This is a genomic window from Williamsia soli (assembly GCF_017377795.1).
GTDB lineage: Bacteria > Actinomycetota > Actinomycetes > Mycobacteriales > Mycobacteriaceae > Williamsia > Williamsia soli.
Genome location: NZ_JAFRDR010000004.1, coordinates 225,891 through 283,561 on the forward strand (window position 1 = coordinate 225,891; position 57,671 = coordinate 283,561).

Here is a 57,671-nt window from a genome sequence, read left to right on the forward strand (position 1 = left end):
TGACCTCAGGTAAAGGGCACGAGTTCGCAACCGATGCCTACCCGGCTTTCGGCGGCAAGGACGAGGCCCCGAGTCCGCTGTTCTACGCCCTCGGTGCGCTCACCTCGTGCAACCAGGTGACTGCGTCGCTGGTGGCGAAAGACCTCGGAATCTCGCTGGGCCAGTTCTCGTTCGAGGTCCAGGGTGATCTCGATACCGCGGTCCTGGTGCAGGGCGCCGACGGCAACGCCAACTTCGACAAGGTGACCGTGCGGGCCACCGTCGAATCGGACGCGACCGAGCAGCAGTTCGCCCAGTTCGTCGCTGAAACCGAGCGACGCTGCCCGGTCAGTCAGTTGTTCGTCCGCAGTGGTCTCGAGTTCGTCAACGAGTGGACGCAGACTCCGCTGGCCTGATCGCCTCGGCTCACTGCCAGTTGTAGCTGCGTCGAAGGACGTCCGCGACGCGATCGAACTGACCGCGGGGCAAGATCGCGCCTTCGCGGCGGATCCCGTTCTCCGGGATGTCGAGGATGCGGTCGAGCCTGACGAAGCTCTCGCGATGCTCGCGATCCCAGTCGCCGGTGCCGATGCTGACCCAGTTGCTGTCGTCGCGGCGATGGCCTTGGCTCGAGAGCATCAATCCGAGCACGGTGGCGCCCTCGCGGCCGACCACCAACACGGGGCGATCCTTGCCCTGGCCGGCGTCTTCTTCGAATTCGACCCAGGTCCAGACGATCTCGCCCGGATCTGCTGCGCCGTCCAGGGCGGGGGAGTAGTCGATGCGGCGAGCCCGGTTGCCGGTGGGTGCGCTGCGCGACGGCGCGCGCGGGGCCGGTCGCTGGGATGGCGCGCTGCTCGACTTCGTCATTTCCCGGAACAGGCGGGGACCGTGTTGGCGGACCAATGACATCGCGAGCGAGGTGAATTTTCCAGCCATCCGACCAGCTTAGTGTTGCCCTATCCAGCGATCCCGAAGAACTCGATGGCGGCGTCGGCGGTCAGCACCGGTGACCCGGATCGGTCGGGCTTGAGGTCGTGGCCGACCTTCGGCAGGTCGATCAGACGGGTTGGCGCCTCGATGAGGGCGAGTGCGGCGGTCAACTCCTCGGTGGAGCCGAACGGATCGCTGACCCCGTGCACCACCAGCGTCGGACGAGTGATCGACGGCAGATGTTCGGTGCGCAAGCGGTCGGGTTTGCCGGGTGGGTGCAGCGGATACGACGTGAGCAGCAGCCCGTCGGCGATGTCGCCGTTCTCGGCCACCGCCATCGAGGCCTGCCTGCCGCCGTAGGAGTGTCCGCCGACGATGAGCGGACCGGTTGATTCGTCACGAAAGGCCTCACACGCCGCGACGATCCCGGCGCGATCGGCGGCGGCGCCGGACGGGCTCGGCGGCCCTTTCGGACGTTTCTGGCGGTAGGGCAGGTCAATGCGCGCCACCGCGACACCGCGTTCGCTCAAGGCCTCCGCGATGGCCCGCAGGATTGCTGCATTGTGGTTGCTGCCGGCCCCGTGGGCCAGGACAACCATCGCCGCGGCGGTACCGGACGGTCGATGCAGTGCCCCGACCACGCCCTCGGAGTCCCATTCGGTGACGGTCATGTTCTCACGCTAACCGGTGTCCGGACGCACCGAATGGCAGTCGGGGGCCCGGGTCATGAGAAACTGGGGGTCACGCGTTCCACACGAGGAGTGAGTTCAATTCCCAGGCTTTCCGATACCACGTTCACTGATCCGGCCAAGATCAGGAACTTTTGCATCATCGCCCACATCGATCACGGCAAATCGACGTTGGCCGATCGGATGCTCCAGGTCACCGGGGTGGTCGAAGGTCGAGACATGCGCGCTCAATACCTCGACCGCATGGACATCGAGCGCGAACGCGGCATCACGATCAAGGCGCAGAACGTCCGGCTGCCGTGGAACGTCGACGGCACCGACTATGTGATGCACCTGATCGACACCCCCGGACACGTCGACTTCACCTACGAGGTGTCGCGTGCTCTCGAGGCGTGTGAGGGCGCGGTGTTGCTGGTGGACGCTGCCCAGGGCATCGAGGCCCAGACCTTGGCCAACCTGTACCTGGCCCTGGACAAGGACCTGACGATCATCCCGGTCCTCAACAAGATCGACCTGCCCGCCGCAGACCCCGACCGCTACGCCGCGGAGATCGCGCACATCATCGGCTGTGAACCCGGCGACGTCCTGCGGGTGTCGGGTAAGACCGGTGTCGGCGTCACCGAACTGCTCGACGAAGTGGTCCGGCTCATCCCTCCGCCGGTCGGCGACTCAGACGCCCCGGCGCGCGCGATGATCTTCGACTCCGTCTACGACACGTACCGGGGCGTGGTCACCTACGTCCGCGTCGTCGACGGAAAGATCGTGCCGCGCGAGAAGATCAAGATGATGTCGACCGGAACAACCCACGAGTTGCTCGAGGTGGGCATCGTCTCACCCGACCCGAAGCCCTCGAAAGGCCTCGGTGTCGGCGAGGTCGGCTATCTCATCACCGGTGTCAAAGACGTTCGTCAGTCGAAGGTCGGTGACACGATCACGCTGGCGAAGAACGGTGCCGTCGAACCGTTGACCGGCTATCGCGAACCGCGTCCGATGGTCTACTCCGGTTTGTACCCGGTGGACGGTTCCGACTACCCGGTGCTGCGCGAAGCGCTGGACAAGCTCCAGCTCAACGACGCCGCACTGGCGTACGAGCCGGAGACGTCGGTGGCTCTCGGGTTCGGCTTCCGCTGCGGATTCCTGGGTCTGTTGCACATGGAGATCAGCCGGGAACGGCTCGAGCGCGAGTTCGGGCTCAACCTGATCTCCACCGCCCCGAACGTGGTGTACCGGGTGGAGATGGAAGACGGCGCCGAGCACGTGGTGACCAACCCGTCGGACTGGCCAGAGGGCAAGGCTCGCAACATCTACGAGCCCATCGTGAAGACGACCGTCATCGCGCCCAGCGAGTTCGTCGGTTCGATCATGGAGCTGTGCCAGTCCCGCCGCGGTGAACTCGGCGGAATGGACTACCTCTCCGAGACGCGCGTCGAATTGCGGTACACGCTGCCGATGGCCGAGATCATCTTCGACTTCTTCGACTCGTTGAAGTCCCGCACCCGCGGTTACGCCAGCCTCGACTACGAGGAGGCGGGTGAACAGATCTCGAACCTGGTGAAGGTCGACATCCTGCTGCAGGGCGAGGCGGTGGACGCGTTCAGTGCCATCGTCCACAAAGACGGCGCCGCCGGCTACGCCAACAAGATGACGACCAAGCTCAAAGAGCTGATCCCGCGCCAGCAGTTCGAGGTGCCGATCCAGGCCGCCATCGGGTCGAAGATCATCGCCCGCGAGAACATCCGCGCGATCCGCAAGGACGTACTCGCCAAGTGCTACGGCGGCGACATCAGCCGTAAGCGCAAACTGCTCGAGAAGCAGAAGGAAGGCAAGAAGCGGATGAAGACGATCGGCCGCGTGGAGGTCCCTCAGGAGGCCTTCGTCGCAGCGTTGTCGTCCGATGCTGCCAGCGACAAGCCGAAAGGCAAGTAGCGCAACTAGGATCGAGGCCATGTCTTCGAACCCGGTTCTCGCCCCGAGCCCGCATCTGCACGGTCTGCCTGATTTCCCGTCGATCAGGGATGACGATTTCCTGCCGGCCTTCGACGAGGCGATGGCCGCGCACCTGCGGGAGATCGAGAAGATCGCGGGGGACAAGGCCCAGCCCACTTTCGCGAACACCATCGAGGCGCTCGAGACCAGCGGTCAGTTGCTCGCGCGGGCGGCCGGCACCTTCTTCAACCTCAGTGGCGCTGACACCAACCCGGAGCGCAACGCGATCTCCACGGTGCTCGCGCCGAAGTTGACTGCGCACGGCAACACCATCGCGCTGCATCCGGGGTTGTTCGCCCGGATCAACACGCTGTTCGAGAACAGGGAATCGCTCGACCTCGACGAGCCGTCCCTGCGGTTGCTCGAGAAGCGGCACCGGGGATCGATTCGCGCGGGCGCCGGCCTCGACGCCGCGGGCCAGGTCCGGATGAGGGAGATCTCCGAACGACTGGCGACGCTGACCACCGCATTCGGGCAACGGATCCTCGACGACAGCAACGACTCGGCGGTCTTCGTCGACGACGTGGACAAGCTCGCCGGGCTCTCGTCCGGGCAGATCGCCGCCGCGCGCCGCTCGGCGACCGAAGCGGGGCACGACACCGGGTATCTGCTCGCCATCGAATTGCCGACGAGTCAATCCACCGTGGCGTCGCTCGAAGACCCGGAAACGCGTCGACGAGTGTTCGACGCTTCGGTGAACCGTTGTGCGCGAGGCGGTCCGAACGACACCCGGGAAATGGTCCTCGAGATCGTCCGGCTCCGCGCCGAACGTGCCCGGCTGCTCGGTTATCGCGATCACGCCGAGTTCGTCATCGCCGAGGAGACCGCGCCGAGCCCGGAAGCGGTCGAAGATCTGTTGACCGACTTGATGTCGTCGGCGATGCGTGCCGGTGGCCGTGAACTGACCCGTCTCGCGAAGGACGTCGGTACGGACATCGGGCCGTCCGACCTCACGTACTGGCTGGCCAAGGACGAGCAGCAACGCTCAGCGGTCCCGCTGGGTGGATTCTCCGACTACCTCGAACTCGACGCGGTGCTCACCCAGGGTGTGTTCTTCGCCGCCGGTCAGCTCTACGGCCTACGGTTCGTCGAGCGTTCAGGTCTACCGACCTATCACCCGGATGTCCGCGCGTGGGAGGTTTTCGATCGGTCAGACGCGTCCATCGGCCTGTTCCTCGGTGACTTCTTCGCCAGACCCAGCAAACGGGGCGGGGCATGGATGAACAACTTCATCGACCAGAGTCTGCTGCTCAAGACCAGACCCGTCATCGTCAACGTTCTCAATCTCACGAAACCCGAAGCAGGACAACCGTGTCTGCTCACCATGGACCAGCTGACAACCCTGTTCCACGAATTTGGTCATGCCCTGCACGGACTCCTGTCCACCGTGCGCTATCCCTCGCAGTCCGGGACTTCGGTGCCCCGCGACTTCGTCGAATTCCCGTCGCAGGTGAACGAGATGTGGGCGCTGCACCCGAAGGTGTTGCAGCAGTACGCCAAACACCATGAGACCGGCGCCCCGATTCCGCAGGAACTGGCGGATGCCGCCCGTGCCAACGCCGATGTGGAGTCCGCTCACGGCACCATCGAGTATCTGGCGGCGGCGATCCTCGACATGGCCTGGCACCGTGTCACGGTCGAGGACGACATCACCGACGTCGAAGCCTTCGAAAAAGCCGCTCTGACCAAGGCGGGCGCCGCAGCAGACCTGATCCCACCGCGGTACCGCAGCTCGTACTTCAATCACATCTTCGGGGGTGGGTATTCGGCCGGGTACTACTCGTACATCTGGTCCGAGGTCCTCGACGCGGAAACCGAACAGTGGTTCCTCACCGGTGGCGGCTTGTCGGCAGAACTCGGTCAGCGATTCGCCGAGACCACCCTGTCCCGCGGCGACAGCGTCGACCCGATCGTCGCGCATCAAGAACTGCTGGGTCGACCCGCCGAGATCGAACCCCTCCTGCGTCGCCGGGGGCTGCTGCCCACCTGATCCCGAAAGTGGGGCCTTTTGGCGAGCAAAAGCCCTGGTGGGCGTCGCCAAAAGGCCCCATTTTTGGGGGCGGGCAGTCAGTTGGCCGGGATGAAGGTGCTGTGCCCCTGAGCTTCTTCGGCGCGGATCACGTGCATGACCGCGTTGATCAAGGCCAGGTGGGTGAACGCCTGAGGAAAGTTCCCCAGGTGGCGACCGGTGTGCGGTTCGATTTCCTCGGCGTAGAGTTTGAGCGGGCTGGCGAACGACAGCAACCGTTCGCACAGCACCTTGGCGCGGGGCAGTTCCCCGATCTCGACCAGCGCGGAGACCAACCAGAACGAACAGATCGTGAACGTACCCTCCTCGCCGGAGAGCCCGTCGTCGGTCTCTTCCACTCGGTAACGCAGGACGAGGCCGTCCTCGCTGAGTTCGTCGGCGATCGCGAGGACGGTGTTGCGGACGCGCGGATCCTCGGCCGGGAGGAACCGTAGGAGAGGTACGAGCAGTAGCGAGGCGTCGAGAGCGTCGCTGCCGTAGCGCTGGGTGAAGATGCCGCGATCGTTGACCCCGAACTCGAGGATGTCGGCCTTGATCTCCTCGGCGATCTCGGTCCACTGGAATACGTAGGATTTCTCGCCGTGGATGGCGGCCAGCTTGGCACCGCGGTCGAGCGCGATCCAGCACATGACCTTCGACGAGGTGAAGTGCTGGGGCTCGCCGCGTACTTCCCAGATGCCGCGGTCGGGCTGGCGCCAATGCTTGATCGCTTCTTCGACCTGAGCCTTGAGGACAGGCCAGAGGGTCTCCGACACCGTCTCCGTGGCTTTGGTGTTGAGGTACACCGAGTCGAGCATGGTGCCCCAGATGTCGTGTTGCTGTTGGTCGTAGGCGCCGTTGCCGATACGCACCGGACGCGCGCCGTCGTAGCCGGAGAGGTGGTTGAGCTCGGATTCCTCGAGTGTGCGCTCGCCGCCCACGCCGTACATGACCTGCAGCGGATGGTGTTCGCCGTTGTTCGCGCCGGAGACGTCGGCGATGAACGAGAAGAAGTCGCTCGCCTCACGGTCGAGTCCGAGGGTGTACAGGCCCCACAATGCGAAGGTGGAGTCGCGCACCCAGGCGTAGCGGTAGTCCCAGTTGCGTTCACCGTGGGGAGTTTCCGGCAATGATGTCGTCGCGGCCGCGAGCAGGGCACCGGTCGGGGAGTAGGTGAGGCCTTTCAGGGTGAGGGCGCTGCGCTGCAGATAGTTGCGCCACGGGTGGTCGGGGAACCGGCCGACGTTGATCCACTGACGCCATGACTCGGACGTCTCCCACATCATCTGGGCTGCTTCGGCCCAGTCCTGCGGGGCGGCAGGGCTTCCCCAGCTCATCGCGACGAATTCGTTGTCGCCCTCGACCATTCGAGTACGCGCCCGCGCTTCGCGGCCCTCCAGTCCGAGTTTGAGGCTGGTGGTCAACCGGAGTGACTGGGCGTCGCCCTTCACTCCGGTGGCGGTCGCGACCGCCTCGCCGTACGCCGGACCCGAGTATTCCCATTTGGTGCCGCCCTTGTGGTAGTCGAAGGCCGGCTCGCAACTGAGTGCCAGTTCGACGGTGCCGTTCACACAGCGCACCGTCCGGAGCAGGATGTGTTTGGCGTCCCAATCCGTCGGGGTGCGGCGGTGCGTGCGTGATCGCGCCTCGTTGTCATGCCAGGGACCCATCACGAGTGCATCGCGAACGATCAGCCACCCGGTGTCGGTCTGCCAGGTGGTCTCGACCATCAGGCTGCCGGGCAGGTAACGACGGTCGACCGGGACGTTGACCCCGTACGGCGCCAGCTTGAAGTGACCGGCACTGCGATCGAGGACGGCTCCGAAGACGCTCGGCGAATCGGGGCGGGGGACACACATCCACTCGACCGAACCGTTGCGGGCGATCAGGCAATTGCACTCGCAGTCGGAGAGGAACGCATAGTCACCGATGGGTGGAAAGGCGTTTTGTGCCACCGGTGGCGCCGACGCCGGCGACGGGCTGTTCAACGGTGAGTTGCCGCCGTGAGACGCTGTTCTCGGTCTGGTGGCGGTGAGGTCAGAGTTGCTGCTGCCCTCGGATGTGGTTGTCATGGATCTATCATGCTGTCGGGCGATGCCGTCTGCCACCGATGCGACGATTCTCGTCACAGTCATTTTCCGGCGATGGGGCGGCCAGGTCAGCGCGGTGGAGGATTTTGAATCACTGTGAACAAAAGTCTAGGCGGTAGGGTGACGGAGTGGATGAAGTGACCCGCTGGTGGGACGGCGTCGAGGAATGGTTGACGTCGTTGTCCTTCGTTCCACAGATCCTGGTGTCCGCCGCGATCGTCGTACCACTTGCCGTCGGACTTTCGTATCTGATGAACCTCCTGGTAGACGGCTCGTTCCGGCTCCTGGACCGCCGTGAATCCGCCGACGTCGACCCCGGAGAACAGTGATGCCCCGCTCTAAGGTGACCGTGGCGTTGATCGCACTGATCGTGCTTGTCGTCGTGGCCTGGTTGTTGCTGCGCTGAATGCGACGTGAGCAAGACCTCACTAGCTACGTTCTGACCCGAATTTCAGCTGCTAATGTTCCGCCTATGTCAGCACCCGGCGGTTACCGCGTGCGCCACACCCTGGCGCTGTTCGCGGTCGAGTATCGCTGCGTTTTTGACGTTCTGTGTCGCTGATCGACATTCTCGCGGGCTTCTTTACTGCCGCCGATCAGCATCCAAAGATTCTGGCCTGACTCTGACGTGAACAAAACTAGGGGACACAACCGTGCTTTTTCGATCAGCTCGATCTGCGCCGCGGAAGCGAGGGCGGAGCCGACCAGGAAGATCCGCCGCCGCTTCGATCATCGTTCTCGCCGTCTCCGCGCTGGTGCTGTCCGGCTGCGGCGGCGGCTCCACCGATGAGCCCGGCGGCCAGGACATCTCCAGTGGTTCCAAGCACCTGAACCTGTACGCGTACGCGGTGCCGAAGATCGGCTACGACGAGATCATCCCGGCGTTCCGCGACACCGAGGAAGGCAAGGACATCGGCTTCGCCGCGTCCTACGGCGCGTCCGGTGATCAGTCTCGCAAGGTCGCGCGCCGTGTTCCTGCCGACGTCGTCAACTTCTCGGTGGCTCCCGACGTCACTCGCCTGGTGAAAGCAGGTGTGGTGGACAAGGACTGGGCCGAGCAGTATCCGAACGGCAGTACCCCGTTCGGATCTGTCGTGGCGCTGGTCGTGCGGGAGGGCAATCCGTTGAACATCCGGACCTGGGATGACCTGCTCAAGCCGGGCATCCAGGTGGTGACCCCGAACCCCGGTAGCTCCGGCTCGGCCAAGTGGAACCTGCTCGCGCCGTTCTCCGCCAAGAGCAACGGTGGCGTCGATGAGCAGGCCGGTCTGGATTACGTGGCCGAACTGGTCCGCGACCACACCCGCATCCAACCGAAGTCGGGTCGTGAGGCGACAACCGCGTTCGAGCAGGGGCAGGGCGACGTGTTGATCAGTTATGAAAACGAAGCGATCTTCCTCAAGAACCAGAACGCGACCGCGAAACCGGGCCAGCGGGTCGACTACGTCATCCCTCCGGAAACGTTCAAGATCGAGAACCCGGTCGCGGTGGTGAACTTCAGCAAGGAGAAGGAAGCTGCGAACGAGTTCGTCAGCTACCTCTTCACCCCTGCCGCGCAGCGGATCTGGGCGGAGCAGGGCTTCCGGCCGGTCGACGAGACCGTCATCGAGGAGACCAAGGATCTGTTCCCCGGTGAGATCGCCAAGCTGTGGACGATCAAGGAACTCGGTGCGGTGCTCGGGGAGGGCACAGCCGAGGAGAACAAGGGCAAAGACCTCAAGGGGTGGCCCGCGGTGGACAAGGCGCTGTTCGGAACATCGGGCGCCATCACGGAGATCTATGACGCCGGAGGCAAGGTATGACAACCACGGTTACACCGCTCAAACCGCTGCCTACGGGGCCGGCGAAACGCACGTGGGGCAGCGTCGGGCCGCTCGGCGTGGGTGTCGCGGGTCTGTGGCTGAGCATCATCGTGCTTCTGCCGCTCGCCGCGATCACCAGTGAGGCGTTCGACGACGGATGGAGCGGGTTCTGGACTGCGGTCACCGACGAGAACGCGATCGACACGCTCAAGGTGACCGTTCTCGTGTCGCTGGTGGTGGCTCTGATCAATGTCGTGATGGGCACCCTCATCGCCTGGGTTCTCGTCCGCGACGAGTTTCCCGGCAAGCGGTTCGTCAACTCGCTCATCGACCTGCCGTTCGCGTTGCCCACGATCGTCGCCAGCCTGGTGCTGCTGTCGCTCTACGGACCGAACAGCCCGATCGACATCGAATTGAATGCGACCCGGCCGGCGCTGGTCATCGCGCTTGCGTTCGTCACCCTGCCGTTCGTGGTGCGCCAGGTGCAGCCCGTGCTCATCGAGATCGACAAAGAGGTCGAAGAGGCCGCGGCCTCTCTCGGCGCCACCAACTGGGTCATCTGGTGGAAGATCATCTTCCCCGCGCTGGCTCCCGCAGTGCTGTCCGGTGCCGGTCTGGCGTTCACCCGCGCGATCGGCGAGTTCGGTTCGGTCGTCCTGATCGGCGGCAACATCCCCGGTGACACCCAGGTTGCGTCGCAGTACATCCAGCAGCAGATCGAGATCGACTCACCCGTCGACGCCTCTGCCATCTCGGTGGTGCTGTTGCTCATCGCCTTCGTGGTGCTACTGGTGTTGCGCGTCGTCGGTCGTCGCACGTCCAAGCGTGAGGAGCAGAGCCGATGAAACTGTCCACATTCCCGCGACTCACTCTGCGCACCATTGCGCTCGTGTACCTGTTCCTCCTCCTGGTCGTGCCGGTGGCGCTGATCTTCTACCGCTCTTTCGAACACGGCATCGTCCAGTTCTGGGAGTGGATCACCACACCCGCCGCGATCTCGGCCCTGCAGCTGAGTCTGTTGATCGTTGCGATCGTGGTCCCGCTCAACGTCGTCTTCGGTGTGTTCACCGCGCTCGCCATCGTCCGCGGACGTTTCCGCGGCCGTGGGGTCGTCGAAGCCATCGTCGACCTGCCGTTCGCGGTGTCGCCGATTGTCGTCGGTGTCGCCCTGATCCTGCTGTGGGGATACGGGGGCTGGTTCGGGGGTCTGGAAAGCGCCGGCTTCACCGTCATCTTCGGTCTTCCGGGCATGGTGCTGGCGACTCTCTTCGTGACCTTGCCCTTTGTGGTGCGTGAGGTGGAACCGGTGCTCCGTGAGATCGGGACCGAGCAGGAAGAGGCCGCTGCGACGCTGGGAGCCAGTGGCTGGCAGACATTTTGGCGGATCACCTTGCCGGCCATCCGGTGGGGCCTGTCCTACGGTGTCGTCCTGACCGTGGCCCGGGCACTCGGTGAATACGGGGCGGTGATCATGGTGTCGTCCAATCTGCCCGGCGTCTCGCAAACTCTCACGCTGCTGGTGTCGTCGCGGTACACAGACGACTACAACGAGTACGGCGCCTATGCGGCCGCGACTCTACTGATGATGATCGCAATCCTGGTGCTGCTGCTCATGACCTTGGTCGAAAAGCGCACCGGTACCAACCAAATCGAACGTCGCAAGGCGAGCAACGAGACCGACGCGGTCACCGCCCCGAGCGAGACAGCCCCGAAAACGCAGGAGAGTGAACTGGTATGACGATCTCGGTGATTGATGCGAACAAGCGATACGGCGACTTTGCCGCACTCGACAATGTCTCGATCGACATCCCGGTTGGCTCACTGACAGCGCTTCTCGGGCCGTCGGGTTCGGGAAAGTCGACTCTGCTGCGAGCCATCGCCGGCCTGGACCAGCTCGACTCGGGCACGGTGCTGATCAACGGCGACGACGTGACAACGGTCTCGCCGCAGCGCCGGGACATCGGATTCGTGTTCCAGCACTACGCCGCGTTCAAACACATGACTGTGCGCGACAACGTCGCGTTCGGTCTGAAGATCCGCAAGCGGCCGAAAGACGAGATCAAGGCCAAGGTCGACGAACTCCTTGAGGTCGTCGGACTGGCAGGCTTCCAAACCCGGTACCCCGCACAGCTCTCCGGTGGTCAGCGACAGCGCATGGCCCTGGCCCGCGCGCTGGCGGTCGATCCCAAGGTGCTGCTGCTCGACGAGCCCTTCGGTGCGCTCGACGCCAAGGTTCGTGAGGACCTGCGGGCGTGGCTGCGCCGGCTACACGACGAGGTGCAGGTGACGACCGTGCTGGTGACCCACGATCAGCAAGAGGCGCTCGACGTCGCGGACCGGATCGCGGTGCTGAACAAGGGCCGCATCGAGCAGATCGGTTCTCCGGCCGATCTCTACGATCGTCCCGACAACAAGTTCGTCATGTCGTTCCTCGGGTCCGTCGCCAAGCTCAACGGAGTCCTGGTGCGCCCGCACGACATTCGTGTCGGACGTACGCCTGATCTGGCGCTGGAGTCGGCAGAGCCGAATGCGGCCGAGACCGGTGTACTGAAGGCGACCGTTAAACGGGTGGTCTACCTCGGCTTCGAGGTGCGTGTCGAACTGACGAACAGCGCCACCGGTGAGGACTTCCACGCACAGATCACCCGCGGCGATGCGTCCGCGCTCGGTCTGAACGACGGCGACGAGGTCTATGTTCGCGCGACCCGGGTTCCGGACGCCGCGCTCGCCTGACCCGCAACGCGCCACCTTTACGAAGACGATCCACCTACAGGTGGATCGTCTTCGCATTTCTGGCGCGTTCGCGGCGGTCAGGTCGACTGCAGGAACTTGCTGATGAGCTCGGCCGTGCGCTGCGGCTGGTCGAGCATGATCAGCACGTAGGCGTCGTCGACTTCGGCGAGGTCGCCTTTGGGGAGCAGGGTCGCGAGTTGCTCGCCGTGCTCGCGGCGCATCACGTTGGTTCTCGGTGCCCAGATGACCAGAGCAGGGCCGGTGAAGTCGCGCAGCCTCTCGGTGGCGGCAACCAGCTCTGCTTTGTCGAATTTCGTTCTGCAGTAGGCGAGTACGTCGCGGCGGACTCCTGCCGAAGCGATGCCGGGGTCGGTCCACTTCCGGATGATGTCGTCGGAGATCGGTTTCTTCGCCATAAGGCCCAGCACCATGGGCGTTCGGCGGAGAAGGCGATTGCGAAATTGATGGAGTGCGAAAAGGATTCCGCCGGGTACCGAGGTCGCCACCTTGACGACCTTGCCGGGGAATCCCGGCGGGAAATTGTCGTAGGCCTCGGCGGGACAGATGACCAACCGACTGATCCGCTCACCGTTCGACAGTTCGGGTAGGAACAGGGGTCCGCCCCAATCGCTGAGCACCAGGGTCACGTCCTGCAGTTTCAGTGAACTCAGGAACTCGGACAGGATGGCGACCATCCCCGGCATCGCCAGATCTGCGCCGGGCTTCATCGGTATCCGGTGCCCACCGAGCGGCAGTACCGGCAGTAGGTAACGAAAACCGTAGGGGAGTAGCGGCAACACGAGATCCCACTGATGGTCGTTCATCAGCAATCCGTGTGTGAACACCACCGGTGGCCCGTTCGGATCGCCTTCTTCGCGGTACTCGATGGTTCCCGCCTCGAGATCAACCGTGCGCATCGGACCTCCCAGAAACTAGAGCGACTGTTCTAGAGTGACTGTTCTAGTATGGGAGGAAGGAGGTAAGGATGGCAAGAGGTACGCGAGAAACGATTTTGACGACCGCGATCGAACTCATGCGCATCCACGGCTATTCGGCCCTGAGCATGAAGCAGATCGTGGCGGGCTCTGGCGCGCCCATCGGCTCGATCTACCACCACTTCCCAGAAGGGAAGGCCCAGATCGCGCGAGAGGCCCTGGTCAATGCGGGCATCGCGTACGCAGCCGTCATCCCGGCGGTGCTGGCCGATCAGGTCGACCTCGGAGTAGGAATCAGGGCCGCGTTCGCCCAGGCCGCCGAGGTCACCGAGCAGACCGGTTTCGCCAACATGTGTCCGGTGTCGACGGTCGCGGGGGAGGTCGCGAACTCCGACGAGTCGCTTCGGCGTGCGGCTGCAGGGGTGTTCACCGACTGGATCACGTTGGGGCAGGCCTACTTCGAGAGGCGGGGATTGAAGTCTGAGATGGCCGAGGAAGCGATCACCGCGATCGTCTGCTCGCTGGAGGGGGCATTTGTGATGGCACGGACGTTGCGCAGTACGAGGCCGCTGATCGCTGCTGGGACTGCGCTGTCGGCGCGGTACGAGGGGGTTGGGCTTTCGCTCGTCGAACACGATCGGGCAAGCAGCTAATTGGTTCTGGCCAAGGGTGAACTCATTCGGGCTGTACGGCCGTGTCACTCTGGATCGACGCTGGAGGAGAAATACTGAGTGAAAGACCCATGCGTACTTCTGCGCTAAATCCAATTAGCGCGGATGTGTCCTCGGCTACCAGGAGAAATGGTCCAAAGAGACGTAAGTGCCATCAGGTACTGCCGAGCAGTCGAAAAGTTGGTCACGGGATGGCGTTCGATTGACGGCCTTCGATACCACGGATCACTCTGCGTTCGCAGAGGTGTGCTGCGGTGCCGGGAAGGTCTCATACCCACGGCCTCGCCCCACGGCGAAGGCTGATCATGCGACGATCAGACCGATCACTACACGCGCCCGCGAGGCAGTGTTTGATGCTACGGCGGGCGACGTCGGGTTTACCAATCGCCATGACCACGGCAGCAGGCTGGCGGTCAGTAGGGAGCTTGCGATGGTGTGATGCCGGGCTGGCCGGCGTCCACGGTGACTGGGACGATCGGTCAATGGATCAAATGGGTGAAAGACCCGAAAGTCGAGGGAACGAGCTGTTGGCGCCGATTGACGAGTTAGCGGCGGCTGGGCGTCAGCGGCTCATGCCTAGAGACAACGGAAGGCCTCGTCAGGTCCGTGTCTTTGAGTACGACGACACAGTGCGTGTCTCGGAGAGTCGAGTGCTATGCGTGAGGCGTGACCACGTTGGTTGATGATGATCCCTTCCGGTTGCGGGCGTCGCTCGCTTCCCTTTCGCAGACGATCGCCCCAGTTGGACATAAGAGGCTAGACACGCTGATCAGGGAACTCGGCATGGTAGAACCCCCGCTCGCGGCGGGGGAGGAGAGTAGGAGCCGGGCAAACCGTGTGGATTTGGCGATCGCGGCCGCGGACGACGCTCAGCTGACTGACATCGCCCGGAAGATTCTCGCCGACGACAGCCTGGTAGGTGACCGGCGGAAGCGGATGGCGATAGAGGACCTGGTGTGGGCAATCGACGAGCACCCACCAACGGTCAGCACCCGGGTTCGACGCGACGTCGCTCGGGCACTGGATATTTCCGTTGTTGTCGTCGACGGACGCCGGTTCGTCGACATGATCGCGGCATTGTGGGATATCGAGCCGGTACTCGGGTGGAGTGACGCTGAGCCGAGCTTACGGAAGGAGATCATGCGTCATGTAGTGCAACATGATGACTGGTCTGCTGAGGAGCTGTTCATCCAGTTGGGGGCGATCGACAACGCAAGCGATAGTCGCTTCCTCCGGTTCGTTGAAGCGTTGTCAACCGGTTGGCTGTTAGCAGACGAGTCGTTGCAAAGGCGTGTCGTTGCTCAGGTCAACGTAGGCCTACATCACGCCGGGTTGGAGTTGGGAGAGATCGGCGAAGCGGACGGATATCCGGAGTTCCGAGTTCGAAGGGTTGGGGCCGAGATGCGCGCTCCGCGGAATCTGATCTTCGCTGGGCTCGGAAGTAAGCCCGACATGCGGGTGCTGAGTGCTATCGACAACGATCTCGAGATCCTAGGCGACGAGTCGCGGCGCGCTTTGGTCTACTCGCGATCGCTGGCCGACGGTTTGACGTGGAGGCAGTTGCAGCAGTGGTGGGCGGACACCACAGGGGAACCTGACCCAGAAGCCGCTAAGAACGGCTTGTATAGGCGGTTGAGAGCGTGTTTACCGAAGTCGTCACCGCCGCAACGCTATTTATTCGACTCCTACTACAAAGTGCTCGGCGATCGTGCACCGATGTTGCCAGCGTTGCTGCCTGAGGTGTGGTTGCACTGGGACCCGAAGACGATCGGGCAACGTGGTGTTGAAGCGTTGACCAACCATCGGATCGACTTCCTTATCCTTCCCCCCGACCGATCACGGATCGTCCTGGAAGTTGACGGACAGCAACACTATTCGTCGAATGGTCAGGGAAACCCGCAGATATACGCTGCAATGGCGCGTGGTGATCGTGATCTCAAGCTCGCTGGTTACGAGGTGTACCGCTTCGGCGCGTCTGAGCTTGCGACGCCGACGGCAACGTTCAAGGCGATGGAACCCTTCGTTCGGGAACTGTTTCACCTACACCGGATCAAGCTTTGAGTCGGACGCCCAGGAGGTCCCGACCCTTATACGCCTGTCGACATAACGCCCCGCCGCGGAACGGCTTTCCACGGTGACGATCTCGCAAATGACCTCGACGATCGGAAAGCGCGTGTGAGCGTCAGGACCTACTTCGTGCCAACCGAGTTCGTTCTTCCTCCACCTCCGACTTGAAGATGTTCGCGACGTACATCCATCGGTCGCTGACGGAACTCCTCTGTAACTCAGCGGCCACTCCAATCTGCTGAAGCAGAACCAGATGCAGGAGTGCCTTCGTCACATACGTGAGGCGGTAACGCACCTCTTCCGGCACGCGCTGGAGTTGACCGTCGTCGGCATGGGCGATCGCGTTCCGCGCACGCGACAACCACCGCGCCCATAATTCTCGGTCGCCGAGCAGACTGTCGACTGCATCTTGGTCAGGCACACCGCAGAGTTCGAGTAGTCGCTGCTGGAGTCCAGGGCGATTGTGGCCAGTCTGATCGAACAACCATTGCTTGAGCTCAGCGCGCAGGCTCATAGTCTTTAGACTCGCGCGGAGTGCCTTGTGTTCAGCAGGATCAATCGAGGTTGATTTCGGGAACAGCTTGGCGTGGAGGCCTTCGGCGGCGGACGCAGCGTTCAAAAGCTCGTTCTCATAGTAGACACCGGGGTGATAGTCGATGCCGAAGAGAACGTGAATGCTCAGGCCAACAGTCTCGCGGAGTTCGCGCCACTTGAAGACGAGGTCGTCAAGGTCGATATCGTTCAAACCAAAGAGCAAGTCATGCATCGCGAAATTGCTCGTCTCCACAGGTTTTGATCGCATGAAGCACCTCACTTCGAGTGGATACTTGGGCCGACCGGGCAGGTGAATTAGCAACATGCGGTTCGTCGCAATGCACGGAGACTGCGTCGCCAGCGTGACAAGGTCTCGGACTGCGGCCACTACGTGCTCGAATCCGTTCCACTGTTGCGGGAGCCCCGAACTTACGCGCAGCCTGACGATCTCGTCGATCATCAGCTTCCGTGCCTCCGCGTCACTGTTGGGTCCACGCCGGTAATGGCCCCAATCAAACTCGATGTCGAACGCCTCGTTGAACTCAGCGCCAATTGACGGCAACGACGCAAGTTCGAACTCGACCTTCCGGCGTCGTCCTGCGGACTCGTCAGCAACGGTCAGTCGCTCACCGAACCCAGACCTACACGACCACGTCGTGAGGTGCGTGACTTCGACGACCACTTCCTTAAAGGCACAAACATCTTGAGCGGACAGGTGTACGCCGAAGAGGCAAACTGCCGGCGACAAGACCTCGACGTCGGTCTCCTCTTGAGCTGCCCGTTTGTACTCCGACCCGTTATCTCGCATGACATCGAACAACGTGATCGAACGTCCAGCAGCCGCCCCGTGCACCACAGAATGTGGTTCAGACGCGCTGAAGGGGTCGAAAAAGCGTCCAGCAATCTCGAGTCGAATATCGCCCGGATCACTGATCTCGAGAACGCCGCCAACACTCTGCTCCCTACGCCCTGGAAGCCACCACTGCCCGACATGCCGATGCTGTGCCATTCAGTGATCATCGCGCACCAAACCCGTTGTCGCCTCCGTGGCTGCGTCGCTTCATCGTCGTTCTAAGGCATCTTCCACCTTCGAGTAAGACGGGTTGCCACTCCCAGGCGCGAGATCACGGCCTGTTGGGGATCTGTAGCCACGGCGGAACTAGACATCCTTCGCCCCCGAGGTCTTAGCTGAAAACTAAACCGACCGGCTACTGGTGCGTGTATTAACCGCCCCAGTGGTGGTTCATCGGTTCTGTAGACCTCAGACAACAGGTACCCCCACTTCTTCCTGGTTATCGCGGCAAGACCACCGTTTAGGGCCGCGCGCGTGCTGCTGGCTGTTGCCCTGCGTAAAACCCTGAGGAACCTGCGCGTCGCGCCCAACCAACTGTGGTCGATCGCGCAGTCTGTCCATGGGTACGTCGAACCATCGCTGGCTAGCTGACACCGAGGCGCTGCACTGGAGCGTTGTAGAGGCATGGACGCACGTTCCCATCCGATGCAGTATGCAGTGCCCAAATTGACATAAGGGCGGCTTATCGGTGATCGCGTGGGGGCTGACCATCAGGGTCGGCCGAAGCGCTAAGTGCGGACCGGACGCTGCTGAGACCCGGTAGCGCAGCTCGTCGCGGGTCTGAGCGGCTGAAGCCGATAATCGGTAACTATGTCGGATGGAGGTCGAGCCGGAGAACCCGATTAGGCTGACCAGCTGCTGCTAACCAGTCAGCGCAGAATGGCCTGGCTTTTCCTGCGAAGACGGCGCACTCCTCGCGGACGCACCCCGGACCTGTAGCGGCCCGGGGCGATAACGCTTCCGTCTGTGTTGCACTGAGGGTTCGTCAAGATTGGGTCAGACGAAGAGCATTCCACCGTCGATCAAATTGGACTGGCCCGTCATGTAGTCCGAATCCGGTCCTGCGAGGAAAGACACGTACGCGGCGACGTCTTCGCCAGTGGACACTCGCCCGAGGGTGATGCCGGCGGCCATGGCCTTCATCGACTCGCCTTTTTCCACATTGTTGATGGCTCCCAGGTCGCGGTCGACCTCGACCCACATGTGGGTGTCGACAATGCCGGGGCAGTATGCGTTCACGGTGATCCCGTGCTCCGCCCACTCCTGGGCGGCGGCCTGGGTCAGAGCCCGGACACCGAACTTGGAGGAGCTGTAGATCCCGAGGAGGGGGAACCCTTTGTGGCCGGCGATCGATGAGGCGCCGATGATTTTGCCGCCGGTGCCCTGCTTGATCATTTGCCGTGCGGCTTCGGTGTAGGTGAGGAAGACTCCGCGTCCGTTGACGGCGTGGACTCGGTCGTACTCGTCGGGGGTGACGTCGAGAAGCGCTTTGGTCTGTGCGACACCGGCGTTGGCGACCATGATGTTGAGGGCGCCGAGCTGGTCGGCTGTGTCGGTGACCAGGTTGTGGACGGATTCAGGGTCGGTGACGTCGCCGGTGAGCGCGACGGCACGTACCCCGAGGTCTTCGATGCTCTTGCGGGTGAGTTCGAGATCTTCGGACTTGATCGAGAGGTCCGAGACGGCGATGTCGTGGCCGTCTTTGGCGAGACGAAGGGCGATGGCCTTACCGATTCCCTGGGCTGCGCCGGTGACGTGTGCGATGGGCATGATGGTCTCCTGAAGTTGTTGTGCGGGAATGGGTGGTGGGTCAACGGGTGGGGTCGACGAGCAGCTTCATCTTGCGGCCGGCCTTGAGTTCCTCGAATCCACCGTCGATGACGTCGCTGAGTGCGATGGTGTCGACCCAGCCGGTGGTGTCGTAGTGCCCTTTGGCCATTAGGTCGATGACCGCCTTGTAATCAGAGCTCGTGTAACAGATGGTTCCCTGGATGCGTCGTTCTCGGAGAACGAGATTGATCAGGGGAGTGGTCAGCGGCTTCTCGTAGATGGCGACGCTGATCAAGGGGCGGCGCTCGCCGACGCAGTCGAGTGCCGATTGGACGGCTGGGGCCACTCCGGCGGCGTCGAATGCCGCGTCGACCCCGTCGCCGTTGGTGCGGTCAGCGATGAGTTCTGCGACGTCCACCTTGGTCGGATCCAGAGTGCGGGCACCGAGAGCTTCGATGGCGCCGCGTCGTGTTGCGGACGGCTCGACGACATCGATCTCGGTGAGGCCCATACCGCGCAGCGCGAACCAGAGGCCGATGCCGATGGGCCCGGCCCCGTAAATCAACGCACGATCTTGGTCGCCGACTTCGCCGAGGACGGCGGCGTGGTACGCGACAGACATCGGCTCGACGAGGGCGCCGGTCTCCACGGCGATGGAATCGGGCAGCTTGTGGATCTGGTTGCGGGGCACGACCGTGTATTCGGCCATCCCGCCATCGGCCATCAAACCGTGGAAGCCCACAGAGTTGCAGAGGTTGTATTGCCCGGCGCGGCAGGGTCGACACTCGCCGCACCGATACACAGGTTCGATGGTGACGTTGTCACCTTCGCTGACGTCGGTGACGCCGGCTCCGACCTCGGTGACGACGCCGGAGAACTCGTGCCCCATGACGACAGGCATGGCTTTGCCGGTCAGTGGGTGTGGGTCCGAGGCGGGTATGAAGATCGGCCCGTCGTAGTACTCGTGAAGGTCGGTGCCGCAGATGCCGTTTCGGCTGACGCGAACTTTGACTTGGCCCTTGCCTGCCGATGGTTCGGCGACGTCTTCGATCTCGACTTTGTGGTTACCGTAATAGACTGCTGCGCGCATGTTTTCTCCTGATGTTCATAGCGAACGGATGAGCTTTTTGTTTGCGAACTCGTCGAGGCCGAACCGGCCCAGTTCGCGACCGATGCCTGAGTTTTTGACGCCACCGAACGGCAGGTCCGGTGCGCTCTTGATGGTGGTGTTCAGTCCGACCATGCCAACATCAAGTCGGTCGGTGACTGCGGCAGCGATGCTGTCGTCGTTGGTGAACACCGCACTACCGAGTCCGTAGGGCGAGTCGTTCGCCATGGTGATGGCTTCCTCGACAGAGCCTGCTTTGTAGAGGACGGCGACCGGGCCGAACAGTTCCTCGTGGTGGGCACGCATGTCGGGTGTGACGCCGGACAGAACGGTGGCGGGGTAGTAGGCGCCGCGACCGTCGGGTGTCTTTCCGCCGACGTGGACGACGGCGCCCTTGCTGATTGCGTCGTCGACCTGTTCAGCCAATTCGTCGCGACCCGAAATCGTCGACATCGGGCCCAGCTTGGTCTGATCGCTGGTGGGATCGCCGGTGTGCCAGTCGGCGAGCGCAGTGGTGAACTGCTGTACGAAGTCGTCCCACACGCTCTCGTCGATGATCAGCCGCTTGGAGGAGGTGCAGGCTTGGCCGGCATTGCCGAATCGGCCGGTGACCGCTGCCTTTACGGCCTGCTCGAGATCAGCTCCAGGAAGGACCAGGAAGGGATCGGAGCCTCCGAGTTCGAGCACGCATTTCTTGAGGTGCTGCCCGGCCATCGCGCCGACGGCACTGCCGGCCCGTTCGGATCCGGTCAGCGAAATACCCTGCAGGAGCGGGCTGGCGATCATGTCGGCGACCTGACCGGTGGATGCGAACACATTCTGATAGACACCGATCGGCGCCCCTGCAGCGACGAGGAGTTCCTCGATCTTGGCGGCCTGTTGCGGACAGTTGCTGGCGTGTTTGAGCAGCACGGTGTTGCCCAGCAACACGTTTGGGGCGGCGAATCTGGCCACTTGGTAGTACGGAAAGTTCCACGGCATGATGCCCAGGAGCGCCCCGATGGGAGCGGTGCGGACAACGGCCGAACCGGCACCGGCGATATCGAGCTTCTCATCGGCCAGTAGCTGTGGTCCGGTGACGGCGTAGTACTCGTAGATGCTCGCCGACAGCTCGACCTCACCCTTGGCCTGTGCGATCGGTTTGCCCATCTCCAGCGTCATCAGCTCCGCGAGCTCGGTCGCGTGCTCGCGATACAACGCCGCGGTGCGGAGTAGTACGGCCGCGCGCTCTGCGATGTCGGTGTTGCGCCACGACAGATAGGCGGAGTGCGCCAGTCGAAGGGCTTCGGCCGCTGCATCGTCCGAGATCGTGGCGAACTCTCTGACGACCTCGCCGGTTGTGGGGTCGATGGTTGCGTACTTGCTCGTCATGAACTCGTTCCTTGTGTACGTCGGTAGGTCGAAACGGTCACCGGCGGTCGTTACGTCAGACCGCCGGTGACCGCAGCTTGATCAGGCCGGCTTGAGGACGTCAGCGTTCGTGAGGAAGCCGGGGTATCCGGACGATGCCTCGGCGTCGACAATGGAACGGAACTCTTTCAAGCCGCCGAGGTAGAACATGACGGTCCGCTTCTTGCCCGGGATGTTGGCACCGAAGATCCAGGACGCCGCCTTGGGAAACAGCGTCTGATCGGCGATGTCGGAACAGATCTCGGTCCATTCGGTCTCGGTCTCAGGCTTCACGTGCATCCATGCGCCGTCGGTCTTGTTCACATGTGCGATTGCGTCGGAAATCCATTCGACCTGGGTCTCTATCGACGGCGGGAGGTTGGTGAACGGTCCGTTGGGGCCCAGGATCATGAACATGTTCGGGAATCCGGTGGTCGCCACGCCGAGGTAGCTCGAAGGGCCCTCGTTCCAGTGATCGGTGAGCCGTTCGCCGCCGAGCCCCTGGATGTTGACGCGGCGGTAGTTGCCGTCCACGGCGTCGAACCCGGTGGCGCAGATGAGGATGTCGATTTCGTGCAGGGTGCCGTCCTCGGTGAGAATCCCCTGTGCGGTGACCTCGGAGATCGGGGTTTCGGTCAGGTTCACCATGGAGACGTTGGGCCGGTTGAAGGTTTCGTAGAAGCCGGAATCGCACAGCGGCCGACGGGCGTACAGGTCGGTCGGTGTCAGCTTGCGAGCTGTTTCCGGATCCTTGACGATCTCGGAGATCTTCCGGCGGATGAACTTCGCTGCCTCCTCGTTGGCTTCAGCATTGGTGGCGATATCGCCGAAGGTCTTGAACATGAACGCGAAGCCGCCGCCTTCGTCCCACGCCTCCTGGAACACCCGCTCGCGGTCGTCGGCCGAGACGCTGAACACCTCGGCTTCGCTCTCGACAAACCCCATGGCGAGGCTGGAGTTCCACACCTGGTTCCAGTTCTCTTCGAAATTGTCTTGCTGCGCCTGCAGTTCCTCGGCGGTGAGCTCACGGTTGCCTGCCGGCACGCTGTATTGCGGTGTCCGCTGGAAGGAGGTGAGGTGTCCGGCGATCGGTGCGGTGGCGGTGATGACCTGGTTGCCGGTGGAGCCGTTGCCGATGACGCCGACGCGCTTTCCGGTGACGTCGAGGTCCTCGGGCCACGCGCCGGTGTGGACCAGCTGACCTTCGAACTTCTCCATGCCGGGGAAGTTCGGGATGTTGGTCGCGGACAGAAGGCCCAGTCCGTTCACCAGGAATCGGCTTGTGAAGGTCACGCCGCGGTCGGTGTGCACGGTCCACCGGCCCGACACCTCGTCGAAGGAGGCGTCGGTCATCGCGGTGCCGAGCTGGATGTGGTCGCGCAGCGCGTAGCGGTCGACGACGCCGTTGAGGTAGGCGAGAATCTCCGGCTGACGCACGTACTTCGTTTTCCATGGGTTGTCGGCGTACAGGTCGCGGTCGAAGGAGTATTGGTAGACGAAGCTCTCCGAGTCCGAGAGAGCTCCGGGGTACTTGTTCCAGAACCAGGTACCACCGACGCCGGACGCCTTGTCGATCGCCACGGCGTCGAGGCCTTGCTCGTTGCGCAGCTTGTGCATCATGTAGATACCGCCGAAACCGGCACCGACGACCAGTGCATCGATGTGGCGGATCTGATCGGGTTCGTTCATGCCTTTGCTCCTTCGTCGGTACGGCCGGTGTGGCGTACTTCACTTCTTGGAGACCATCGTGTGCTGGACTACTGAGGTAGTGGGTGTACCAATCTGGAACACCCATCAGTCGGCCGCGTGGCCGCGATTAATACCTGAGATGTAATAGTCAGAGCATGACGCGTATTGGATTAGTACCGGTCGGACAGGCAAACTGGTCTGAGCAGTACGAAGAGGAGGCGGGATCGTGGATGATCCGGTGCGCGAGGCGCGGCAGGAACTCCTTCGTGTCGGTCTGCTTGCCGATGTGTCAACCGACGGTGTCGTGTCCGACCACATTCTGCGCAGCTGGCGTCGATCGATCAGCGGCAGCGTCGACAGTGCCCAGCCGTCGCAACGGTTCGAGGACGTCGACACCGATTCGATCTTGTGTCGCGCCGCCGATCCGGTTCTTGATCGCTGGCAGAACCAACTCGCTGACACCGGCACCTCGCTGTTTCTCAGTGATCGCGGCGGGAGCATCGTGGCCCGACGCACCAGCGACAGCAGTGTTCGCCGCAAACTCGATCGCTTACACGCCGCCGAAGGGTTCGACTATTCGGAGGACTCGATCGGTACCAATGGTCTCGGTACCTCCATGGTCGAACGGCGTGCTCTCTACATCCGGGGGAGCGAGCACTACAGTGACGCGCTGGCGACCTTGGCATGCGCGGCGGCCCCGGTGTGTACCCCCACCGGGGTGGTGATCGGATCGATATCGCTGGGCGGTCCCATCGAGATCGCCAATCCGCTGATGTTGTCGCTGACCCGTGAGATCGGACAGCAGATCGAAGAGCGACTACGGGCTGCGTCGCGGCCGCAGGACCTCGCTCTCGCGATGTCATTCCTGCGGTTCACCAACTCCAAGCGTCCCACTGTCGTGATGGACCACGAATCGATTCTGTCGAACAACCCGGGGCTGCCTTACGTGAACGTCAGCTCCCACGTCGCGCTGTGGGAGGTGCTGAATGCCCACGATTGGTCCAGCGGGGGATCGGCGCGGATTCGCTTGGACGGATCAGCGGTCGAGGTCATGGCACGGCGGGTCCTCGACGGACAGCGGGCACACTACGTCCTGCATTTCGCAGACCTCGACGATGTCGTAGACACGCTCGCGGACGTACCAGATCTGGGACAGCTGGCCACGGCACAAGTCGCTGCCCACGCCGGCCAACTCATCCGCGTGGACGGGCCGAGCGGATCAGGCCGGGCCACAGCGGCTTTGGACGCACGCCGCAATCGGCCCGGCAGCGTTGAGCCTGAGCAGTTCATTGCGAGCTCGGTGGACCAGGTGCAGTGGCTGCGGATTGCCGAACTCCTGGAGAGCGGCACAGACGTGCTCCTGCGTCGGGTCGGCGACGTCATCGACAGCAACGCCGACCACCTCAAGAGGCTCATCGCCGATCATCAACGGTCGCTGGCCGCAGGAGAACGAACCAGCACACTGCTGATCACGTCCTGTAGCGAAAGTGCAACGGACAGGATCCGAGAGATCCTCGATGAGGTCGAACCGACCGTCCGGACGCATGCTCTCTCGCGCAGTCCCGAGAGAATCCCCGGGCTGGTCAAGAGCATCCTTCACGACGTTGATCCGGACGGTCGCCATACGATGTCGCCGGCGGCGTTGCAGGCGTTCGTGCAGTGGACATGGCCGGGTAACATCGGCGAGCTCGCCGGCACGCTGACGACGTTGGTGAGCACTGTGCGGGCTCCGGTGATCGAACGCAAGCACCTACCCCAACACATCCAGCAGGCACCGCCGCGCCGTCACCTGAGTCTGATCGAATCGGCCGAACGTGATGCCATCATCAAGGCGCTCGACGCGGCGAAGGGCAACAAGTCCGAGGCAGCCACGCTGCTGGGTATGGGGCGGACCACTCTGTACCGCCGCCTTCGTCGCTTCGGTTTGGACGACGACGAAGGCACTCTGTAGCTAGCCGCCTAGCTTCGCGGTCACCGCAGGGATGACGTTATTGGCGATGTATTCGATTCGGGCAGAGCCGGATTCGATCGACTCGCCGGGTAGCTGAGCCCAGTAGTGGAAGTCTCGGATCTGGGGGAACGTCGTGGCCAGAGAGACCAGGTCGTCGACCGCCATGGATGCGTCCATGAGGCGGTAGGCCCCGGCGTCGAGGACGGCCTGGGGGTCGGCGAACGGTTCGGGTCGATCGGGTCCCTCGAATGATCCCCACTCGATGTAACTGTTGAGCTGATAGAGAGCGTGCTCGCCCACCTCTGCCCACACCCGCTCGGGATCGTCGGCCACGATGGCCCATTGGCTCGCATAGATGCGGGACTCGTCGAGATTGCCGCCATGGCGCTGCACTGCATCGACATACAGCTGACAGTGGTCGTTCGACAGCGTGATGACACCATCGGCCAGCCGCGCGGCGCGGTCGATACCGACAGGCGATTGCGCCCCGATCAGCAACCTCGGTGGTACGTCCGGAACCGGTGTGACGGCCATCGGAGGCAGTGAAAAGCGTTTCCCCTCGAAGGGTTCACCGCTCCCGGTCCACGCTTGCCGGATCACTGCAATGGCGTCCTCGAGGAGGCTCGGGCGTTGCTTGACCCGTCGGCCGAATGCCTCGAACTCACGCTCGTGATAGCCCAGACCCACACCGAGTTCGAATCGGTTGTCGGTCAGAAACGACAGTGCGGTCGCGTCTTCGGCGATCCGGACCGGTTCGTGGAGTGCGGCAACGATGATGTTCGTTCCGATCCGCATATTTTCGGTCCGTGAACCGATCGCTGCGGCGATGGTCAGCGGTGACGACGCATAGTCGTCGTCGGCGAAGTGGTGCTCGCTCAACCACACCGAGCCAAATCCGAGCTCCTCAGCCCAAACCACCTGATCGATGGACTCGCGATACATCGAGCCCACGTTCTTGCGCCATTGCGCGGGATTGCGAAAGTCGTACCAGAGCCCCAACGTGGGGCTTGACGATGACTGCATGATTTCTCCGTTTCTCCTCGAACATTGACGGAGCCCGTGAGCTGGTGCCGATCACCTTTGGCATCCGGTGTGGGCTACATCACTCCGAGCTCCATCGTTCGTCAGATCGGCGGAGTAGAAGTTGTACCGATATGGAACACGAGAGGCCACGCGCCGGAGCATCGGTGATGCGCACGAGGTATCAGTGTGTATCCGGAACCGTCATAAACGGCGGCGTAGGCCTTATTGCGGCGCGTCAGCGATCTGCCGGACCATTCAGCGCGAGAACCTCATCCAGCACGGCGCGTAGTGCCGGGCTCGGATCCGAACGGCGCCAGGCGGCGCGCAGGTCGACGTCGAGACTGCCTTCGTCGAGCGGAACGAACACGATGTGCGGATCGGTGACGTTCTCAGCCACCGACGCCAGGGTGAGATGGCAGCCCACTTCGGCACTGACCAGCGCCAGAGCCGTCTGGGTGTCGGGGGCGATCTGCACAACATCCGCGACGAACGCGTTCTCGCTCGCGAGTCGTCGCAACCGGTCGGGCAGAACTGCGCCTTCATGCGGAGGCAGTGACACAAAACCGTCGCCCGCCAACCGTGCGATCGATAGGTGGCGGGCGCCGGCAAGGGCGTGAGTGTCGGGCAACGCGACCACCAGGGAGTCGGGCATGACCACTTGCGTATCAACGTCCGATGGAATGACATCCCAGCGGCCGAGTGCGATATCGGTGTCACCCTGGATCAGCTTCTTCATCGCCGGTTGAGCGAAATTCTGGCTAGATAGTTCGAGTTTGATCCCCGGTCGCTGAGACCGCACCACGCGGGCCAGCCGGGCCACCAATCGGTGGGTTGACACTCCGGCAAACGCGATGCGTACCGTCCCGACCTCTCCGTCGTCAGCCGACTGGACTGCTCCCTCGGCTCGGCGCAGAGCCTCGAGCACCTCCTGCGCCGGCCCGATGAGCGCATGTCCACTCGCTGTCAGTCGGACCGAGCGGGTGTTCCGATCGAACAGGCGAGTCCCCAGCTCGCGCTCGAGGTTCTTGATGGTTCGGCTCAGTGGCGGTTGGGCCACGTGTAGGCGTTCGGCCGCGCGTCCGAAGTGGAGTTCTTCGGCCACGGCGAGAAATGATCGGAGCTGATCGACGTCCATGCTGTGTCTCCGTTCAACGACAATTACCAAATCAGTATCACAGAACCTCTCATTAAGTATTGGACTGATCGTAATTCAGGGTTGATAGTGATGTGCATGACTACACACGCCCCCGAAGTACCAGACGACGTCTTCGCGGACGTCCTCAAGCAGATCAACCACTTTGTGCACACCCGCGTTCTGCCCCGCGAGATCGAGATCATGACGACCGACGCGATCCCCGACGATCTGCGCAAGCAGGCGGCCGAGATGGGCCTGTTCGGCTACGCGATCCCGCAGGAGTGGGGCGGTCTCGGCCTTGATCTCACTCAAGACGTCGACGTCGCAATGGAACTCGGCTACACCTCGCTGGCCCTGCGGTCGATGTTCGGGACCAACAACGGCATCGCCGGGCAGGTGCTGGTCGGATTCGGCACGGATGAGCAGAAGGCGCAGTGGCTACCCGGGATTGCTTCCGGTGACGTCATCGCCTCCTTCGCGCTGACCGAACCCGGTGCGGGATCGAACCCGGCCGGTCTGCGCACCACCGCGAAGGCCGACGGCGATGGCTGGATCATTGACGGAAGCAAACGCTTCATCACCAACGCCACCGAAGCCGGCCTCTTCATAGTCTTCGCTCGCACCGGACCGGCAACGAACTCCGATGCGGGCATCGCCGTATTCCTGGTTCCCGGTGATGCCGAGGGTCTCGATGTCGGTGTGAAGGACGCAAAGATGGGTCAAGAGGGCTCGCGGACCGCCGACGTGACGTTCACCAATGTGAAAGTGGGCCCCGAAGCGCTGGTCGGTGGTGACGGCAAGGTCGGCTACCGCGCGGCCATGACCTCGCTCGCACGCGGACGCATCCACATGGCCGGCCTGGCTGTCGGTGCTGCGCAGCGCGCACTCGACGAATCCGTCACCTACGCCGCGTCGGCGACACAGGGTGGGACCGCCATCGGAGATTTTCAGTTGGTTCAGGCAATGATCGCCGATCAGCAAACCGGTGTGCTGGCGGGCCGGGCGTTGGCCCGCGAGGCCGCCCGGCTTTATGTCACCGGGGAAGACCGTCGCATCGCACCGTCGGCCGCCAAGCTTTATTGCACCGAGATGGCCGGTAAGGCAGCAGATCTGGCTGTCCAGATCCATGGCGGCACCGGCTATATGAAGGAAGTGCCCGTGGAGCGCCTCTACCGGGACGTCCGTCTCATGCGTCTGTACGAAGGAACCAGCGAGATCCAGCGCCTCATCATCGGTGGCGGTCTCGTGCGCGCGGCGAAGAAGAAGGCATCATGACCCTGCCACTCGAGGGCATCACGGTTGTTGCCATCGAACAGGCGGTTGCCGCGCCGCTGGCCACTCGGAATCTTGCCGATCTGGGCGCGCGGGTCATCAAGATCGAACGGGTGAACGGAGGCGACTTCGCACGCGATTACGACCACGCGGTTCATGGCACGGGTGCGCACTTCGTCTGGCTCAATCGGGGCAAGGAATCGATTGCCGTTGACCTCAAATCCGTTGAGGGGCAGGCGGTCGTTCACAACCTCGTACGCAAAGCGGACGTCTTCATCCAGAACCTTGCGCCCGGCGCCGCAGAGCGACTTGGGCTCGGTGCCGACGAACTCCGTTCCGACCACCCCGAACTTGTCGTGGTCAACCTGTCCGGGTTCGGTGTCGGTGGCCCGATGGAACAGCGCAAGGCGTTCGACATGCTGATCCAGGCCGAAGCCGGCCTCATCTCGATCACCGGAAGCGCTGACCACCCCGCCAAGACCGGTATTCCGACGGCCGACATCGCGTCAGGAATGTACTGCTCACAATCGGTCGTGGCGGCCCTGCTGCGGCGTTGGCGAACCGGCGAGGGCGCCACCATCGACGTGTCGATGCTCGACGCCACCGCAGAGTGGATGGGCTACGCGATGTACACCCAGATGTACACCGGGATGCAACCGGCACGAATGGGGCTGAGCCACAGCTCTATTGCACCCTACGATGCCTACCCGACCAGCGACGGTCAGGTACTGATCGGCGTCCAGAACGACAGTGGGTGGCGCACCCTCGTCGCCGAAGTACTCGGTTCACCGGAGTTGGCGGACGATCCGCGATTCGTCACCAACGTCCAGCGGGTACTACACCGGGGTGACTGTGATTCGGCGGTGGCGGCACGGACAGCACGGTTCACCAGCGAAGAACTCGACGCGAGGCTCGCCGCGGCCGGTGTACCGGCCGCACAGGTCAAAGAACTCGATCAAGTAGTTGCACATCCACAATTCGCCGAACGAGACCGCTGGCGGACCATCGGTACCGAGCATGCCTCGGTCGAGGCGCTGTTGCCGCCGGCCACCTTCCGCGACGTGGAAGCACCGATGGGAGATGTGCCGGCCCTAGGCCAACACACGCTCGCACTACTCGCCGAGTCCGGACTCGGCGACGCCGACATAGACGATCTGGTTCGGCAGGGCACGGCCATGCAGAACAACAACTTCGCGCCGGCCATCGCCGAATGACACCGGCCGGCCAGGGCGGCCGACCAGACATCGAAAGGACTCTCATGCTTGCAGGACGGACAGCTGTCATCACCGGAGCGGCCCAGGGGATCGGACTCGCGATCGCGCGGACGTTTGCCGACAACGGTGCCAGCGTCGTCATCGGCGACCTCGACGAGGCCAAAGCCAAGGAGGCCGCTGCGTCGCTGGCGACCGAGTCGATCGGCGTCCAGTGCAACGTCATCTCGGCAGAGGACGTCGCCCGGCTCCTCGAGACCGCCACCGCCACCTTCGGGTCGCTGGACATCATGGTCAACAACGCGGGCATCACCCGCGACGCCACCATGCGCAAGATGACCGAGCAGCAATTCGACGACGTCATCGACGTCCACCTCAAAGGGTGCTGGATCGGAACGCGCCAAGCCGCAGGCATCATGCGCGAGAGCGGCGGTGGATCGATCATCAACCTGTCCTCGATCTCGGGCAAAGTCGGATTCGTGGGACAGACCAACTACTCCGCGGCCAAAGCAGGCATCGTCGGGCTTTCCAAGGCTGCCGCCAAAGAAGTTGCACACCTCGGAGTTCGGATCAACGTCATCCAGCCCGGGCTCATCCGCACGGCGATGACCGAAGCGATGCCACAAAAGGCGTGGGACCAGAAGATGACCGAAATCCCCATGCAGCGCGCCGGCGAACCCGACGAGATCGCCTCGGTAGCCCTGTTCTACGCGTCCACTCTGTCCTCGTACATGACCGGGACAGTCGCCGAAGTGACCGGCGGACGACACATCTGACGGCCACCGACGCCCGGACCCCGTTCACCTAGTTCAGCCCGTCGATTCAGGAGATCAACCATGCCCGATGCCGTCATCTGCGAACCACTGCGAACGCCGGTCGGCCGATTCGGTGGGGTGTTCAAAGACATCGCGCCGCAGACGCTCGCAGCAACTGTGATCACCGAACTCGTCAACCGAACCGGCATCTCCGGCCATCAGATCGACGACGTGATCCTCGGTCAGTCGACACCGGGTGGTGAGGCTCCGGCCATCGGCCGGATCGCCGCGCTCGACGCCGGTCTGGGCATCGACGTCCCGGGCCTGCAGGTCGACCGGCGATGTGGATCCGGGTTGCAGGCGGTGCTCCAAGCGTGCATGCAGGTGGCCACCGGAGCCAGCGACCTCATCGTCGCCGGGGGAGTGGAATCGATGAGTCAGGCTGAGTTCTACACCGATTCGATCAGGTGGGGTGTCAAGGGACCCGGAGTGGAGTTGGTCGACCGCCTCGCCCGGGGACGGGTGACCGCCGGCGGTGCCAACTTTCCGGTCCCTGGAGGGATGATCGAGACCGCCGAGAATCTTCGCGCCGAATTCGGGATCAGCCGGGCCGATCAGGACGCTCTGGCGGTGGAGTCTCATCGGCGCGCAGTCGCGGCTCAGGCAAATGGGGTCTTTGCAGAAGAGATCGTCAGTGTTGCTGTTCCGCAACGCCGGTCCGACCCCGTGAACGTCAACACCGATGAGCATCCCCGGGCGGACACCTCAGTGGAGTCATTGGCCACACTGCGGCCGATTCGACTGAACATCGATGCCGAATCCACCGTGACCGCCGGCAACGCGAGCGGGCAGAACGACGGTGCCGCTGCGTGTCTCGTCACCACCCCGGAGACAGCCGCCCGACTCGGGTTGCGGCCACTGGCCCGCCTGGCATCGTGGGCGGTCAGCGGTGTCGAGCCGGCGCGGATGGGAATCGGACCGGTATCGGCAGTGGAAAGAGCACTCGGGCTCATCGATCTCACCCTTGACGACATCGATGTCATCGAGTTGAACGAGGCGTTCGCCGCGCAGGTGCTAGCTGTCCTGCAATCCCTCACGATCGAACCCGGCGACACGCGGCTCAACCCGAATGGCTCCGGTATTTCTCTCGGTCATCCGGTGGGCGCCACCGGCGCCCGGATCCTGGCGACCCTCCTGCGCGAACTCGACAGGCGCGACGCGCGGTGGGGCCTGGAGACCATGTGTATCGGCGGCGGTCAAGGACTCGCTGCGGTATTCGAAACACTCTAGATCGCTGTCAGTCATGCTTACGGGTGAGAACTCCGAAAGGACAGTCATGCAATCTAACACCATGCGGGCAGTGGTCCTGGATGCCCCCGGTGGCCCCGACGCACTCCAGATCCGAGACCTGCCCATCCCCACACCGGCAGATGGCTGGGTCCTGATCAAGGTCAGAGCCTTCGGCCTCAACCGCTCCGAACTGCATACCCGTCTCGGGTTGGCCCAAGGTGTCACGCTGCCCCGGGTTCTGGGTATCGAGGCCGTGGGTGAAGTCGTCAAATGTCCTGACGGCCGATACCGGAAGGGTCAACAGGTCGCCGCGATGATGGGCGGGATGGGCCGGACATTCGATGGCGGCTATGCCGAATACACGTGTGTGCCCGTGGCCCAGATCATTGCGTTTCGCAGCGATCTCGAGTGGCGCATCCTCGGCGCTGTTCCAGAAATGGTCCAGACCGCGTACGGCTCCCTGACCGTGGGACTCGATGCCCAGCCAGGGCAGACGCTGCTCGTCCGTGGTGGTACGTCGGCAGTCGGGATGGCTGCCGCGATTCTCGCCAAACGGATTGGGATGACAGTCATCTCCACCACCAGAAATCCGAACCGAGTCGAATCGCTGCTCGAGATCGGCGTGGACCATGTGGTCCTCGACGACGGTGACGTGGCTTCAGCCGTCCGCGGCATCGTCCCGGAGGGAGTCGACAGCGCGCTCGAACTGGTGGGTACCCCGACGTTGCCCGATACCCTTCGGGCGGTGCGTGTCAAGGGCATCTGTTGCTTCACCGGGATGTTGTCCAATGTCTGGACGGTGCCGGACTTTTATCCGATCGAGTACCTGCCCAAGGGCGTTCGCCTCTCGGCCTACAGTGGTGACGCCTCTGATCTGCCGGCCGAGGTGCTACAGGGTTTTCTTGACGACGTGGCCGCCGGTCGGGCCATGGTTCCGCTGTATCGATCCTTCTCGCTGGATGAGATCCGGGAGGCGCACGCGATCATGGAATCCGGCGACGCAGTCGGAAAGATGGTTGTCACTATTCGTTGATTTCGTCGATGACGCGCTGCATCCGCTCGAGTTCGTCGGCGCTCATGCCGAACGCAGCCATCCGGCCGATGGGTATCGACGCCATCATCTGGGCCATATCGATGCCCGCAGCCTCGCCGTTGCCATCCGCCTTCATCCCGCCAGGAGCATGAGCGGCCAGATACTCGAGCAGAGATGCGGCATTCGGATCGGCCATGAGCTCAGCGAAAGTCGTGTCCATCGTGAGCGGGATCTCGACGGGGTCGCCGGCGATGGTGACTCGTGCGGTCGCGCGGATATCGCGACTCGACGCGCCTGCACTGACGTCGTATTCTCCGTTTTCGACGAGCCACTGGTGAGTGCGTACATCCCAGTACGCCATCGCATCACGTTCGATCGATACCGTGATCCTCTCACTGGAGCCCGGCTGTAGATCCACGATCGCAAACTCCGTGAGTTCGCGCACCGGGCGCGCGACGGTCGATTCGCTTTTGGACGTGTAGATCTGAACCACCTCGCGGCCGGTACGGTCGCCGGTATTGGTGATGGTCAGACGCACACGAACTTGAGAGGCATCGACGTCGACGATGAGGTCCGAGTAGTCGAAGCTCGTGTAGGACAAGCCGTGACCGAACGGGTATGTCACGTCGATGCCGCGTGCCTCGTACCATCGATAGCCGACGAATTGTCCTTCGCCGTAGAGGATGTGGGAGTTCTCGCCCGGAAAATTGAGATAGGCCGGTGTGTCCTGTAGTCGAGCCGGCACCGTCTCGGTCAACCTGCCGGAGGGGTTGACCCTGCCGTACAGGACGTCTGCCAAGGCTCCACCGGCGGCTTGGCCGAGCAGTGCGCCGTCGAGGATCGCGGGTGCCAGCCGCGCGACCGGTTCGAGGCGTACGACACCGCCATGGGCGAGCACGGCGACCGTATTGGGCTGGCGTGCGACTACCTCGGCGAGCAGAGCGAGCTGCTCGGTCGGCAGCTCGATGTTCTCGCGGTCGAAACCTTCGGACTCCTGGGTAGCCGCGAGACCCAGGAAGACCACCGCTACATCTGCCGCGGCAGCTGTCTCGACGGCTGCCGGGCGAAGGAAGTCGTCATCGGAACCGTCGGTGGTGAACCCGCGCGCAAACGACACTGTGTCAGGGCTTGCCAGAGCCCGGATCTCTTCCAGGGGTGAATCAACCTCGGTTGGGTTGACATGCGAGCTGCCGCCGCCCTGATAGCGCGGAGTCGCAGCGAAGTCACCGATCACTGCGATGTGGTGTCCCCTGCTGAGCGGAAGCACTGCAGCGTCGTTCTTGAGAAGAACAATGCATCGACCGGCGACCTCGCGAGCCAGTGCGTGATGGGCGGTTCGGTCGGGGTCTGCGACCGTGACATTTCGGCCCTGGAGCGCCCTTCCCCCGAGTCGGGCCATGGCGGCAGCTGCTCGATCGACGGGTGCCGAATCGAGCGTGCCGGCTTCCGCTGCGGCCACCACAGCCATATCGGGGACGTCTGTGCCGCCGGGCATCTGGAGGTCGAGCCCGGCCGCGACCGCGGCGACGCGGTCTCTGACAGCGCCCCAATCGCTCACAACGACTCCGTCGAATCCCCACTCGTCGCGAAGAACGGTCGTCAGCAACCAATGGTTCTCGGCTGCGTAGACCCCGTTGATGCGGTTGTATGAGCACATCACGGTCCACGGATCCGAGGTTCGGACGATGTGTTCGAAGGCCCGGAGATAGATTTCGCGCAGGGTCCGCTCGTCGACATCAGAACTCGCCCGCATCCGGTCGTGCTCGGCATTGTTGGCGGCGAAATGCTTCAGCGACGCACCGGTGCCGGTGCTTTGCAGACCTTCGACCCAGGCACTTCCCAAGACTCCCGTCAGGACGGGGTCCTCCGAGTAGTACTCGAAATTCCTCCCGCAGCGTGGGTCGCGCTTGATGTTGATCCCCGGGCCGAGAAGCACGTCGACGCCAAGGTTCCGGGCCTCGAGTCCGAGCGCCTCACCAACCTTACGAACAAGCTCGCGATCCCAGCTTTGTCCCAGCCCCACTGCCGGCGGGAAACATGTGGCTGGCTCGCTGCCGGCCAATCCGAGGTGGTCTGTCGCCCCCGTCTGCCTGCGAACGCCGTGCGGTCCGTCGGTGAGCACCATCGACGGCACATCACCGATCGCTTTGGTGGTCCAGAAATCGGCGCCGCTCCCGAGCGCAGCCTTCTGCCGTATCGGCAGACCAGCGTTCGACGAAGTGCTCATGTGCGCTCCCCGAGGTAGGTGGCAGGTGTGGTCTTCCCCTCAAAACAGTACGCCATTCGGTTTTCGGCGACATCGGCGTTAGGGTCGACACATGGCTGAGCGAGGCGCGTACACGAAAGGCGTTGCCAAGCGAGAAGAGATCGTCAATGCGGCACTGGCGGTCGTGGCCCGCGTCGGTTACAGCCGTACGACGATCCGCGAGGTGGCCAGCGCTGTTGGTCTGAGTCAGGCCGGCCTACTGCATTATTTCGGTAGCAAGGAGCAACTCTTCGTCGAGATCCTGAGCCGGCGCGACGAGGTGGATCGCCGTGCGTTCAGCGGCAGGAACGAAGCCGACGATCCGGCGGCTGATGCTGCAGAATCGACCGTCAGGCTGGTTCGGCACAACGCCGACGTCCCGGGACTCGTGCAGTTGTACTCCCGGTTTTCCTCGGAAGCTGCCGAACCAGACCATGCGGCGCACGACTACTTTCGCGACCGTTACCTAGAAACCCGAACACTGCTGGAAGACAGCATCGGCCGCATGCGTGAGGCAGGTCGCCTCCGCAGCGAGCTCAGCACCGAGCAGCTTGCCGTGATCATGGTGGCCTTGATCGACGGACTGCAGATGCAGTGGATGTACGACCCTGCTGTGGACATGGCCGACCACGTTGCTCACCTGTGGTCGCTGATCACGTCACCGGCAGATCCGGACGGCCCGAACTGATCGGCGGCGCCGGCAGGCCCGGACAAATCACCGATCATTTATCGAACTCTTTTCGACACAGGGAGAATTATGAGCGACCTGAATGTGAACCTCGCCAGCATTGCGTTGGTGCTGGTCGACCTTCAAAATGACAACGTCCACCCCGACGGTGCCTATGCATCCTTCGGCGCCGCCGACCACGCCAAGGAGCAGAACTTGCTGGAACATGTGGGCGATTTGCTCGCGTGGGCGCGGAGCAAGTCGTTGCCTGTCATTCACAACCACATCGTCTCACTGCCGGGCAGGACATTTGGTGGTTCGAATGCCCCGATCTTCAGGATGATCGGTCCCGATTCGTTGCGGCAGGGATCGTGGGGCGCTCAGTCGCTTGAAGGTCTCGAGGCACTCGACGACGAACCCGTGTTACAGCGAAACAGGATGAGTTGCTTCAACGGAACGATGCTTGACGTCCTGCTCCGCAACCTGGGCGTCACTGATGTGATCGTTGCTGGTGTGTGGACCAACATGGCCGTCGAACACACCGTTCGAGACGCTGCTGACCACGGGTACCGCGCGATCCTCGCGACGGACGCCACCTCCAGCCTGAGTGCTGAATGGCAGACCGCGGCTGAGAGTTTCGCGCTGACGAACATCGCCGAGATGGCTACCACGTCGGAGATCATCCACGGCGCGTAGCCGCCGGCTGAGGGGGTGCGTCAGCGGCTCATGAATTCGCGGATGCTTCTTGCGACACCGGTCGGGTCGAGAACGTGTGCAAAGTGACTCTGTCCGGGTAACACAACCTCGGCCACATCGGGAAGAGTTGATTTCAAGTACTCTGACGCACCGATTAGATGTGCTGGGCTCACCTCGCCGACCAGGAGGAGGCTGCGCACCGGCAGTTCGGCGAACTCCGCCAACACCGATGTGGTCGCGTCGATCTCGGCAAGTTCACGCGTCCACGTCGGTGTCAGGTCGAGGAAGCCCGCCCAGAGCGGTGTTGCTGCAAGGCCGTCGGTCTCCTCTTTGCTGATGCGTAGAAAGTTCTCGGCTGCGATACGCATTGCACCGTCGTAATCGCGGATATCGATTGCCTCGGCGTAGTCGGCGAGATGATCGCCCGCTACGGGACCGTCGACAGGGAGCGGTGGTTCGTACATCACCAAGGAAGAGATTTCGGCACCCAGACGGACTGTCTCAAGGGTGCATATCGCGCCGAAGGAATGGCCGACGAGAACCGGTGGGGCGCCCGTATCCCGCTCTGCGACGGCAAGAACGGCCGTGATGTCCGCCGCTTCCGTACGCAGTTCGTACCGCTCAGCGTCGCCACTGAGCCCCCGACCTCGTCGATCGACGAGGTACACCGAGTGATCGGCTGCCAGATCGGCACCCACCTGGAGCCACTGTTCGCCGGTCGAGATGCTTCCGTGCACGATCACCACCGGCGGTCCGCTGCCCAGTCTGCGATAACCGATCAGCGTTCCGTCGGCGGATTGAACTGTGTCGGTTGTGATCTCGGATGTCGTATCCGTTACCTCGGTCATGAAGGGTTCCTTTACAGGATAAGCGGCCGGCCGGATATTGGACTCGAACCCTCGCTATTTAAGGATCCGGAGGCTGTGCTCCTCGACGTATTCGCTCATGCCCGCGGTTCCGAATTCCCGCCCGATCCCGCTTTGCTTGATACCGCCGAACGGCATCCGCAGATCGAGGGAATCGAAGGAGTGGGTGTTGACGAACGTCGATCCGGCCTCGATGCGACGAGCGACCTCGAGCCCTCGGTCGGTATCGGTGGTCCACACCGATGATCCCAAGCCGTACTCGGAGTCGTTGGCCCAATCGATCGCCTGATCGAGATTGTCGTAGGCGATGAGCGGCACTATCGGCCCGAACTGCTCACATGTGCTGATGGCTGAGTCGTTGTCGGCATCCCGGATCACATGTGGCATCACGTAATAGCCGTCGGACGCCGAGTCGAGCTTTTTGCCGAGCTGCACGGTCTTTGCCGAGGTGTTCTTGGTGGCTTCGATAAGTGCTGTGACGCTGTCGTATTGGGTTTTGTTGTTCAGGGGGCCGAAGCTGGCTGCTTCGTCGAGTCCGTGGCCCACCGCATAGGAGTCGACCCGTTCGCAGAATGCGTCGGCGAATGCGGCGTAGCGGGAGCGTGGGACGTAGATGCGTTTGACGGCAAAGCAGATTTGACCGGTTCGGGTGTAGACGCCCTTGAGCATGCGGTCGAGGGCGGCATCGATGTCGACGTCGTCGAGTACAACGGCGGGATCGTTGCCGCCCAACTCCAGAGTGATGTTCTTGATCGTGCCCGCTGCCGACTCCATGACCTTGCGGGCGGTGGCCACGCCCCCGGTGAATCCGACCTTGCGGACCAACGGATGCGAGGTCAACGCTGCGCCGACGTCGGTGTGGCCGTGGACGACATTGACGACTCCGGCGGGAAGATGACGGGACATGCGCTCGAGGGCGATGGTCAGGGCGGCCGGCGCAAACGGAGAGGGTTTGATGACGATGGTGTTGCCGGTGGCCAGTGCCGGAGCGAGCTTCATCATGGTCAGTACGACGGGCATGTTCCACGGCACAACCGCGGCCACCACGCCGCGGGGCACTCGCTCGATACTGATGAAGCTTTGCTCGTCGTCGTACTGGACGGGCTCGAAGAAGCCTTCGATGAGGCTCGCCGTGTGCTGTAGGACGCCGGTGCCGAGCCCGAAGTCCGTCTGTGCTTCCCAGAGCATGCCACCGTGCTCGCGAACCAACTGGGGCGCCAGGTCTTCGGCGGAGGCTGAGAGGGCATCGGCGGCTTCGAGGAGAAGACGCGCGCGTTCTTCGTGGGGGACGTTTTTCCAAGTCTGGTAAGCCGTGTGTGCTGCTGTGACAGCGCGGTTCACATCATCGACCGTCCCGACAGCGACCCGGGCGGCCAGTTCTGACAACCGTCCGGGATCTTGGACGTCTGTGTATTGATCCACGGACGTTAGGGCGCCGTCGATGAGGTGGCCGACTGTGAGGAGTTCACTCGTGGTGGTCATTGGGAGTTCCTAACTCGAGGGTTTTGGTGTTTGGCGGAAGGTCAGAAGACGACAACGGGCTTGATCGTCGAACCGTTTTCGGAGTCCGCGAACGCGGTGTTGATGTCGTCGAGGGTGTAGTTCTCAATCAGCTTGTCGAACGGGAACCTGCCTTGGCTCCAGAGGTCGACCAGGCGGGGGATGAACTGTTGCGGCACGGAACTGCCCTGGATGATGGTTTTGAACGTCCAGCCCTTGACCAGAGACGCCCCGATTTCGAAGGTGACCTCGGTGCCGGGAGCTGCTGCACCGACCAGTGCGACGGTGCCGCCGATTCCGAGAGAATCGGCCGCCTGACGTAGCACTGAGGGAACGGCCGTGGTGTCGATCGCGTAGTCGAGACCCTTTCCGCCCGTGATCTTGGCTATTTCTTCGACGACGTCCCCGGTGCGGCCGTTCACGGTGTGGGTTGCCCCGATCGTCGAGGCGAGTTCGAGTCGGGAATCGTGGAGATCGATGGCCACGATCGTCGTGCATCCGGCGATCTGGGCGGCCATGATCGCGGCAGAACCGACGGCGCCAGTGCCGAAGACCGCAATCGAGCTGCCGGGAGCCGGGCGTAGATCGTTGAGAACTGCCCCGGCACCGGTCTGAAGACCGCATCCCAACGGGGCGAGTGTCGCGAGCGGAGCGCTGCGATCAACCTTGATGACGCTGTTCTCGACCACGTTCGCGTAGGTGGCAAAGGCCGACTGACCGAAGAAGTGCGACGAGATCGGCCCGCCGGCATCCGATAGCGCGGTGGTTCCGTCGTGCCGGCGGCCTCCGAAGTCTTCGGCGAAGAGATTCTCGCAATAGGCCATCCGACCGGCGCGGCATTGCACGCACTTGCCGCAGTAAGCGGCAGACAGGACAACATGATCACCGGCTTCGACCGTGTAGACCTCGGACCCGACGGCTTCGACGATGCCGGCCCCTTCGTGTCCGAGCACTGCGGGCAAAGGTGTGGGGTAGACGCCGTCGCGGACAATTGCGTCGGTGTGACAGACGCCGGTGGCCACGAGCTTGACCCTGACCTCGTTCGGATGCAGATCGTCCAGATCGAGGTTCTCGATGGTCAGTGGCTCTCCCGTCTGGCGGGCGACGGCGGCGGTGATGTTTGTTGTCACTGGTTCGCTTTCATGGAGGTGATGGGGTCGTTGGTATCGACAATGCTGGTGGTGTGCGCGGTGGCAGGGAGTGGGACGAGCTACGGACACCCGCTGTGACTACAGTCACTATGTGACATAGTGAGTTCCAAAGTCAAGAAAAGTGACACATTTAGTTCGAGTGTTTGTTGGATCAAGGCAAGGAGAGCCTGTAGATGCGACCACGTGCGTTGGTGTTCGACCTGTACGGGGAGTACTTCCGCTACTCCGGGGGAGCGGCGAGACTCGCCGCCCTGACCGAGTTGATGGGAGTGTTCGGAGTCGAACCCGCGACGATTCGTGTCGTGATGGCGCGTCTTCGCAAGGAGGGGTGGTTCGACTCGGTGAAGAGCGGTAGGGAGGTGACCTACCGGCTTAACGAGAAGAGTTGGACGCTGCTGGACGACGGGCGGTCCCGGATCTTCGAGCGTCACTTCGATCAGTGGGATCGCAGTTGGACCCAAGCGCTGGTCGATGAAGAGAACCTCGATCGTGAGCAGCGTGTCCGCATTGAAAAAGCGCTGACCTGGCACGGCTTTGGGCGCTACGCCAGTTGCGCGTGGTTTTCCCCTCATGATCGGGAAAAAGAACTCCGCGAGATGCTCACCGGCGCCGACGAACTGCGTATCCAGTTTCTCCGCAGCCGCTCCGCGGGTTTGCCCAGTGATCGATTGATCTCCGAGAGGTGCTGGGACCTCCAGGGACTGGGTGCCGATTATCAAGACTTCATCGAAGAGTTCCAACCGCAGCTCGCACGCTATCGACGGGGTTTGAGCGGCACCGATGCGCTGGTCGAACGCATGAAACTGATCCAGGAGTACCGCCGCTATCCGTTCCGTGACCCGGACCTGCCGGAGTCGCTCTTACCAACGGGGTGGCGTGGGCGAACGGCTCATGCAGTGTTCACCGAATGCCACGACCTCCTGCGACCGAGTGCGGAGGCATATGTGTCCGAGGTGGCCGGGCTGGACAGCGGTATAGGCGACGCGGCGGTGCAAGAAAAAGTAGACATGTAACAGTTTCGTTGACATGGACGTTTTATATGTCACATAATGATTTGGCTTGGCCCGAGAGCCGGGGCCGCACATCTCGAAGGGCCGACACTGATGTCACGTACCGATCTGAACCAGCCATCCGACTCCGCAGCGCTCCGAATTGCTTGCATCGGCGGCGGGCCCGGTGGGCTGTTCACTGCGATAGCGATGGCGCATTCGGTGCCGGCGGCAACTGTTGACGTCTTCGAAAGAAACAGAGAGAGCGACGTATTCGGCTTCGGTGTCGTATTCTCCGATGCCACACTCGACCACATCGACACAGTCGACCCGGTGCTGCGGGACACCCTGGCCGATCACGGCCGACGATGGGACACCATCGAGGTGCGCGCGAAAGGCGAAACGATGGCCGCGGGCGGCAATGGCATGTCCGCGGTCCATCGACGAGTGCTCCTCGGTGCGCTGCGTGAGCGTGCACTCGAATTGGGTGCGAGACTGCACCACTCGGCGGACGTCACTGTCGATGAGCTCGACGCTCGGGGCGACTTCGACCTCATCGTCGCCGCTGACGGCACCAACTCTGCTGCCCGTGAGGCATTCATTGACAAGCTCGACCACTCTGTCGAGACGGCCGCCGTCAAGTTCATCTGGTTCGGCACCACGTATCAGTTCGAACGTTTGACCTTCCTACACATGGAATCTGAGCACGGAAACTTCGCTGTGCACGCATACCCCATCGGTTCGGACCTCAGCACGTTCATCGTGGAGACCGACGAGCAGACGTGGCGACGTGCCGGGCTCGACGGCTTCGACATGTCGTCGCCGCCCGGTGAATCAGATGAGGTGACCAAGCAGTACCTCGAATCGCTGTTCGCCCAGCAAATAGACGGACACAAGTTGGTCACCAACAATTCGCGCTGGTCGAACTTCCGTACCCGACGGACGCGCCACTGGCACACCCGGACGGACCGGGGCACACCGGTGGCGTTTCTAGGAGACGCCATGCACACCGCCCACTTCTCGGTCGGGTCTGGAACAAAGATGGCCATGGAGGACGCCGCAGCTCTTGCTCAGTCAATCGCTGAGCATCCCTCTGACCTGGAAACAGCTATGGCAGCATTCCAAGACGCGCGGCGTCCGCAAGTCGCGAAAATCCAGAACTCGTCGATTCCGAGTCTGTCCTGGTGGGATCACTTCGGTGAGTACTACCGCGGGCTTGAACCCTGGCAGTTCGGGTTTCACTTCTTCAGCCGCGCGATCTCGGCGGCCAAGATGGGAGTCCGTGATCCGGCGTTCGTGCGATCTGCCCACGAGGCATGGGAGCAGCGGCACGGTGCGAGTCCGCTGGCAACACACCTCACAATAGGAGCTACTGAGTTCGCGACCCGACTTCTGGAAGTGATCGACGAGACCGAGGACACCCTGACGCTGGGATCTGCGGGGCAGTCCCTGACCGCCGGCTCAGACTCGGGTCACGGACCGGTCAGGCTCTATCTCGCGTCGGACACCGAAGGCACGTCGTTGCCGGCAACCGCCACGACCCGACTGGACGAGCTCTGTGGGAGCAAACCGGACGCCGTGGTGGTTCGCGGCGGAACGCCCCTGTCACGTGTCCTCAGCGCCGAGCGCGTTCGCCTTCGATACGGCATCCCTGTCGTCGTCGTCGACGGCCCGGACTCCGTCCGCGCACGCCGCGCGGTCGACGAAAATGATTGCGCTGCAACATTGATTCTGTCCGGACGTGCAGACGCGGTGGCATTCGAGGTCGATGCGGAGTCGCGTGTTCGGAATCGCGTACACGCCGAGGTCGCGAAATGACGGTCACCGTAAGAACCCTGACCGAGGGCGATGTTGTCGACTCGGCGGGCAATCTGGACGCGCTGTTTGCGCCGACGTCGATCGCTGTTGTCGGGGCATCGTCGTCTGCCGGCAAATTGGGATCGGTCATGCTCGCTGCGATCAACCGAGGCAAATCGGGATCTGTCACCTCGGTGGGCATCAATCCGAAGGGCGAGGGAGACGGGTTTGAAACCTCCCTCGCGGCGGCAACATCTACCCACGGGCGCGCCATCGATCTGGCCGTGATGTGCATACCGGCAGTGGCCACCCCCGACGCCATTCGCGAAGCCGCCGACTGTGGAGTGCGGGCAGCGCTCATCTGCTCCGGAGGATTCGCGGAGGCCGGCCCGGAAGGAAGCCGGCTGCAGGAAGAACTCCGGACAATCGTGGACTCGACAGGTATCCGTCTGCTCGGCCCGAACACCTCCGGATTCTTTCGGCCGGCGATCCTGTCGGTCAGTTTTGTGCCGACTGTCGAGTACATCAGGCCCGGTCCCGTTGCGGTCGTGGCCGCCAGCGGGGGAATGAACCATGCCCTGTCGTTCCTGCTCTCGGAGAGTGGAGTCGGCGTGGGCCTGGGGGTAGGGCTGGGCAACAGCGTCGACGTCACGTCCGTTGACGTCCTTCGATATCTGCACCGGGACGAGACCGTCAGGGCCATTGCGCTGCATGTCGAATCCATCGACGACGGAGAGGCCTTGCTCGCGGCAGTCCGAGACGTGAGTGCCGACAAACCGATCGTGGCGATCGTGGTCGGAAAAGCTGATGTCTCGGCGTTTTCGGAATCACACACCGGGGCGTTGGCGACGTCGTGGCGTACCACCCGAGCGCTTCTGGCAGAAGCCGGCGCCGTCGTTGTCGGCAGTGAGCACGAACTCGTCGACGCGCTGGCCGTGCTGAGCCGTACGCGCCTTCCCGCGTTGCAGGACCCGGGGATCGGCCTGGTGACTGCTCAGGCCGGGCCCGGCCTGATGATCCTCGATGACCTGCTGGCCGGCGGCGTCCGCGTGCCGCCACTGGCCGAACAGACCACGTCGGCACTGGCCGAACTGCTGCCGCCGATGACATTTCAATCCAATCCAGTCGATACCGGACGTCCGGGCGCAACGTTCGGTCGAGTCTTGGACGTCGCCTCCGCGGACGGTGGTATCGATGCGCTCGCGGTGTACGCGCTCGCTGAGCCCGACGTGATCGATCTGGCAGCAGTGGTGGGTGAATCCAGCGCCCTCGCTACGGTCCCTGTGGTGCTGGGCATTGGTGGGCCGTCCCAGGTGACAGCTGCATCAACTGTGCGCGCTGCCGAGCTGGGTGTGCCGGTCCGTTCGAGCCCGACCTCATTGGCTGCGGGGGTCCGGGCGCTCGTGCAGGATTCGCGGGTGCGCTTCCTACATGGTGTGGACGCAGAGACAGCAGCACCTGTTTTGAGGATCGCGCTCCCGGCCGATGAGGCCACCGCGAAGGACGCACTGGACGAGTTGGGGTTCGCGACACCGAAACGACATGTATGTAGCAGCCGGGATGGGGCCCACGCAGCACTGGCGGCCCTGCAGGCGCCCGTGGCGGTCAAGATCCTTGACGCGGCGGTCCTGCACAAGACGGATATCGGAGGTGTGCATCTCGGTGTCCGCACTGCCGATGATCTCGATCGTGCCCTCGACGCACTCGACGGCATCGGCGCGGCCGCCTATCTGCTCGAGGAGATGGCGGATTCCGGAGTCGACCTGTTTCTCGGTGTTCGCCGAGATACGGTCTTTGGGCCGATTGTTGTTGCCGGCGTTGGCGGTACGGCTGCAGAGGCAATTGGCGACGTGACGATCAAGAGTGGGCGCGTCACGCCTACCGGTGCGGCGGCGATGCTGGAAGAACTGCAATTCGCGCCGGTCTTAGATGGCTGGCGAGGTGGCCCGACACTCGACAGGAAGCAATTCGCCCGGCACGCAGTCACGCTGGCCCAGTGCCTGCAATCCCATCCGGAAATCCAGGAGATCGAGATCAACCCCTTTCGCTTGACATCGGCCGGGCTGATAGCCCTCGATGCCGTGATCGTGCCGGCCGCCGAGAACAGTGCAGGAGATCAGACATGAGTACTCGAACCCCGATGTCGATTGAGGGCGTTGTGCCGTGGCCCGACGAGTACGCGTCGAGATATCGAAGCGCGGGCTATTGGCAGGGAAAGGCTTTGGGCGCCTACATCTTCGAGAAGGTTGACCAACACCCTGACACCGAGGCTCTCGTCGACGGCTCCGTCAGACTCACGTACCGACAGCTGTGGGACAGAGCCGCATCGTGCGGCCAGGGTTTGTTGGATCTCGGCATACGGCCCGGTGAGAGGATTGTGCTCCAACTACCCAACTGCTGGGAGTTCGTTGCCTTGACGCTCGGATGCTTCAGGGTCGGCGTCATACCCGTGATGGCCCTGCCTGCGCATCGCAGGCATGAACTGACCCATCTCTCGGCATTGTCCGAGGCGGTCGCGATCGTCGTCGCAGACGTCGACCGGGATACAGATCTTCGAATAGTCGCACAGCAAGTCGCGGTCGAAGTGCCGACCGTTCACTCGGTCATGGTGCACGGTGAACTGTCGGTGGAACAGCCTGACGGTGGCGGGGTGCCGGAGCACAGTCTTGCGGCCGTCACTGACACTCAGCGCCACTTCGTCGACGACGAGTACGAACCGCGGGGATCGGACGTGGCGTGTCTGCTGCTTTCCGGGGGTACCACCGGCTTGCCGAAGCTCATCGTCCGGACCCACGACGACTATGCCTACAACGTCATCCGATGTAACGCTGTGAGCGGCATCGACTCCGACACTGTCTATCTGGGAACGCTCCCTAGCAGTCACAACTTTCCCCTGGCCTGTCCGGGAATCCTCGGAGCCCTATTCGCGGGTGGTCGCGCCGTCATGCTGCCGTCGCCCGCCGCCGACCGAGCACTGCGAACGATCGAAGACGAGTCGGTCACCATTGCCGCAGTGGTGCCCGCTGTGGCTCAGTCGTGGATCGAACACCAGCGTGAGCACCACACCCTGTGCGGACGGAGTCTGCGTGTTCTTCAGGTGGGCGGGTCGCGGATGCCCGATGAACTCGCCGCTCGGGTGGAACCGGTTCTCGGAGCACGTCTTCAACAGGTCTTCGGCATGGCCGAGGGGCTGATCAACATGACCCACCTCGACGATGACCTCGAAGTCATCACCAATACGCAGGGGCGTCCGGTCAGCGAAGCGGACGAGATCATGGTCGTCGATGATCAGGGCGCTCCGGTGCCTGACGGTGTGCCCGGAGCGCTGCTGACCCGTGGCCCGTACACGCCTCGCGGATACTTCCGGGCACCCGAACACAACGCTCGATCGTTCACGCCCGACGGGTGGTATGGGAGCGGCGACATCGTGGTGCAACGACCCGACGGGAACATGGTCGTCGCCGGGCGTGACAAAGACATGATCAACCGTGGCGGCGAAAAGATCTCCGCAGAGGAAGTCGAGAACTTCGCGTATCAGGTCGAGGGTGTCGAGATGGCGGCTGCCGTAGCGATGCCCGATCCAAAATTGGGTGAGCGGCTGTGCCTCTATGTGTCGGTCGCAGAGGACCGAGAGGTGGCCCTCGTCGACGTCGTCAACGTGATGAACGCTGCGGGGGTCGCGAGGTTCAAGATCCCCGAGCGTCTGGTGATCGTGGACCGGATGCCGACGACCAAGGTCGGCAAGATCGACAAGAAGGCAATTCGAGAGGACATCCGCGAACGGCTCGAGTCAGCCGTGACGCGGTCGAGTTCAGCTTCTGTGGAGGAGGATTCACAATGACCGACATCGAAACCGGTATCGAAGACGAGCAACTGGACAAGCTGTATCGGGACTTCGAGACCGAGAACTTGATGCCCTTGTGGACACAACTGGGTGACCTGATGCCCATGGTGCCCACGTCCAAAGCTGTCCCCTTCATCTGGAAGTGGTCGACTCTGTATCCATTGGCGAAACGGGCAGGCGATCTGGTTCCGGTCGGTAGGGGAGGCGAGCGGCGCGCGATCGCGCTCGCCAACCCCGGGCTCGGTGGAGTGCCCTACGTGTCACCCACGCTGTGGGCGGCGATCCAGTATCTCGGACCGAAGGAAGTCGCTCCCGAACACCGGCACGCACAGAATGCTTTTCGGTTCGTTGTCGAGGGCGAGGGTGTGTGGACAGTCGTGAACGGCGATCCGGTGGCGATGCGGCGCGGCGACTTCCTGCTGACCCCGGGATGGCATTTTCACGGCCACCACAACGAAACAGACCAACCGATGGCATGGATCGACGGATTGGACATTCCCTTCGTCCACTACACCGACACGGGTTTTTTCGAATTCGGATCAGAGAACGTCACCGACGAGTCGACCCCGGACATCTCACGATCGGAAAGGCTTTGGGCCCATCCCGGACTGCGCCCCTTGGTCGGGCTCGATGCGAAGACGAGTTCTCCCATCGCCGCCTATCGGTGGGTGCATACCGACGCTGCGCTGACCGAACAACTCGAACTCGAGGATGAAGGCTACGCGGCCACCACCGAACCGGGGCACGCCGCGGTTCGGTACACGAACCCGACCACCGGCGGAGACGTGATGCCGACTATGCGGGCAGAGTTTCACCGGCTTCGCGACGGTGCCCGCACTCGTCCGAGGAGGGACGTCGGATCCACCGTCTACCAGGTGTTCGAAGGGCGTGGCCGGTTTGTGCTCGACGGTCGCAGTACATCAGTGGAGACCGGTGACATGGTCGTCGTGCCGTCGTGGACGGAGTGGTCAATCGAAGCAGAGAGCCAATTCGACCTTTTTGCATTCTCTGACGCCCCGATCGTCGAGAAGTTGCATTTCGCAAGAACATTGATAACCGAAGGAGCCTGACACTCATGAAGCTCGCAACCCTGCGCCGCGGTGACACGACGGTGGCCGTCCGCGTGAACGACAATGCGGCGACCGTCATCGATGGCTACATCGATCTTTCCGAACTCCTGGCCAATCCGGATTGGCGTGCCGTCGCTGACAGCGCCAACGGTGAGGCGATCGACCTGAACGGCGCGGACTATGCTCCCGTTGTTCCGCGGCCCGGCAAGATCATCTGCGTCGGCCTGAACTACGCCAACCACATCAAAGAGATGGGTCGGGAACTACCCGAGTTCCCGACGTTGTTCGCGAAGTTCCGCGAGGCCCTCACCGGCCCCTACGACGACGTGGTCGTTCCCGCATACGCCGCGGCTGCACTCGATTGGGAAGGTGAGCTGGCTTTCGTGATCGGCAAGACCGCCTACCAGGTCTCGGAGTCCGACGCGGAGGACTACATCGCCGGCTACTCGGTGATGAACGACTACACGATGCGCGACTACCAGTATCGGACGCTGCAGTGGGACCAGGGCAAGACCTTCGAGGCCAGCAGCGGTTTCGGTCCGGTACTCACCACCACGGATGCATACACGTTCGGCGGCAAGCTCGAGACCAGGCTCGACGGCGAGCTCATGCAGACAACCACGACTGATGACCTCGTCTTCACGCCGGCCAAACTCGTCGAGTACATCTCGCACATCGTCACGCTGCAAGTGGGAGACGTCGTCATCACCGGGACGCCCGGAGGCGTGGGCCACGCGCGCAAGCCGGAGGTGTACATCCAGGACGGGCAGACCGTCGAGGTCACAATCGAGGGCCTCGGTTCGGTGCGCAACAAGACGATCGTGAAATAGAGAGTTGTCAGACAACAGCTTTCACACTCTCTCGCTGGACGAGCGGCTGCTCATGGCCCGGCGTGGAACAGCATACTTCGCACAGAAGCTCGCCGAGCTGACCGATGCGGAACTGAGTGGACCGACGTTGCTGGCCGGATGGTCTCGTCGTCATCTTGTCGCGCACGTCGGCTACAACGCTGCAGCGCTGTGTCGCCTCATGGATTGGGCGGCCACGGGCCAGGAGACCCCGATGTACGAGTCGACCGAGCAGCGCGGTCGAGAGATCGAAGAGGGCGCCACACTCAGTGCCGCCGCACTACGGAACCTGTTCGACCACACCGTGGCCAGGCTCGACCAGAAGTGGCGCCACCTCCCGGAGGCGGCCTGGTCGGCTGAGGTCAGAACCGCTCAGGGCCGGGTGGTGCCGGCATCGGAGACCTGCTGGCTCCGGACCCGGGAAGTCTGGATCCATGCAGTCGATCTCGACAACGGCGCTCGCTTTGGAGATCTCCCGGATCCTGTTCTCGAGTCTCTTCTCGACGACATCGTCGGGATGTGGCGGAAGAAAGAGCTGGCGCTCGGGCTGGTCCTGCAGGTCGTCGGGCGCCCAATGGTTGCAGTACACGATGATTCGTCACCGCAGACGACTGTCACCGGTGATCTTGCCGGCGTTGTCAGGTGGGCCGCGGGTCGCGGCGACATCGGGATCGACGTCGTGGGAGCGGTCACCGAACCGCCACGGTGGCTGTAGCGCGGCCGGAGCTTGTTCTAGAGCTGCGAGGCGGCGCCCTTGACCCTGTTCGGTACTTCCCACGTCGCGGCCATGGCGCCGTCCGGATCGAGTTTCGTGAGGATCGAGCCCGCGATCTTGGACAGCTGACTGATCTGCGAGGGTGTGAGGGCGTCGAGGACACGCTCGCGTACGACTGCCACGTGTCCGGGAGCGGACGCTTTGATCTTCGTCATCCCGGTCTCGGTCAATCTGATGTTTGTCGCACGGGCGTCGTCGGGACATGGGAAGCGCACGATCAATCCCCGGCCCTCGAGGCGGCGAGCAACGTGCGAGAGCCGCGGCACCGTTGCGTTTGTCTGCTGTGCCAATGCCGTCGTTCGTAACGTCTGATCGGGAGACTCTGAGAGTTGCGATAGCGCGAAGTATTCGAAGTGTGTCAACTCCGCGTCACGGGTCAGTTGACTGTCGAGGACGCCAGGTAGTAGCTCGACCACGGCGATCAGTCGCACCCAGGCCGTGAGTTCTTCGTCTGATAGCCACTGTGTCTGCATCGTCACATCGTAGCCGATTACTTGACGCAACAACCTTTACGGGTTAGCTTTTAGTTGTAGCAACAACTAAAAGGAGAGCGCAATGACACACGTGAGCATCATCGGTACAGGAAATATGGCTCAGGCGATCGCCGGTATCGCAACCAAGGGGGGCAACACCGTCGAGCAGTTCGGCCATGCCGACACAGACAAGCGCATCACCGGTGACATCGTTGTTCTGGCCGTGCCGTATTCGGCTGTGGACACCGTCCTTTCGGAGCGTGCAGACCAGTTCGAAGGCAAGGTTGTCGTAGACATCACCAACCCGCTGAACTTCGAGACTTTTGATTCTCTGGTCGTGCCTGCGGACGGTTCTGCCGCTGCTCAGATCGCTGCCAAGATTCCCGGAGCTCATGTTCTGAAGGCCTTCAACACAAACTTTGGTGGGACGCTGACGGCCGGCGCTGTAGGCACCAACCCGACCACTGTCCTGATCGCAGGAGACGACACCGACGCCAAAGCCTTGTTGGCGGGAATCGTGTCCGCTGGTGGTCTCCAGGCCGTCGACGCAGGCAGTCTGGCGCGAGCTCGTGAACTCGAGGCGCTGGGCTTCCTTCAGCTCACGCTGGCCGCGAGCGAGAAGATTTCGTGGACCGGTGGTTTCGCGGTCATTTCCTGACCCGCGCATTCTCGTACTGAAAGAGGAAGATCATGACTATCGACGCCGTCCGCCTCAACCACGCGGTGCTCTACGTCTCCGACCTGGAGAACAGCATCGCGTTCTACCGCAATGCCTTCGGAATGGAGGTGATGGCGCGGGAACGCCGTGCCAACGCCGCATTTCTGAGGCTGCCGAGATCGGGAAATCACCATGATCTGGGTCTGTTCGGCGTAGGTGCCCGACCGCGGCCGGCGCGTGGGGCACTGGGTCTCTACCACCTTGCTTGGCAAGTTGACACGATCGAGGACCTCGACAGTGCCCGAACGACTCTGGAATCCGTCGGAGCCCTCACCGGTACGTCGAGTCACGGCGCCACCAAGAGCGCGTACGGGCGCGATCCCGATGGCAACGAGTTCGAAGTGATGTGGATGCTTCCCAAGTCCGACTGGGGTGCTTTCGCGAACGCGGCACCCGTCGATCATCTGAACATCGTTGCCGAAGTGGAACGCTGGACTGGCGTAGCCACCGCCGGCGAACTCGTACCTGTGGAGAATCACTCGTGACTGTCGGGACGTACGCAGAGCCTGTTGTCGCGACCCGCGGGTCCACTGATCCGGGCGCACCGCTGGTCGTGCTTCTGCACGGCCGAGGTTCCAACGAACGCGACATCATCGCCCTCGCCGCTCACCTACCGCGAGGTGTCGCCTACGCCGCGGTACGGGCGCCGATCGCGGAGGGTGGTGGCTATGCCTGGTTCGCGAACCGCGGCATCGGACGCCCAATTGCATCATCTCTGGAGTCGACGACGGGCTGGTTCGAGGACTGGCTCGATACTGCGGCTCCGATCGGGCGGCCGGTGATTCTGGCCGGTTTCAGCGGAGGTGCGGCATTCGCCGGTGGACTGATCCTCCGCGCCCCGTCGCGATTCCATGGGGCCGCGATCCTTTACGGCACCCTGCCCTTTGACGCGGGCGTCCCCGTTGACCCAGGTCGCCTTGCTCACCTGCCTGTCTTCGTCGCGCAGGGTGATCAAGATCAGGTCATTCCAGCGGAATTGCTCTCACGCACTTGGGACTACCTGCTGTCCGAATCGGGCGCTCCCACCGTCGCACAACGCGATCCCGGCGGGCACGGAGTGAGTGGTGAGATGGTGTCGGCACTGGGTGAATGGATCTTGCATCGACTCGATTTCATGTCTCGCAGTGGCGTGCCCGTGGCGGGGCCGCGCACCAACGTCACCTGGCCCACCCTCGCCAACGGTCAGCTCCCGCTGCGACGCGGCGATCGTCCCGTCGTGTCGTGGACCATTCCGCAGCAACAACTTTCCGACCATTCGCCCGTCGAGCTGCAGGAACGGCTCGTGAAGACGATCGAAGCGCTACCCGGGGTGTCGGTCGAGCCGTCTCACATCTCCGTCCCCGGGGCGCGCGCATTCGTTCTCGACGATCACAACGCAGGGACCGAGACATTTCTGGTTCCGTCGGCGGGCGAGTTTGCTCATCTGCATCCACCCTACGATGGTTCGCTGCATCTCGTATTGCCGGCCGAGCTGGCTGCGGACCTTGTCACCAGGGGGTGGGGGCGAATGCACCCCTGGGCCGGTAGTCGCCTCGCTGTCGGGTTCGTCATGGTATTTGGACCGCGTGACGAGAACGAGCTGACCACGGTCGAAGGCATTGTCGCGGCCAGTCATGCGCTTGCTGCCGGAACTGAGGCGTGAGCGTCGACCCGGCATTCGCAGAGCACGCGCTGAGGACGGCTCGAGAACACCGCGTCACCAGAGATCCGTTCAGCGACAGTGATCCATCCCTGAAGGAGGACTGGGGATATGCGGTTCAATCGCTCGACCGGCAATACCGGGAATCGCGCGGCGAGAGGGTAATCGGAGCGAAACTCGGTTGACCAGCGCTGCAAAGCAACGCCGGATGGGTGTAGCGACACCAGTCGTCGGGTTTCTCACCGACACGATGATGGTCGACCCCGAGAGTGCGCAGAATGAACTTCGGCAGTGGACGCAGCCAAAGATCGAGCCCGAGATCGCTTTCACGACCGCACATCCGATCGACGAACCGATATCGCTGGATGACGTCACCCGCTTCGTCGAGACGGTGTGCGTTGCGGCCGAAATCGTCGACTCGCGCTATACCGGGTACCGCTCTGGGCTCGCCGACGTGATCGGCGACAATACCAGTGCCGCCGGCGTCGTACTCGGTACGCCGTATCGGCTTGGCGACGTCGGAGATCTGGCGACTCTGCGGTGTTCGGTCAAGGTGAACGGTGCCGTGGTCCACCAAGCGCATGGCTCCGCGATCTTCGGAAACCCGCTTCGATCACTGGTCCTGCTCAGCGAACACCTGGCGCGGTGCGGTGACGTGCTGCCCGCCGGTTCGGTGGTACTGGCAGGAGCCGTCACGGACGCGGTCCCACTCGAGCCGACATGCCAATACCGGCTTAGCATCGACGGCTTGGGCGAGGTATCGGTCGACCATTGACATTTGCGACGCCGCGCCCGCGCCGATTCAAGTGGCATGCTGCAACATCCTTGGCACTAAGTGTGAGAACTGCCGTCCCAGGCCCTTGATGAAAGCGGGGAGTCGCACGGCTGCGAATGCGATGCCCAACCACAGCGCGATGGCGTCAGTTAGTGCAGTGCAAGCACCTGGACGGGTCGAGCCGATAATCGGTAACTATGTCGGCTCAGCGCGAAGGGCTGGGTCGTCGACCATTATCGACACCACATGCCGGGGTATGCCCGCAGGCGAGACGTCGGATCTGTTCAAGCGCCTCTGCGAACGCGCGTTGGCTCGTAGTCGCTCGTTCTGAGCGCGTCGCCCGCGATCGACAACCTCGCGCTACTGCTGTGACCACCACAGCATGGCTCGGTCGGCGCTTGATTCGGCCTTGGCGCGTTCGTCGCCCATGCCGACGAAGTGATTGACTGCCATAGGCCGCAACACCATGGAGACAGGGTCGGCGAAGTGGTCGAAGTGGCCGGCCATCTCGAGGGTGACGAAACCGTGTACGACGCTCCACAGCTCGGCCGCGATCTGGTCGCTGTCGATGACCGAAACCCGCCCGGATTGCAGCAATCTCCCGCAGGCATCGGCGAGTGCGGCGTATGCGATTGCGAATCCGCGTGCGGTGTTCTGGACGGGCGATTCGACGTATCGATAGGTACCTCGCGTCGACAGTCCAAACATCATGTCGTACAGGTGGGCGTTGCTCTGGGCCACGCTGCGCGTGGACAGGGCCATGGCGAACAACTGCACCCCAGGATCCGGATCGGCCTGGGCTGCGGCCGTCATGGCGGCCGCCAGCTCGGAGTATCCGTGGGCCACTACGTCTTGCAGCAGCTCTTTCAGTCCACCGAAGTGGTGGTAGACGGCGATGGTGGAGACTCCGGCGGCGTCGGTGATGGTGCGGACCTTGAGTTGCTCGGGGCCGGACTCGGCCAGCAGGGTGACTGTCGAGCGGATGAGGCGTTCGCGCACCGATTCGCCCCGTTCGGGTTCGTGTTGTTCCTGTGCGCTGCCCACCCGCCCATGCTTTCACATGGGTCGTGATGGCCTCATCAGCGAGCGCGACCAGCTGCCGGCGTCTCTTTAAAGCTGCTGTCTACGTGGTATAACTTCATTATGCTGACGATTCGCCAGTCCATGACCGGGTCCGTGAACAAGACTGCCGTGCTCATCACGCTCTGCATGGCGGTGTTCGTCGTCAACGTCTCGACGACGATCATCAACATCGCGCTGCCGACGCTGGCCACCGAGATCGGTGCGTCGACTCGGGATCTGCTGTGGATCGTCGATGCGTTCAACTTGGCGTTCGCCGCGTTGGTGCTGGCAGGTGGTTCGCTGAGCGACCGCTTCGGTCGCCGGCCGATGCTGCTGATCGGGCTCGGGGTGTTCCTGATCGCCTCGGTGGGTGGGGCGCTGAGCAGTGGCTCCACAACGCTCATCGCCTGGCGTGCGGTGGCCGGTGTCGCAGCAGCGATGGTGTACCCGGTGACCCTGTCGATCCTGGCCAACGTATTCACCGAGCGCTCAGAGCGGGTGAAAGCGCTGGGTTTGTGGGGCGCAGCCACGGGCCTGTCCGTCGCGGTTGGACCAGTAGTCGGGGGCGCGCTGCTCGAATCGTTCTGGTGGGGTTCGATTCTCGTGTTCAACGGCGCGGCCGCAGCCGTTACGCTGCTGTTCGCCCTGCGGTTCGTGCCTGATTCCCGCGACCCGGCGACCCCTCCGCTGGACTATGTGGGGCTGGTGCTGTCGACTGTTGCGCTCGGGACCCTGGTCTACTCGATCATCGAGGCACCTGATCGTGGGTGGGCGTCGGTTCCGACCCTCGTCGGATTCGCGGTTGCTGCGGTCATGTTGACCATCTTCGTGTTGCACGAGATTCGCGTGGAGCATCCGATGCTCGATGTGCGACTCTTCACCAACCTGCGATTCACCGCTGCGAGCGGCGCGGTCACGAGCGCGTTCTTCGCGCTCTTCGGCTTCATCTTCCTGGTGACGCAGTACTTTCAATCCGTCCGGGACTACGGCGCGCTCGAGACGGGTGTGCGGATGTTGCCCGTCGCCGGATCCATCGCGGTTGCGTCGGTGCTCGGTCCGCGCCTCGCGGTGCTCATCGGCTCGAAAGTGGTTGTCGCGCTGGGTCTGGTGTCACTCAGTGCTGCCTTCGGATGGGCATCGACACTGTCCGTCGACACCGGATATTGGAGCATCGTCGGGCAGATGGTCTTGCTCGGTGCGGGCATTGGATTGACGAGTACGCCTGCAACGGAAGCGATCATGGGTGTGGTGTCGCCGGAGAAGGCGGGCATGGGTTCGGCGGTGAACGATGCCACCCGCGAACTGGGCGGGACTCTGGGTGTAGCGGTGATCGGGTCAGTGGCGCTGTCGGTGTATCGCGATCACCTGCATGCCGAGTCGCTTCCCGAGCAGTTGCAGGAACCGGCGCGCGAGTCGGTGGGAGCGGCTCTCGCGGCGTCGGAGCGGGCCGCTGCGATGTTCGGCCAACTCGGTGCCGACGTGGGAGCCCGCCTTGCCGACACTGCACGCCTGAGTTTTGTCGATGGCTTCACCACCGGGTGCGTGGTCGCGGGCGTGGTGACAGCCGTCGCGGCGGTGCTCACCCTGATCTACCTGCCTGCCCATCCCACCGCACCGAGCGGCCCTGAACTCGACGATACGAGCCTGGCTCCGACAACTGAGAAGCCATCGGCGGAGGCTTCAGACGTCACCGACTGAACTTCTGTGACCCCAGGCGCTGGCCGGCGTGCACAGTATCGTTGACACCTGAAGCATCGGGCCGACGGACCCGCGTAGAAAACGGCGTTCTATCAGACCGCTGCGTGAACAGCCGCGCGGTAGCGATCGCACACGACGTCGACCAGCTGCGGGTGTGCGCCGAGAGGTCCGGCGATCTGTGCCCCTGGGGCCAGCGCGTCGACGGCAGCGTCCACGCGCTCCGTCAGCAACCCGGCCGACAGGAAGTAGGGGCTCACGACGATGCGCCGTGCACCGCCGAGACGCAAGCGGCGCACGGCGGCGCGCACATTGCTGTTGCCGGTACCCAGACGAGTGGCGAATACCGTCTGGACGAGGGGATTGTCGAGTTCGGCCGCAAGCTCGGATGCGCGTCGGTGAACAGCGCCGTCGGCGGCGTCATCGCTCGAGCCCACCGCCGTGAACAGCACACCGTCTGTGTGCCGCAACCCGACCTCGTCGAGGCGGTCGGCGAGCGCAGTGATCAGACGGGGGTCGCTGCCCAACGTCGGCAACTGCCGAACATTGATCGCCGGATTCGTCGCGCAGGCGTCGTCGATGATCGCAGGCAGGTCGACCTTGCTGTGAAACGCGGCCGAGAGCAGTAGGGGAGCGACCACGACGTCGCCTTCGCAATCGGCGAGCACCTGCTGGACCGTCGGGGTGTTGAGGTCCAGATAGGCGAGGCACACGTCGACGCCGGCGAGTTGCTCACCGACCGCCTTCGCGATGCGCTCGACGGTCACCGCGAACCGCGGATCACGGCTCCCGTGAGCGGCGAGAACAAGTGTTGTCACACAAGTTCTTTCAGGTGCAGCGACGACAGTGCATCTCCCACGAGTCCGGCCCCGAGGGTGTTTCCGCCCTGCGGATCGATCAGCAAGAAGCTACCGGTCTCACGATTGGTGTTGTAGTCGTCAGCGCTGACCGGCTGAGCGGTCTGGACCGAGATGCGGCCGATCTGATTGAGCTCCAACGCGTCCGGGGCGTCACGCAGGACGAGTTCCTGCTCGTCGAACAAGACCTCGAGTCCTCCGACGATGGCCTGCGTGGTACGGGCGCCGTGCTTGAGCAGCAGCCGGGCACCGGGGCGCAACGGCTTGTCGCCTAACCAGCAGACAGTGGCGCTGAACTGCGAGATCGGTTCGGGCGCATCGGCAACCGCTGCGATCACATCGCCGCGGGAGACGTCGACGTCATCGGCGAGGACCACGGTGATGCTCCGGCCGGTGTGTGCCGACTGCAGAGATCCGTCGGCGGTGTCGATGCGCTCGACCGTGGTGTGCGTGCCCGAGGGCAACACCACGACTTCGTCGCCGACAGTGACCCGGCCGGCAGCGACCTGGCCGGCGTAACCGCGGTAGTCCGGGTACTCAGCGGTGCGGGGACGGATCACGTACTGGACAGGGAAGCGGAAGCCGACCGGCTTGCGATCTTCGCTGGCCGGAACGGATTCGAGGTGTTCGATGAGGGTGGGACCGTCGTAGAACGGGGTGTTCTCGGAGCGGATCGCTACGTTGTCGCCATGCAGAGCGGACACCGGGATGGACACGACCCGGTCGGCACTCCACCCGAGCGAGGTGGTCATGTCGGTGAACTCGGTGCGGATCTCGCCGAACACCTTCTCGGGGTCATCGACGAGGTCGATTTTGTTGACCGCGAGCACGAGACGCGGGACCCCGAGCAGCGCCATCACCGCGGCGTGGCGACGGGTCTGCGAGATGACACCCTTACGCGCGTCGACGAGCAGGATCACCAACCCGGCGGTCGATGCCCCGGAGACCGTGTTCCGGGTGTACTGGACGTGCCCGGGAGTGTCGGCGAGTACAAAAGACCTTGTCGGCGTGGCGAAGTACCGGTAGGCGACGTCGATGGTGATGCCCTGTTCACGCTCGGCGCGCAGGCCGTCGACCAGAAGAGACAGGTCCGGCTGA

49 protein-coding genes (2 of these 49 cut by a window edge) are annotated in these 57,671 nt (G+C 63.1%); 30 read left to right on the forward strand and 19 right to left on the reverse strand.

Annotated features, from left to right (window positions below):
* Nucleotides 1-395 carry the 3' portion of an OsmC family protein gene (locus J3S28_RS13065; protein WP_207841178.1) on the forward strand. 76 nt of this gene lie to the left of the window's left edge, so the window shows 395 of its 471 coding nt (coding positions 77-471); its start codon lies off the left edge, out of view; the stop codon is at nucleotides 393-395.
* A 10-nt stretch (nucleotides 396-405) separates the two neighbouring features.
* On the opposite strand, the gene J3S28_RS13070 is transcribed toward J3S28_RS13065, so the two are convergent.
* Entirely contained in the window at nucleotides 406-918 is a 513-nt protein-coding gene (locus tag J3S28_RS13070; RefSeq protein ID WP_207841179.1) for a type II toxin-antitoxin system PemK/MazF family toxin, read from the reverse strand.
* A 20-nt stretch (nucleotides 919-938) separates the two neighbouring features.
* Nucleotides 939-1,583, reverse strand: coding sequence for an alpha/beta hydrolase family protein (locus J3S28_RS13075; protein WP_207841180.1), 645 nt, complete (start codon nucleotides 1,581-1,583; stop codon nucleotides 939-941).
* A 33-nt stretch (nucleotides 1,584-1,616) separates the two neighbouring features.
* Here J3S28_RS13075 and lepA point away from each other — a divergent pair, with 33 nt between their 5' ends.
* Nucleotides 1,617-3,527, forward strand: a complete 1,911-nt coding sequence (gene lepA, locus J3S28_RS13080; protein WP_237341494.1) for a translation elongation factor 4 — start codon at nucleotides 1,617-1,619, stop codon at nucleotides 3,525-3,527.
* A 19-nt stretch (nucleotides 3,528-3,546) separates the two neighbouring features.
* Entirely contained in the window at nucleotides 3,547-5,577 is a 2,031-nt protein-coding gene (locus J3S28_RS13085; RefSeq protein ID WP_207841181.1) for a M3 family metallopeptidase, read from the forward strand.
* Nucleotides 5,578-5,654: 77 nt separating this feature from the next.
* Here the strand turns inward: J3S28_RS13085 and J3S28_RS13090 are convergent, their stop codons facing one another.
* A complete protein-coding gene (locus J3S28_RS13090; protein WP_207841182.1) occupies nucleotides 5,655-7,667 on the reverse strand; it encodes a glycoside hydrolase family 15 protein in 2,013 nt (670 codons plus the stop codon).
* 146 nt (nucleotides 7,668-7,813) lie between these two features.
* On the opposite strand from J3S28_RS13090, the gene J3S28_RS13095 reads away from it, so the two are divergent.
* The 5 genes from J3S28_RS13095 (at nucleotide 7,814) to J3S28_RS13115 (ending at nucleotide 12,220) form a co-directional block, all read left to right on the forward strand.
* Nucleotides 7,814-8,014 (forward strand): hypothetical protein, encoded by a 201-nt coding sequence (locus J3S28_RS13095; RefSeq protein ID WP_207841183.1) that lies wholly within the window; start codon nucleotides 7,814-7,816, stop codon nucleotides 8,012-8,014.
* A 399-nt stretch (nucleotides 8,015-8,413) separates the two neighbouring features.
* A complete protein-coding gene (locus tag J3S28_RS13100) occupies nucleotides 8,414-9,487 on the forward strand; it encodes a sulfate ABC transporter substrate-binding protein (protein WP_207841411.1) in 1,074 nt (357 codons plus the stop codon).
* A complete protein-coding gene (gene cysT / locus J3S28_RS13105) occupies nucleotides 9,484-10,332 on the forward strand; it encodes a sulfate ABC transporter permease subunit CysT (protein WP_207841184.1) in 849 nt (282 codons plus the stop codon). The genes J3S28_RS13100 and cysT overlap by 4 nt, the downstream gene beginning before the upstream one ends.
* Complete coding sequence (cysW, locus tag J3S28_RS13110; RefSeq protein ID WP_207841185.1) at nucleotides 10,329-11,225, forward strand: sulfate ABC transporter permease subunit CysW; 897 nt, start codon at nucleotides 10,329-10,331, stop codon at nucleotides 11,223-11,225. The genes cysT and cysW overlap by 4 nt, the downstream gene beginning before the upstream one ends.
* Nucleotides 11,222-12,220, forward strand: coding sequence for a sulfate/molybdate ABC transporter ATP-binding protein (locus tag J3S28_RS13115; protein WP_207841186.1), 999 nt, complete (start codon nucleotides 11,222-11,224; stop codon nucleotides 12,218-12,220). The genes cysW and J3S28_RS13115 overlap by 4 nt, the downstream gene beginning before the upstream one ends.
* 77 nt (nucleotides 12,221-12,297) lie before the next feature.
* Here J3S28_RS13115 and J3S28_RS13120 read toward each other — a convergent pair whose 3' ends face one another.
* A complete protein-coding gene (locus J3S28_RS13120; protein ID WP_207841187.1) occupies nucleotides 12,298-13,137 on the reverse strand; it encodes an alpha/beta fold hydrolase in 840 nt (279 codons plus the stop codon).
* A 68-nt stretch (nucleotides 13,138-13,205) separates the two neighbouring features.
* Between J3S28_RS13120 and J3S28_RS13125 the strand changes: the two genes are divergently transcribed.
* On the forward strand, nucleotides 13,206-13,808 hold the full coding sequence (locus J3S28_RS13125) for a TetR/AcrR family transcriptional regulator (protein ID WP_207841188.1): 603 nt from the start codon (nucleotides 13,206-13,208) through the stop codon (nucleotides 13,806-13,808).
* 684 nt (nucleotides 13,809-14,492) lie between these two features.
* Nucleotides 14,493-15,887 carry an AbiJ-related protein gene (locus J3S28_RS13130; RefSeq protein WP_207841189.1) on the forward strand — a complete coding sequence of 465 codons (1,395 nt, stop codon included), beginning with the start codon at nucleotides 14,493-14,495 and terminating at the stop codon, nucleotides 15,885-15,887.
* Between the two features lie 121 nt (nucleotides 15,888-16,008).
* On the opposite strand, the gene J3S28_RS13135 is transcribed toward J3S28_RS13130, so the two are convergent.
* From J3S28_RS13135 to J3S28_RS13155, 5 genes are all read right to left on the reverse strand, one after another.
* The gene (locus tag J3S28_RS13135) at nucleotides 16,009-17,436 is read right to left on the reverse strand and encodes an ApeA N-terminal domain 1-containing protein (protein WP_207841190.1); all 1,428 of its coding nucleotides are present in this window, start codon (nucleotides 17,434-17,436) and stop codon (nucleotides 16,009-16,011) included.
* 840 nt (nucleotides 17,437-18,276) lie between these two features.
* Nucleotides 18,277-19,050, reverse strand: coding sequence for an SDR family oxidoreductase (locus tag J3S28_RS13140; RefSeq protein ID WP_207841191.1), 774 nt, complete (start codon nucleotides 19,048-19,050; stop codon nucleotides 18,277-18,279).
* 40 nt (nucleotides 19,051-19,090) lie between these two features.
* Nucleotides 19,091-20,140 (reverse strand): 2,3-butanediol dehydrogenase, encoded by a 1,050-nt coding sequence (locus J3S28_RS13145; protein ID WP_207841192.1) that lies wholly within the window; start codon nucleotides 20,138-20,140, stop codon nucleotides 19,091-19,093.
* A 15-nt stretch (nucleotides 20,141-20,155) separates the two neighbouring features.
* Nucleotides 20,156-21,529, reverse strand: coding sequence for an NAD-dependent succinate-semialdehyde dehydrogenase (locus J3S28_RS13150; protein WP_207841193.1), 1,374 nt, complete (start codon nucleotides 21,527-21,529; stop codon nucleotides 20,156-20,158).
* A gap of 81 nt (nucleotides 21,530-21,610) precedes the next feature.
* Nucleotides 21,611-23,236, reverse strand: a complete 1,626-nt coding sequence (locus tag J3S28_RS13155; RefSeq protein WP_207841194.1) for a flavin-containing monooxygenase — start codon at nucleotides 23,234-23,236, stop codon at nucleotides 21,611-21,613.
* A 226-nt stretch (nucleotides 23,237-23,462) separates the two neighbouring features.
* Between J3S28_RS13155 and J3S28_RS28740 the strand changes: the two genes are divergently transcribed.
* The gene (locus J3S28_RS28740) at nucleotides 23,463-25,187 is read left to right on the forward strand and encodes a helix-turn-helix domain-containing protein (RefSeq protein WP_207841195.1); all 1,725 of its coding nucleotides are present in this window, start codon (nucleotides 23,463-23,465) and stop codon (nucleotides 25,185-25,187) included.
* Here the strand turns inward: J3S28_RS28740 and J3S28_RS13165 are convergent, their stop codons facing one another.
* Together J3S28_RS13165 and J3S28_RS13170 are read right to left on the reverse strand one after the other, a co-directional pair.
* Nucleotides 25,188-26,210, reverse strand: a complete 1,023-nt coding sequence (locus J3S28_RS13165; protein WP_207841196.1) for an LLM class flavin-dependent oxidoreductase — start codon at nucleotides 26,208-26,210, stop codon at nucleotides 25,188-25,190.
* 235 nt (nucleotides 26,211-26,445) lie between these two features.
* Entirely contained in the window at nucleotides 26,446-27,345 is a 900-nt protein-coding gene (locus J3S28_RS13170; RefSeq protein WP_207841197.1) for a LysR family transcriptional regulator, read from the reverse strand.
* A gap of 96 nt (nucleotides 27,346-27,441) precedes the next feature.
* Here J3S28_RS13170 and J3S28_RS13175 point away from each other — a divergent pair, with 96 nt between their 5' ends.
* From J3S28_RS13175 to J3S28_RS13195, 5 genes are read left to right on the forward strand one after another with little or no spacing between them, the layout of a single operon-like run.
* A complete protein-coding gene (locus J3S28_RS13175) occupies nucleotides 27,442-28,620 on the forward strand; it encodes an acyl-CoA dehydrogenase family protein (protein ID WP_207841198.1) in 1,179 nt (392 codons plus the stop codon).
* A complete protein-coding gene (locus J3S28_RS13180; RefSeq protein WP_207841199.1) occupies nucleotides 28,617-29,831 on the forward strand; it encodes a CaiB/BaiF CoA transferase family protein in 1,215 nt (404 codons plus the stop codon). The genes J3S28_RS13175 and J3S28_RS13180 overlap by 4 nt, the downstream gene beginning before the upstream one ends.
* Before the next feature lie 44 nt (nucleotides 29,832-29,875).
* Nucleotides 29,876-30,604: a 3-oxoacyl-ACP reductase FabG gene (gene fabG, locus J3S28_RS13185; protein ID WP_207841200.1), complete on the forward strand. Its 729-nt coding sequence runs from the start codon at nucleotides 29,876-29,878 to the stop codon at nucleotides 30,602-30,604.
* 60 nt (nucleotides 30,605-30,664) lie between these two features.
* On the forward strand, nucleotides 30,665-31,873 hold the full coding sequence (locus J3S28_RS13190) for an acetyl-CoA C-acetyltransferase (RefSeq protein WP_207841201.1): 1,209 nt from the start codon (nucleotides 30,665-30,667) through the stop codon (nucleotides 31,871-31,873).
* A 46-nt stretch (nucleotides 31,874-31,919) separates the two neighbouring features.
* Nucleotides 31,920-32,906, forward strand: coding sequence for a zinc-binding alcohol dehydrogenase family protein (locus J3S28_RS13195; protein WP_207841202.1), 987 nt, complete (start codon nucleotides 31,920-31,922; stop codon nucleotides 32,904-32,906).
* Here the strand turns inward: J3S28_RS13195 and J3S28_RS13200 are convergent.
* Nucleotides 32,896-35,133, reverse strand: a complete 2,238-nt coding sequence (locus J3S28_RS13200; protein ID WP_207841203.1) for a glycoside hydrolase family 3 C-terminal domain-containing protein — start codon at nucleotides 35,131-35,133, stop codon at nucleotides 32,896-32,898. The genes J3S28_RS13195 and J3S28_RS13200 overlap by 11 nt on opposite strands.
* Before the next feature lie 91 nt (nucleotides 35,134-35,224).
* Here J3S28_RS13200 and J3S28_RS13205 point away from each other — a divergent pair, with 91 nt between their 5' ends.
* Both J3S28_RS13205 and J3S28_RS13210 read left to right on the forward strand, forming a co-directional pair.
* Nucleotides 35,225-35,839 (forward strand): TetR/AcrR family transcriptional regulator, encoded by a 615-nt coding sequence (locus tag J3S28_RS13205; protein WP_207841204.1) that lies wholly within the window; start codon nucleotides 35,225-35,227, stop codon nucleotides 35,837-35,839.
* Nucleotides 35,840-35,908: 69 nt separating this feature from the next.
* Nucleotides 35,909-36,514, forward strand: coding sequence for a cysteine hydrolase family protein (locus J3S28_RS13210; RefSeq protein ID WP_207841205.1), 606 nt, complete (start codon nucleotides 35,909-35,911; stop codon nucleotides 36,512-36,514).
* Nucleotides 36,515-36,534: 20 nt separating this feature from the next.
* Here J3S28_RS13210 and J3S28_RS13215 read toward each other — a convergent pair whose 3' ends face one another.
* Genes J3S28_RS13215 through J3S28_RS13225 form a run of 3 tightly spaced genes read right to left on the reverse strand, consistent with a single transcriptional unit; the run spans nucleotide 36,535 to nucleotide 40,010 of the window.
* The gene (locus tag J3S28_RS13215) at nucleotides 36,535-37,362 is read right to left on the reverse strand and encodes an alpha/beta fold hydrolase (protein ID WP_207841206.1); all 828 of its coding nucleotides are present in this window, start codon (nucleotides 37,360-37,362) and stop codon (nucleotides 36,535-36,537) included.
* A 54-nt stretch (nucleotides 37,363-37,416) separates the two neighbouring features.
* On the reverse strand, nucleotides 37,417-38,862 hold the full coding sequence (locus J3S28_RS13220) for an aldehyde dehydrogenase family protein (protein ID WP_207841207.1): 1,446 nt from the start codon (nucleotides 38,860-38,862) through the stop codon (nucleotides 37,417-37,419).
* 41 nt (nucleotides 38,863-38,903) lie between these two features.
* Nucleotides 38,904-40,010, reverse strand: a complete 1,107-nt coding sequence (locus J3S28_RS13225) for an NAD(P)-dependent alcohol dehydrogenase (RefSeq protein ID WP_207841208.1) — start codon at nucleotides 40,008-40,010, stop codon at nucleotides 38,904-38,906.
* Between the two features lie 194 nt (nucleotides 40,011-40,204).
* Here J3S28_RS13225 and J3S28_RS13230 point away from each other — a divergent pair, with 194 nt between their 5' ends.
* The 7 genes from J3S28_RS13230 to J3S28_RS13260 all read left to right on the forward strand — a co-directional run bounded on the left by J3S28_RS13230 (nucleotide 40,205) and on the right by J3S28_RS13260 (nucleotide 49,294).
* Nucleotides 40,205-41,044: a PaaX family transcriptional regulator gene (locus J3S28_RS13230; protein WP_207841209.1), complete on the forward strand. Its 840-nt coding sequence runs from the start codon at nucleotides 40,205-40,207 to the stop codon at nucleotides 41,042-41,044.
* Nucleotides 41,045-41,134: 90 nt separating this feature from the next.
* Nucleotides 41,135-42,838 carry an FAD-dependent monooxygenase gene (locus J3S28_RS13235; RefSeq protein WP_207841210.1) on the forward strand — a complete coding sequence of 568 codons (1,704 nt, stop codon included), beginning with the start codon at nucleotides 41,135-41,137 and terminating at the stop codon, nucleotides 42,836-42,838.
* Complete coding sequence (locus tag J3S28_RS13240; protein WP_207841211.1) at nucleotides 42,835-44,943, forward strand: acetate--CoA ligase family protein; 2,109 nt, start codon at nucleotides 42,835-42,837, stop codon at nucleotides 44,941-44,943. The genes J3S28_RS13235 and J3S28_RS13240 overlap by 4 nt, the downstream gene beginning before the upstream one ends.
* Nucleotides 44,940-46,658: a (2,3-dihydroxybenzoyl)adenylate synthase gene (locus J3S28_RS13245; protein WP_207841212.1), complete on the forward strand. Its 1,719-nt coding sequence runs from the start codon at nucleotides 44,940-44,942 to the stop codon at nucleotides 46,656-46,658. Before J3S28_RS13240 ends, J3S28_RS13245 begins: the two co-directional genes overlap by 4 nt.
* The gene (locus J3S28_RS13250; protein WP_207841213.1) at nucleotides 46,655-47,731 is read left to right on the forward strand and encodes a cupin domain-containing protein; all 1,077 of its coding nucleotides are present in this window, start codon (nucleotides 46,655-46,657) and stop codon (nucleotides 47,729-47,731) included. Before J3S28_RS13245 ends, J3S28_RS13250 begins: the two co-directional genes overlap by 4 nt.
* Nucleotides 47,732-47,736: 5 nt before the next feature.
* Complete coding sequence (locus J3S28_RS13255) at nucleotides 47,737-48,561, forward strand: fumarylacetoacetate hydrolase family protein (protein ID WP_207841214.1); 825 nt, start codon at nucleotides 47,737-47,739, stop codon at nucleotides 48,559-48,561.
* A gap of 52 nt (nucleotides 48,562-48,613) precedes the next feature.
* Nucleotides 48,614-49,294, forward strand: coding sequence for a maleylpyruvate isomerase family mycothiol-dependent enzyme (locus tag J3S28_RS13260; RefSeq protein WP_207841412.1), 681 nt, complete (start codon nucleotides 48,614-48,616; stop codon nucleotides 49,292-49,294).
* A 17-nt stretch (nucleotides 49,295-49,311) separates the two neighbouring features.
* Here the strand turns inward: J3S28_RS13260 and J3S28_RS13265 are convergent, their stop codons facing one another.
* A complete protein-coding gene (locus J3S28_RS13265) occupies nucleotides 49,312-49,827 on the reverse strand; it encodes a MarR family winged helix-turn-helix transcriptional regulator (protein ID WP_207841215.1) in 516 nt (171 codons plus the stop codon).
* 82 nt (nucleotides 49,828-49,909) lie between these two features.
* Here J3S28_RS13265 and J3S28_RS13270 point away from each other — a divergent pair, with 82 nt between their 5' ends.
* The 4 genes from J3S28_RS13270 to J3S28_RS13285 all read left to right on the forward strand — a co-directional run bounded on the left by J3S28_RS13270 (nucleotide 49,910) and on the right by J3S28_RS13285 (nucleotide 52,959).
* Nucleotides 49,910-50,485: an NADPH-dependent F420 reductase gene (locus J3S28_RS13270; protein WP_207841216.1), complete on the forward strand. Its 576-nt coding sequence runs from the start codon at nucleotides 49,910-49,912 to the stop codon at nucleotides 50,483-50,485.
* A gap of 32 nt (nucleotides 50,486-50,517) precedes the next feature.
* Nucleotides 50,518-51,030 (forward strand): VOC family protein, encoded by a 513-nt coding sequence (locus tag J3S28_RS13275; protein WP_207841217.1) that lies wholly within the window; start codon nucleotides 50,518-50,520, stop codon nucleotides 51,028-51,030.
* Nucleotides 51,027-52,187: a luciferase domain-containing protein gene (locus J3S28_RS13280; protein ID WP_207841218.1), complete on the forward strand. Its 1,161-nt coding sequence runs from the start codon at nucleotides 51,027-51,029 to the stop codon at nucleotides 52,185-52,187. The genes J3S28_RS13275 and J3S28_RS13280 overlap by 4 nt, the downstream gene beginning before the upstream one ends.
* A 205-nt stretch (nucleotides 52,188-52,392) precedes the next feature.
* On the forward strand, nucleotides 52,393-52,959 hold the full coding sequence (locus tag J3S28_RS13285; protein ID WP_207841219.1) for a 2-keto-4-pentenoate hydratase: 567 nt from the start codon (nucleotides 52,393-52,395) through the stop codon (nucleotides 52,957-52,959).
* A gap of 360 nt (nucleotides 52,960-53,319) precedes the next feature.
* Here J3S28_RS13285 and J3S28_RS28745 read toward each other — a convergent pair whose 3' ends face one another.
* Nucleotides 53,320-54,003, reverse strand: a complete 684-nt coding sequence (locus tag J3S28_RS28745) for a TetR/AcrR family transcriptional regulator (protein ID WP_207841220.1) — start codon at nucleotides 54,001-54,003, stop codon at nucleotides 53,320-53,322.
* A gap of 99 nt (nucleotides 54,004-54,102) precedes the next feature.
* On the opposite strand from J3S28_RS28745, the gene J3S28_RS13295 reads away from it, so the two are divergent.
* Entirely contained in the window at nucleotides 54,103-55,719 is a 1,617-nt protein-coding gene (locus tag J3S28_RS13295; RefSeq protein WP_237341495.1) for an MFS transporter, read from the forward strand.
* 92 nt (nucleotides 55,720-55,811) lie between these two features.
* Here the strand turns inward: J3S28_RS13295 and J3S28_RS13300 are convergent, their stop codons facing one another.
* Complete coding sequence (locus tag J3S28_RS13300) at nucleotides 55,812-56,534, reverse strand: sirohydrochlorin chelatase (RefSeq protein WP_207841221.1); 723 nt, start codon at nucleotides 56,532-56,534, stop codon at nucleotides 55,812-55,814.
* Nucleotides 56,531-57,671 carry the 3' portion of a sulfate adenylyltransferase subunit 1 gene (locus tag J3S28_RS13305; protein ID WP_084894201.1) on the reverse strand. The gene runs 170 nt beyond the window's last position, so 1,141 of the gene's 1,311 nt are visible here — the last part of the coding sequence; its start codon lies beyond the right edge, outside the window; its stop codon occupies nucleotides 56,531-56,533. Before J3S28_RS13305 ends, J3S28_RS13300 begins: the two co-directional genes overlap by 4 nt.

Coding starts and splice junctions, on each gene's coding strand:
- J3S28_RS13070 (WP_207841179.1), bottom strand. CDS start 918: ATGGCTGGAAAATTCACCTCGCTCGCGATGTCATTGGTCCGCCAACAC.
- J3S28_RS13075 (WP_207841180.1), bottom strand. CDS start 1,583: ATGACCGTCACCGAATGGGACTCCGAGGGCGTGGTCGGGGCACTGCAT.
- lepA (WP_237341494.1), top strand. CDS start 1,617: ATGGCAGTCGGGGGCCCGGGTCATGAGAAACTGGGGGTCACGCGTTCC.
- J3S28_RS13085 (WP_207841181.1), top strand. CDS start 3,547: ATGTCTTCGAACCCGGTTCTCGCCCCGAGCCCGCATCTGCACGGTCTG.
- J3S28_RS13090 (WP_207841182.1), bottom strand. CDS start 7,667: ATGACAACCACATCCGAGGGCAGCAGCAACTCTGACCTCACCGCCACC.
- cysT (WP_207841184.1), top strand. CDS start 9,484: ATGACAACCACGGTTACACCGCTCAAACCGCTGCCTACGGGGCCGGCG.
- cysW (WP_207841185.1), top strand. CDS start 10,329: ATGAAACTGTCCACATTCCCGCGACTCACTCTGCGCACCATTGCGCTC.
- J3S28_RS13115 (WP_207841186.1), top strand. CDS start 11,222: ATGACGATCTCGGTGATTGATGCGAACAAGCGATACGGCGACTTTGCC.
- J3S28_RS13120 (WP_207841187.1), bottom strand. CDS start 13,137: ATGCGCACGGTTGATCTCGAGGCGGGAACCATCGAGTACCGCGAAGAA.
- J3S28_RS13125 (WP_207841188.1), top strand. CDS start 13,206: ATGGCAAGAGGTACGCGAGAAACGATTTTGACGACCGCGATCGAACTC.
- J3S28_RS13135 (WP_207841190.1), bottom strand. CDS start 17,436: ATGGCACAGCATCGGCATGTCGGGCAGTGGTGGCTTCCAGGGCGTAGG.
- J3S28_RS13140 (WP_207841191.1), bottom strand. CDS start 19,050: ATGCCCATCGCACACGTCACCGGCGCAGCCCAGGGAATCGGTAAGGCC.
- J3S28_RS13145 (WP_207841192.1), bottom strand. CDS start 20,140: ATGCGCGCAGCAGTCTATTACGGTAACCACAAAGTCGAGATCGAAGAC.
- J3S28_RS13150 (WP_207841193.1), bottom strand. CDS start 21,529: ATGACGAGCAAGTACGCAACCATCGACCCCACAACCGGCGAGGTCGTC.
- J3S28_RS13155 (WP_207841194.1), bottom strand. CDS start 23,236: ATGAACGAACCCGATCAGATCCGCCACATCGATGCACTGGTCGTCGGT.
- J3S28_RS13165 (WP_207841196.1), bottom strand. CDS start 26,210: ATGCAGTCATCGTCAAGCCCCACGTTGGGGCTCTGGTACGACTTTCGC.
- J3S28_RS13170 (WP_207841197.1), bottom strand. CDS start 27,345: ATGGACGTCGATCAGCTCCGATCATTTCTCGCCGTGGCCGAAGAACTC.
- J3S28_RS13175 (WP_207841198.1), top strand. CDS start 27,442: ATGACTACACACGCCCCCGAAGTACCAGACGACGTCTTCGCGGACGTC.
- J3S28_RS13180 (WP_207841199.1), top strand. CDS start 28,617: ATGACCCTGCCACTCGAGGGCATCACGGTTGTTGCCATCGAACAGGCG.
- fabG (WP_207841200.1), top strand. CDS start 29,876: ATGCTTGCAGGACGGACAGCTGTCATCACCGGAGCGGCCCAGGGGATC.
- J3S28_RS13190 (WP_207841201.1), top strand. CDS start 30,665: ATGCCCGATGCCGTCATCTGCGAACCACTGCGAACGCCGGTCGGCCGA.
- J3S28_RS13195 (WP_207841202.1), top strand. CDS start 31,920: ATGCAATCTAACACCATGCGGGCAGTGGTCCTGGATGCCCCCGGTGGC.
- J3S28_RS13200 (WP_207841203.1), bottom strand. CDS start 35,133: ATGAGCACTTCGTCGAACGCTGGTCTGCCGATACGGCAGAAGGCTGCG.
- J3S28_RS13205 (WP_207841204.1), top strand. CDS start 35,225: ATGGCTGAGCGAGGCGCGTACACGAAAGGCGTTGCCAAGCGAGAAGAG.
- J3S28_RS13210 (WP_207841205.1), top strand. CDS start 35,909: ATGAGCGACCTGAATGTGAACCTCGCCAGCATTGCGTTGGTGCTGGTC.
- J3S28_RS13215 (WP_207841206.1), bottom strand. CDS start 37,362: ATGACCGAGGTAACGGATACGACATCCGAGATCACAACCGACACAGTT.
- J3S28_RS13220 (WP_207841207.1), bottom strand. CDS start 38,862: ATGACCACCACGAGTGAACTCCTCACAGTCGGCCACCTCATCGACGGC.
- J3S28_RS13230 (WP_207841209.1), top strand. CDS start 40,205: ATGCGACCACGTGCGTTGGTGTTCGACCTGTACGGGGAGTACTTCCGC.
- J3S28_RS13235 (WP_207841210.1), top strand. CDS start 41,135: ATGTCACGTACCGATCTGAACCAGCCATCCGACTCCGCAGCGCTCCGA.
- J3S28_RS13240 (WP_207841211.1), top strand. CDS start 42,835: ATGACGGTCACCGTAAGAACCCTGACCGAGGGCGATGTTGTCGACTCG.
- J3S28_RS13245 (WP_207841212.1), top strand. CDS start 44,940: ATGAGTACTCGAACCCCGATGTCGATTGAGGGCGTTGTGCCGTGGCCC.
- J3S28_RS13250 (WP_207841213.1), top strand. CDS start 46,655: ATGACCGACATCGAAACCGGTATCGAAGACGAGCAACTGGACAAGCTG.
- J3S28_RS13255 (WP_207841214.1), top strand. CDS start 47,737: ATGAAGCTCGCAACCCTGCGCCGCGGTGACACGACGGTGGCCGTCCGC.
- J3S28_RS13260 (WP_207841412.1), top strand. CDS start 48,614: ATGGCCCGGCGTGGAACAGCATACTTCGCACAGAAGCTCGCCGAGCTG.
- J3S28_RS13265 (WP_207841215.1), bottom strand. CDS start 49,827: ATGCAGACACAGTGGCTATCAGACGAAGAACTCACGGCCTGGGTGCGA.
- J3S28_RS13270 (WP_207841216.1), top strand. CDS start 49,910: ATGACACACGTGAGCATCATCGGTACAGGAAATATGGCTCAGGCGATC.
- J3S28_RS13275 (WP_207841217.1), top strand. CDS start 50,518: ATGACTATCGACGCCGTCCGCCTCAACCACGCGGTGCTCTACGTCTCC.
- J3S28_RS13285 (WP_207841219.1), top strand. CDS start 52,393: ATGGGTGTAGCGACACCAGTCGTCGGGTTTCTCACCGACACGATGATG.
- J3S28_RS13295 (WP_237341495.1), top strand. CDS start 54,103: ATGCTGACGATTCGCCAGTCCATGACCGGGTCCGTGAACAAGACTGCC.